Below are 57,671 nucleotides of genomic sequence, written 5' to 3'. Positions count from 1 at the left end.
CGGGCACACCGCGTACGCCACCGTCACCTTCACCCACCAGGCCGACGACATCCCCGAGGCCCAGGCGCGGGCCGTCGTCGACACCGCCCGCGCCGCCGTGCAGCACGGGCCGGACGGCCTCCAGGTCGAGGCGGGCGGCACGGCCGTCGCCCAGACCGAGTCGGCCTCCGCCCATCTGTCCGAGGTCATCGGCGTGGTCGTCGCCGCCGTCGTGCTGTTCCTTGCGTTCGGCTCGCTCGCCGCCGCCTCGCTGCCCATCGCCACCGCCCTCGTCGCCGTCGGCACCGCCTACGCGGGCATCGGCCTGCTCGGGCACGCCATGACCGTCGCCGACTTCGCCCCGATGCTCGGCATGCTCGTCGGCCTCGGCGTCGGCATCGACTACGCCCTGTTCATCGTCACCCGGCACCGCAAGGGCCTGCGCCGGGGCCTGCCCGTCGCCGAGGCCGCCGAACGGGCCGTCGCCACCACCGGACGCGCCGTCGTCTTCGCGGGCGCCACCGTGTGCATCGCCCTGCTCGGCATGCTCATCCTGCGGCTCGGCTTCCTCAACGGCGTCGCCGTAGCCGCCGCTCTCACCGTCCTGCTCACGGTCGCCGCGTCCGTCACGCTGCTGCCCGCGCTGCTCTCCTACATCGGCCCCCGCGCCCTGTCCCGGCGCGAGCGGCGCCGGCTCGCCGAGCACGGGCCCGAGCCCGCCGTGCCGTCCGGGCTCGCCGCGCGCTGGGCCGCGTTCGTCGAGCGCCGGCCCAAGCTGCTCGGCGGACTCGCGCTCGCCGCGATCACCGTGCTCGCCCTGCCGACCCTCTTCCTCCACCTCGGCACGTCCGACCAGGGCAACAACCCGGCCTCCTCCACCACCCGCAAGGCGTACGACCTGCTCGCCGACGGCTTCGGCCCCGGCACCAACGGCCCCCTCACCCTCGTCACCGGCGTCGACGGCGCCCGCGACAAACTGGCCCTCGGCCACCTCGCCGCCGACCTGCGTGCCACCGAGGGCGTCGCCGCCGTCTCGCCGGTCACCTACAACGCCGACGACACCAGCGCCTACCTCACCGTCGTGCCCGACTCCGCGCCCCAGTCGCAGCGCACCAGCGACCTCGTCGACCGGCTGCGCACCGACGTCGTACCCGCCGCCGAACACGGCACCACGCTCGATGTGCAGGTCGGCGGGGTCACTGCGAGCTACGACGACTTCGCGGACGTCGTCGTCGGCAAACTGCCCTTGTTCGTCGGGGTCGTCGTCGGACTCGGCTGCGTCCTGCTGCTGCTCGCGTTCCGCTCGATCGGCATCCCGCTCAAGGCCGCCGCCATGAACATCGCGGCCGTCGCCGCCGCGTTCGGGGTCGTCGTCGTGGTCTTCCAGTGGGGCTGGGGCAGCGAACCGCTCGGCCTCGGCCGCTCCGGGCCCATCGAACCGTTCCTGCCCGTGATCATGGTCTCGGTCCTGTTCGGACTCTCCATGGACTACCAGGTCTTCCTCGTGAGCCGGATGTACGAGGAATGGCTGGAGACCCGCGACAACCGGCGCGCCGTCCGCGTAGGCCTCGCCGAGACCAGCCGCGTCATCAACTCCGCCGCCGTCATCATGATCTCGGTGTTCCTCGCCTTCGTGCTCAGCGGCGACCGGGTCATCGCCATGTTCGGCATCGCGCTCGCCGCCGCCGTCGCCCTCGACGCGTTCGTCCTGCGCACCCTGCTCGTCCCGGCCCTCATGCACCTGCTCGGCGGCGCCAACTGGTGGCTGCCCGCCTGGCTCGATCGCCGCCTGCCCCGCCTGAGCATCGAGCCGCCCGAATGCCGGGCCCGCGCGAGTGCGAAGATCCCCGGGCAGCGCCTCACGCACGCCGACGCGCTCGCCCCCGCCCCTGACCGGCCCCTGGAGGAGCCCGATGTACGCGATACCGCTCGGTGACGGCGCCGAACTGCGCCCGCTGGAGACCTGGCACGCCGAGGAGTTCCTCGCCCATCTGGAGCGCGGCCGCGACTTCATCGGCACGTTCATCCCGTTCGGCTCGCAGGCCACCGACACCGGATCCGCCCGCGCCACCCTGCGCCGGTACGCCGAACTGCGCGCCGCCGACTCGGCCGCGTACCAGGGCATCTGGCTCGACGGCACGCTCGTCGGGGGTGTGCTCACCCTCAACCTGGAGGCCGAGCGCGGCAACGCCGAAGTGGGCTGCTGGCTGGAGCCCGCCGCCACCGGACGCGGCCTCGTCACCCGGGCCATGCGGCACCTCATCGACTGGCTCGTCGAGGAGCGCGGCATCCACCGCGTCGAGTGGATCGCCGCCGCCGGCAACACGCCGAGCCTGAACGTCGCCCGCCGCCTCGGCTTCACGAAGGAAGGCGTCCGCCGCGAGGCCCACCTCTGGCGCGGCACCCGCCACGACCTGGAACTCTGGTCGCTGCTCGCCCCGGAGTGGCGTACCGCCCGCGCGGCCGGCTGAGCGGGGCGGGCGGTCTGCACAGGGGACGTTAAGACGGCTCTCAGACAGCGTCCGTACCGTGCGCCTCATGACTACGAAGACTGACGCGCAGCGCGACGCCGAGACGCGGGAGGAGAGCGAGCACACCCCCGAGGGCACCGAGGCCGCCACCCCCGAGGCGGCGACCTCCGAGACCTCCGAGACCTCCGAGGCCGCGACCCCCGAGAAGACGGCGGCTGCCGGGACCGCCGCCACGCCCGCCGGGCACGAGCACGACGAGGACGAGGCCGCGGCGGAGGCCGCCGCCGAGGCCGAACTCGCCGAGCTGGAGAAGGAGAACGCCGAGGCCCGGCAGAGCGGCGTGGGCCAGGGCGCCGGCGCCATCGTCTCCGTCGCCCTCGGTGTCGTCGCCCTCAGCGGGAGCTGGCTCGGCACCATCGCCTCCGCCCGCGAGTCCCTCATCGGGCAGCTCAACACCTCCCAGGGCGCCGGCGTCGCCAAGCAGGTCTCCGAGGTCTACGGCGACGCCTGGCACGCCGCCGCCGTCGTCGGCGGGATCTTCTCCCTGATCGCGCTCGTCATCGGCGCGGTCGTCCTCGCGCGGCCCGCATTCGGCGAGCCCGGCCGGCCGCAGGCGGCGTGGATCAAGTCGACCGCGTGGGCCGGTGTCGCCCTCGGCGTGCTCGGCCTGCTGCTCGCGGTCGCCAAGTACTCCGACCTGCTCCTCGGCCTGCCCAAGACGGGCTGACAACCGGCTCACGACCGGGGCGTCCTTACGGCCGGAGGGGCCCCCGCCCGGGGCGCCCTTACGGCCCTGAGGCCCCCGCCCGGGGCGACTAAGGCCCCGCACCCGGCGCCTAAGGCACCCCCGGCCCGCCGAATGCGGCAGTCGCCCGATGTGCCGTACCCCCCTGGGGGACGAGAGTCGAGGCATCGCGGAAAACACGCCGCGAACACCTCGAAGTCCCCCAGGGAGAAGCCGTGTTCACGTACGACATGCACCAGCAGCACACCGCCGACCTGCGCCGCCGGGCCGACGAACACCGCCTGGCCCGCGCCGCGTTCAGCGCCCGCCGCGCCGAGCGTGCCGCCCGCCGCCGCGCCGTCGCCGGCCCGAGCCCCCGCACCGGGGTGAACACCCCGCGGGACGCGCGGTCCGCCGCCGAGCGCCTGACCCGCGCCGCGTGAGGGCCCCCGGCCCCGGCGCCGACGCGGCACCCGAAGTGCCCCTGCCGGGCCCGCACCCCGCGAGGGGTACGGGCCCGGACCCGTACCCGGGCGCGGATATCGGCGGCGCCGTGAGCGGCACGTGTGCGATGCTCAGCGGCGTGGAGAACCGGTCCGTCAGCCCCGTCTTCGTCGGCCGCGCCGACGAGTTGGGCGTGCTCGGCAACGCCCTCGCCCGCGCCGCCGACGGCGAACCCCAGGCGCTGCTGATCGGCGGTGAGGCCGGCGTCGGCAAGACCCGGCTCGTCGAGGAGTTCGCCGCCGCGGCCGCCCGCGCCGACGCCGTCGTCGTCACCGGCGGCTGCGTCGAGATCGGCGCCGACGGCCTGCCCTACGCCCCCTTCTCCGGCGCCCTGCGCGCCCTGCGCCGCCGCCTGCCGGACGCCCTGGACGCGGCGGCCGAGGGGCATGAGAGCGAACTGGCGCGCATCCTGCCGGAGTTGGGGCGCCTCGCCGATCACGGGCCCGCGCTCGACGGCCTCGGCGACGAGACCGCGACGGCCCGCCTGTTCGAACTCACCGCGCGGCTCCTGGAGAGCGTCACCGCCGAGCACACCGTCGTGCTCGTCCTGGAGGACCTGCACTGGGCCGACGCCTCCACCCGCCACCTGCTCGCCTACCTCTTCCGCGGCCTGCGCAGCGGCCGGCTCGTCCTCGTCGCCACCTACCGCTCCGACGACGTCCACCGCCGCCACCCGCTGCGCCCCCTGCTCGCCGAACTCGACCGCCTGCGCACCGTCACCCGCGTCGAACTCGGCCGCCTCAGCCGCGACGAGGTCTCCCGCCAGATCGCCGGCATCCTCGCCGCCGAACCCGCGCCCGCCACCGTCGACGACATCTACCGCCGCTCCGACGGCAACGCCTTCTTCGTCGAGGAACTCGCCGTCTCCGCCGCCCAGGGCTGCGCCACCGGCCTGACCGACTCGCTGCGCGACATCCTCCTCGTCCGCGTCGAGTCGCTGCCCGAGCAGGCCCAGCGCGTCGCCCGGATCTGCGCCGAGGGCGGCTCCACCGTCGAATACGGGCTCCTCGCCGCCGTCGCCCGGCTCGCCGAGGACGACCTCATCGAGGCCCTGCGCGCCGCCGTCGGCGCCAACATCCTGCTCGCCTCCCCGGACGGCGACGGCTACCGCTTCCGCCACTCCCTGGTCCGCGAGGCCGTCAGCGACGACCTGCTGCCCGGCGAGCGCTCCCGTATCAACCGCCGCTACGCCGAAGCCCTGGAGGACGACCCCGCACTCGTCCCCGCCGACGCCCGCGTCATGCGCCTGGCCGCGTACTGGTACCACGCCCACGACCCCGCCCGGGCCCTGCCCGCCGTCCTCGACGCCTCCGTCGAGGCCCGCCGCCGGCACGCCTACACCGAGCAACTGCGCCTGCTGGAACGGGCGATGGAGCTGTGGGACGCCGTCCCCTCCGACATCCGCGCGGCGCTGCGCCCCCTCGACCACGCCGAGTCCTACCCAGGCTGCGCCGCCTCCGCGGCCGCCCCGCTCAGCTACCTCGACCTGATGGCCGAGGCGTCCGTCGCCGCGCGCCTGTGCGGGGAGCGCGAGCGCGCCATGAAGTTCTGCAAGCGGGCCCTGCGCCTGCTCGACGAGGCCGCCGAGGCGGGCGAGCCCGACCCGCTGCGCGCCGCCTGGTTCTGGATCCAGCGCTCCTCGATCGTCGCCCACACCCGCAAGGGCGACGGCTGGGACGAGATCGCCACCGCCGAGGAGCTCGTACGGGGACTTCCGCCGTCCGAGGTGCACGCCGAGGTGCTCACCCGCGCCGCCGCCTGGGGCATGCTGCACCGCCCCGGCGCCGAGTCCCTGGCCGCCGCCGAGCGCGCCGTCGAGTACGCCCGCATGGTCGGCGCCGCCGAGACCGAACTCCACGCCCGCCTGGTCCTCGGCAGCCTCCTCGTCGACTCCGGCGACGTCGAGCGCGGCCTGAGCGAGATGTACGCGGTGCGCGACGGCTCCGCCGACCTCGGCATCGTCGCCCGCGTCAACGTCAACCTGCCCTCCACCCTGGAGAGCGCCGGCCGCTCCGCCGAGGCCGTCCGCGTCGCCGACGAGGGCACGGCCCTCGCCCAGCGCTACGGCCTGACCGACAACCAGAGCTGGATACGCGGCAACCGCGCCGAGTCGCTGATCTCCGTCGGCCGCTGGGACGACGCGGCCCGCGACGCCGAGTGGGCCCGCCGCAGCGGCCTGAGCAACAAGGCGCGCGGCACCGGCTGCGTCCACCTCGCCACCCTCGCCCTCGCCCGCGGCGACCTCGCCGAGGCGTCCGCGCTGCTCGCCGACGCCCACGCCCAGTACGGCACCCACGACCCCATGGCCCAGTACGGGCTGCCCCTCGACCATCTCGCGCTCGGCATCGCCGCCGCCCGGGGCGATGTCGCCGAGGCCCGCGAGATCCTGGAGCGGATCGTCGCGGCCGGCCTGCCCAGCGGCGAGCACCGCTATCTGTGGCCGCTCCTGGTCACCGCCGCGGCAGCCGAGGGCGAGGCCAGGGGCCTGCCCGCCGCCGACGCCGGGCGCGCCGCGTCGCTCGCCCGCATCCGGGCCGTCGCCGCCCGCCAGGTGACCCCGGTGCCGCTCTGGCTCGCGTACGAGCAGTGGGTGCGCACCGAGCTGCTGCGCGCCGAGGACCGGGACGGCGCCGACGACTGGGCCGACACCGTCGCCGCCCTCGAACCGCTCGGCCGCCCCTACGACCTCGCCCGCGTCCGGCACCGGCTCGCGGAGGCGCTGCTCACCCGCGCCGAGGACGACGACCGCGAACGGGCCGCGGAGCTGCTGCGCCTCGCCGGGGCCGCCGCCGATCACCTCGGCGCCCGCCCGCTCGCCCGGTCCGTCGCGCTGCTCGCCCAGCGCGGCCGCCTGATGCTCACCGCCGCCCCGGAGCCCGCGCCGCAGCCCGCGGCGCCCGCCGACCCGGCCGCCGAGTTCGGGCTGACCGGGCGGGAGCGGGACGTGCTGAGCCTGGTCGCGGAGGGGCGCAGCAACCGGCAGATCGCCGAGGAGCTGTTCATCTCGCCGAAGACGGCCAGCGTCCACGTGTCGAACATCCTGGCCAAGCTGGGGGTCGCCGGGCGCGGTGAGGCGGCCGCGCTCGCCCACCGCCTGCGCCTCTTCCCCGTACGGGTGAGCCCTCCCGTACGCTGAAAGCAGGGGCACGGCCCGGCGACGCCACCTGGAGGCGCGGTGTTCAACCTGTTCGAGGAACTGTTCGCGCCCGGTCGCAAGCACACGGACGACGAGCGCAGACGGCTGGAGCTGACCCGCACCGACCTCAGCGACGGCGACCCCGGCCGGGGCCCGATAGACCTCGGCTCCGGCAAGGTCGTCATCCGCCCGCAGGCCACCCCGGCGGCCCCCGAGGAGCCCGGGGAAGCGGCTAGCTGACCTTCAGCTCCAGGACGCGGTCGTCGCCCTTGCCGGGGCTGCCGCGGCCGTCCGTCTCGCTCGTCACCAGCCACAGCCGGTCGCCGCCCGCCGCGACGACCGTGCGCAGCCGCCCGTACTCCCCCTCCAGGAACGCCCGCGGCTCGTGCGCCGTCCGCGTCCCGTCCAGCGGGACGCGCCACAGCCGCTGACCGCGCAGGGCCGCCATCCACACCGACCCCTTCGCGTACGCGATCCCGCTCGGCGAGGCGTCCTTCGTGTGCCACTGCGCCACCGGATCACGCAGGCCCGCCTTGCCCGCGTCGCCCTCCGCGTCCGGCCAGCCGTAGTCGCCGCCGGGCACGATCCGGTTCAGCTCGTCCCAGGTGTCCTGCCCGAACTCCGAGGCCCACAGCCGCTTGTCGCGGTCCCAGGCGAGCCCCTGCACATTGCGGTGCCCGTAGGAGTAGACGGGGGAGTCGCCGAACGGGTTGCCCGGGGCGGGATCGCCGTCCGGGGTCAGCCGCAGGATCTTGCCGCCCCACGACTTCTTGTCCTGCGCCAGTTCGGTGCGGCCCGTCTCGCCCGTGCCGACGTACAGCATGCCGTCGGGGCCGAACGCGATCCGTCCGCCGTTGTGGTTCGTGCCCTTCGGGATCGACCGGAACACCGTGTCGGGGGCGCCCAGTTGCTGCCCGGCGGGCCGCTTCGGGTCGTAGATCATGCGGGCGACGCGGTTGTCGGACTCGGTGGTGAAGTACGCGTACACCATGTGGTCCGAGGCGTACGACGGGGAGAGCGCGAGGCCGAGGAGCCCGCCCTCGCCGGCCGGGGCGACGCCCGGCACCGCGCCCAGTTCCGTCGTGCGGCCCGTGGCGGTGTCCACGCGGGTGATCGTGCCCTCGTCGCGCGAGGAGACGAGCAGCCCGCCCTCGGGCAGCGGCGCCAGCCCCCACGGTGTCTTCAGCCCCCGCGCGACCGTGCGCACCACCCGCACCGAGCCCTTCGCGGGCGGCACGTCGCCCGGCGACCGCGAGGCGGCCGGGTCCGAGGCGCCCGTATGGGACGCGGACGGCGACGGTGACGGCCCGGAGGCGCCGCCCCCGCCCGGCGAACACGCGCCGGTGAACAAGAGCGCGGCACAGACCGCCCCGGCCAGGCCCGGCCGCACGGATGAACGGAGCACGATGGATTCCCTTCGACGCGACGCCCTCTCCCGACGTTCATACACCGCCCGGGCCGCCGGCGGGGCGAGTGGGCCCGGCGCGCCCGCGCGGGGGAGCGGTCCGTCGGTCCCAGGAGCCGAGCGCCGGGGGAGCGGCCGCTCAGTCCCAGGAGCCGAGCGCCGGGGGCAGCGCGGCGATCTCCGCCAAGTCGGCGCCGGTCAGCCGCAGTTCGGCCGCGGCCGCGTTCTGCACGGCCCACCGCTCGTGCTTCGCGCCCGGCACCGGGACGACATGCGGACCCTGCGCGAGCACCCAGGCCAGCGCCACCTGCGCCGGGGTCACCGTCTCGCCGTGCCGGGCGGCGACCCGGCGCAGGCCCGCGACGATCGGCTGGTTCGCCGCCATCATCTCGGCGGTGAAACGCGGGTGATGGGCGCGCGGGTCGTCCCGCTCGAAGCCCTGGCCGGGGGTGAGCGTGCCGGTCAGAAAGCCGTTGCCCAGGGGCATCGCCGCGAGGACGCCGACCCCGCGCGCCGCGCACCACGGCAGCAGCGCCTCCAGGGGCTCGCGCGACCACACCGACAGCTCCGCCATCACCGAGCCCACGGGGAAGACCTGCTGCAACCGCTCCAACTGGCGGATCGTTCCGGCATGCACCCCGGCCCGCCCGCCCCGGCGACCGGCCCGCGCCCCGACCGCGCACAGACCGAGCGCGCGCACCTTGCCGGCCCGCACCAGCTCGGCCATCGCGCCCCAGGTCTCCTCGATCGGCACCTCGGGGTCGGGGCGGTGCAGCTGGTACAGGTCGATGACGTCCGTCTGGAGCCGGCGCAGCGACGCGTCGCAGGCCCGCCGCACATATCCGGGGCGGCCGTTGGCGACGATGTGCTGCTCGCCGACCAGCAGCCCCACCTTCGTCGACACGAACGCGTCCGCCCGCCGCTCCTTCAGGACCCGGCCGAGCAGCAGCTCGTTGGTGAACGGCCCGTACATGTCGGCGGTGTCGAGCAGGGAGCACCCCCGGTCGAGAGCCGCGTGCACGGTACGCACCGACTCCTCGCCGCGCCGCTGGGAGGCGGTGTACGCCCAGCTCATCGGCATGCAGCCGAGCCCGACCGCCCCCACTTCGAGCGCCCCCGCGCCGATCGCCTTGCGCTCCACCTGCTCGTGACCCTCCCCGGCCCCCTCTGGCCCTCTGGCTGAGTCCCCAACCTAACCTCTGGCCACCGGCCTTCCTGACATAGCCTCCTGGTCATGACTGGTGATGTATGGCTGCCCTTCCCCGCCGACGAGGTCCCCGGCCTCCCCGAAGGCCCGCAGTATCGTTTCTGGAACGGTGAGCCGGACTTCCCCGCCGACCCCGCCGACTGCGCCTTCTACGTCGTCCCGTACATGAAGCCGCCCGGCGTCGGCACCCGCCCCCTCGCACGCATGACCTCCGTCGAGGCCGTGCAGACCCTCTCGGCGGGCGTCGACCACGTCCAGAGCGGCCTGAAGGACCTGCGCCCCGGCGTACGGCTGTGCAACGCGCGCGGGGTCCACGACGCCAGCACCGCCGAACTCGCCCTCACCCTCATCCTGGCCTCCCTGCGCGGCATCCCCGACTTCGTGCGCGGCCAGGACCGCGGGGAGTGGCGCTCGGCTTCCGTCCGGCCCTCGCCGACAGCACCGTCCTGATCCTCGGCTACGGGTCCATCGGCTCGGCCGTCGAGGACCGGCTCGCGCCCTTCGAGCTCGCGCGGGTGGTGCGCGTCGCGCGCTCCGGGCGCACCACCCCGCGCGGTCCCGTGCACCCGCTCACCGACCTGCCCGCGCTGCTGCCCGAGGCCGACGTCGTCGTCGTGGTCACGCCGCTCACCGAGGAGACCCGCGGCTTCGTCGACGCGGAGTTCCTGGCCAGGCTCAAGGACGGCGCGCTCCTCGTGAACGTCGGCCGGGGTCCCGTCGTCGACACCAAGGCCCTCCTCGCCGAACTGGAGAGCGGCCGGATCACCGCCGCGCTCGACGTCACCGACCCCGAACCGCTGCCCCAGGGGCACCCGTTGTGGCAGGCTCCAGGGGTGCTGATCTCCCCGCACGTGGGCGGCCCCACGTCCGCGTTCTGGCCCCGGGCCAAGCGCCTGCTGGCCGCGCAGATCACCCGGTTCGCCGCCGGACAGCCCCTCGACAACGTCGTGTTCACCACCGGCTGACCCGCGTCACGGCGGCCCCGCGGACCCCTCCCGTGCGGCCGCCCGCCGCCCGGCGCGCACGCTCCGCGCCCGCCCGGATGCGGCCCGTACCGCCATCGCCGCTGGTCGTCACGGAGCGTAGAGGAACTATGTCCCTGAGTGACGAGTCTGGTGTATCGTCCCGATGGGGCAGCGCCGTTCAGTACGCGGCGCCGGGGACGAGTGACGGACTGCGAGGGGGGCGACGGGCGATGCACGGCCTATGGGTGAACGATCCGACGCGACGGGGCCGCCGACGGCGGGTCCCCCCGGGTTCGCGCGCGCCGGCGCACGGGCGCAGTCCCGGCTGTCACCGCGGCCATCCGCACCGCTGCGGCCCGCGCGGCGGACGCAAGAGGCAGCAGCAGCCCGGCCGGGGCAAGCGCGACACCGGCGCGTCCCGACGGACCGAGGCGGCCCGGTGACCGCGCCGCCGTCCGCCCCCGTCCTGCGCGTGCCGCACCGTGCCGCTCCGGTGCCCGCGCCCGCGCCCGCGCCGGTCCGTCCGGCGGCGGCCCGGCCCGCCCCCGAACGCAAGGCGCTGGGACGGCAGTTGTTCCTGATCCTGCTCTGCGCGGGTTATGCGACGGGCTCGGCGCTCGGCTGGGGCAGCGAGCGCGTCGCCCTGTTCATGGGGGACTTCGGCCTGAGCATCGCGGCCGCCGTCGCCGCCGTGTCCAACTTCCTGTACGCGCGCAGCCGCCGCAGCCGCTTTCGGCCCGCCTGGCTGCTGTTCTCGCTCTCCTCCGTCATGGTCGCCCTGGGCAACGGGGTGTGGGGCTGGTACGAGGTCGTGCTGCGCGAGGCCGTGCCGACCCCGAGCCTCGCCGACCTGTTCTTCCTCTGCTTCGCGCCGACCGCGATCGTCGGCCTGCTCGTGCTCGCCAAGCGCCCGGTGACCAGGGCCGGCTGGATCTGCCTCGCGCTCGACGCCTGGCTCATCGCGGGCTCCCTCGTCACGCTCTCCTGGAGCCTCGCGCTCGCCCACACCGCGAAGTACGACGGCCAGAGCGTCAGCCGCACCGCCCTCTCGCTCGCCTACCCGCTGCTCGACATCGCCCTGGTCAGCATGGTCCTCGCGCTGCACTTCCGGCGCTCCCCCGGCAACCGCACCGCGGTCAACACCGCGATCGGCGCGCTGGCCCTGACCGTGCTGTGCGACGCCCTGTTCACCTCGCCGCTGCTGCACGCCAGTTACCGCTCGGGCGAGATCCTCGACGCGGGCTGGTTCGCCGGCTCCCTGCTGCTCGCGTACGCGCCCTGGGTCGGCCCGCGCGGGGCCGCCGCCCCGCACGAGCGCGGGCCCGCGCCCGGCAGCCGCCACGTGGTCGGCCACACCCACACCCGGCCCATCTCCGGTTCGCTCGCCGCGCTGACGCCCTATCTGGCCGCCGCCGTCTGCACCCTGGGCATCCTGTACAACGTGCTGGACGGCCACCGCATCGACCGGGTCGTCCTCTTCACCGCCTGCACGGTCGTCCTCGCCCTCGTCGTACGGCAGGGCATCATGCTCATGGACAACATCACGCTCACGCAGGAACTGGCGCAGAAGGAGAACCACTTCCGCTCCCTCGTCCAGGGTTCGAGCGACGTCATCATGATCGCCGCTCCCAACGGGATCCTGCGCTACGTCAGCCCGGCCGCCGCCGGGGTCTACGGGCGGGACGCCGAGGACCTGGTCGGGTCCGAACTGGCCTCGCTCATCCACCCCGAGGACCTCGGCCGCGTCGTCCACGAGATCCGCCGCTTCCTCGCCGCGAGCCAGGTCGAGGAGCCCACCACCCGCATCGAGTGCCGCTTCCGCTCCGGCTCCGGCGGCTGGCTCAACGTGGAGTCCACGATCAACCGGCACCACGGCGGCCTCATCCTCAACAGCCGCGACGTGACCGAACGGGTGCGCCTCCAGGCCCAGTTGCAGCACAACGCCGAGCACGACCCGCTCACCGACCTGCCCAACCGCGCCCTGTTCACCAAGCGCGTCGGCCAGGCGCTCACCGGGCGCCGCGCCAGCGACCGGGGCACCGCCGTCCTCTTCATCGACCTCGACGGCTTCAAGCAGGTCAACGACACCATCGGCCACCAGGCGGGCGACGAACTGCTCGTGCAGGCCGCCCGCAGACTCGCCGAGTCCGTCCGGTCCTCCGACACCGCCGCCCGCCTCGGCGGCGACGAGTTCGCCGCGCTCATCGTCGGCGACGGCAGCCGCGACCACACCGCCCGCGAACAGCACATCTACGAACTGGCCGACCGCCTCAGAGCGCGCCTGTCCCAGCCGTACACCATCGACGGCCACGACAACGTACGGGTGGCCGCCTCCATCGGCGTCGCCTTCGCCGAGCCCGGCCTCGGCGCCGGCGAGCTGCTGCGCAACGCGGACCTGGCGATGTACCGCGCCAAGGCCGCGGGCAAGGGCCGCGTCGAGCTGTACGCGCCCCAGATGCAGGCCGACGTCGTGCGCAAGGCGGAGCTGGCCACCCGGCTGCGCTCCGCGCTGCACGACGGCCAGTTCGCCCTGCTGCACCAGCCCGTCGTCAGCCTCGACGACGGCCGGATCACCGCCGTCGCCGCGCAGGCCCGCTGGCGCTCGGCGCAGGGCATCCTCTTCACGCCCGCCGAGTTCCTGCGCACCGCCGACGACAGCGAGCGCACCGCCGAGCTGGGCCGCTGGGTCCTCCAGGAAGCCGTCGCGCAGGCCGCCGACCGCGCCCGCAGCGGCCACACCACACCCGTCGCCGTCCGGATGAGCGCCCGCCGCCTCCTGGACCGCGGCATGCCGCTCGGCTCCGTGGAGGCGCTGCTCACCCGGCACGGCCTGCCGTCCGGCGCGCTCGTCATCGAACTCGCCGGCAGCGACCCGCGCGTGCCCCTGGACGAGCTGGAGCGCCGGCTGACGGCGCTGCGCCGACTCGGCGTACGGATCGCGCTCGACGGCTTCGGCAGCGGTCACGCGGCGATCACGGCGCTGCGCAGACTGCCCGTGGACATCCTGCGCCTGGACCGTTCGCTGGTGGAGGGCGTCGTGGAGTCCGCGCGCCTGCACAAGATCACCAGCGGGCTGCTCAGGATCGCCGGGGACCTCGGTCTCATCTCCGTGGCGGACGGCGTCGACCTGCCCGAACAGGTGGTGGCGCTGCGGGCGATGGGCTGTACGCACGGACAGGGCATGGCGTTCTCCGGGCCCCTGGACGAGTACCGGCTGCGGCGGGCGCTGGCCTCGGGGGAGTACCCCCTGCCTGCCGGGCCGGCCGAGCCGGTGTTCGCGGGGGCGCCGGGGCCGCGCTCACATAATGAGACTCCCGTCCCACCCACTTGACACCGACTGCGTGCCGGGGGGAGGGTCATTGCCATGCGCACCCGAATTCTCGTACTTGGAAAGCGCGTCGGCTGAAGCTGGGAGCCACCGGTGGAGATCACCGGAATCCCCAGCGACCGCACCCGGCGCGCTCCCCTCGCTTGCCTGACGGCACGAGGGGTTTTTTGTTGCACCGGCACAGGACGCGACCCGTAAGACTCCCGCACAAACCTCGCAAAAACCCTCAGCATCGAGAAGAGAAGCCGATGACCGAGCAGGCCACCGGGGCCCACCATCCGCAGCCGCGGCCCCGTTCCGGAGGACAGTCCGCCCCCGTCGAGCACGTCACGGGTGCGAAGTCCCTCATTCGCTCGCTTGAGGAGGTCGGGGCCGACACCGTATTCGGCATTCCCGGCGGTGCGATCCTTCCCGCGTACGACCCGATGATGGACTCGACCCGCGTCCGTCACGTCCTGGTGCGCCACGAGCAGGGTGCGGGCCACGCGGCCACCGGCTACGCGCAGGCCACCGGCAAGGTCGGCGTCTGCATGGCGACCTCGGGCCCCGGTGCGACCAACCTCGTCACGCCCATCGCGGACGCCTATCTCGACTCGGTGCCGCTGGTGGCGATCACCGGCCAGGTCGCCTCCAAGGCGATCGGCACGGACGCCTTCCAGGAGGCGGACATCGTCGGCATCACCATGCCGATCACCAAGCACAACGTGCTGGTCAAGGACGCCAAGGACATCCCGCAGGCCATCGCGGAAGCGTTCCACATCGCCTCCACCGGACGCCCGGGCCCGGTCCTCGTGGACATCCCGAAGGACGTCCTCCAGGCGCAGACCACGTTCAGCTGGCCGCCCGTCATGGACCTGCCCGGCTACCGCCCGGTGACCAAGCCGCACGCCAAGCAGATCCGCGAGGCCGCCAAGCTCATCACCGGCGCCAAGCGCCCCGTCCTCTACGTCGGCGGCGGCGTCATGAAGGCCGGCGCCACCGCCGAGCTGAAGGTCCTGGCCGAGCTGACCGGAGCGCCCGTCACCACCACCCTGATGGCGCTCGGCTCCTTCCCCGACAGCCACCCGCTGCACGTGGGGATGCCCGGCATGCACGGTGCGGTCACCGCCGTCACCGCGCTGCAGAAGGCCGACCTGATCGTCGCCCTCGGCGCCCGCTTCGACGACCGCGTCACCGGCAACCTGGACAGCTTCGCGCCGTTCGCCAAGATCGTGCACGCCGACATCGACCCGGCGGAGATCGGCAAGAACCGCGCCGCCGACGTGCCGATCGTGGGCGACGCCCGCGAGGTCATCGCCGACCTGATCCAGGCCGTGCAGAAGGAGCACGCGGACGGCCACACCGGCGACTACAGCGCCTGGTGGAAGGACCTCAGCCGCTGGCGCGACACCTACCCGCTCGGCTACGACAAGCCCGCCGACGGCTCCCTGTCGCCGCAGCAGGTCATCGAGCGCATCGGCCAACTCGCCCCCGAGGGCACGATCTTCGCCGCGGGCGTCGGCCAGCACCAGATGTGGGCCGCGCACTACATCCAGTACGAGAAGCCCGCGACCTGGCTCAACTCCGGCGGCGCCGGGACCATGGGCTACGCGGTGCCCGCCGCGATGGGCGCCAAGGCCGGCGCGCCGGACAAGCCCGTCTGGGCCATCGACGGCGACGGCTGCTTCCAGATGACCAACCAGGAACTGACCACCTGCGCCCTGAACAACATCCCGATCAAGGTCGCCGTCATCAACAACGGCGCGCTCGGGATGGTCCGCCAGTGGCAGACCCTGTTCTACAACCAGCGCTACTCCAACACCGTGCTGCACGCGGGCCCCGACGGTGAGATCCCGCCCAACAAGGGCACGCGCGTCCCGGACTTCGTCAAGCTGTCCGAGGCGATGGGCTGTTACGCGATCCGCTGCGAGCGCCCCGAGGACCTCGACAAGGCGATCGAGGAGGCGAACGCGATCAACGACCGCCCCGTCGTGATCGACTTCATCGTCCACGAGGACGCCATGGTGTGGCCGATGGTCGCCGCCGGCACCTCCAACGACGAGATCATGGCCGCCCGGGACGTCCGCCCCGACTTCGGCGACAGCGAAGACGACTGAGCGAGGAAGACCGAAAACATGTCCAAGCACACGCTCTCCGTCCTGGTGGAGAACAAGCCCGGTGTCCTCGCCCGGATCACGGCCCTCTTCTCCCGCCGCGGCTTCAACATCGACTCGCTCGCGGTCGGTGTCACCGAACACCCCGACATCTCCCGCATCACCATCGTCGTGAATGTCGAGTCGCTCCCGCTGGAACAGGTCACCAAGCAGCTCAACAAGCTGGTCAACGTCCTGAAGATCGTCGAGCTCGAACCGGGCTCCGCCGTCCAGCGCGAACTGGTCCTCGCCAAGGTCCGCGCCGACAACGAGACGCGCTCGCAGATCGTCGAGATCGTCCAGTTGTTCCGCGCCAAGACCGTCGACGTCTCCCCGGAGGCCGTCACCATCGAGGCCACCGGTTCGAGCGACAAGCTGGAGGCCATGCTCAAGATGCTGGAACCCTTCGGCATCAAGGAGCTGGTCCAGTCCGGCACCATCGCCGTGGGCCGCGGCTCGCGCTCCATCACCGACCGGAGCCTGCGCGCCCTCGACCGCAGCGCGTGACCCCCGCGCACGCCCCCGGGCGTGCGCGCCCCGCCCGCACCCCCGGGCGACCCTCTCGTATACCGAGACCTGAAAACTTCCCTGACGCACCCCGCCGTACGGTGGGACGCAACACCTGCACACCAAGGAGAACCCCAGTGGCCGAGCTGTTCTACGACGACGACGCAGACCTGTCCATCATCCAGAACCGCAAGGTCGCGGTGATCGGCTACGGCTCCCAGGGCCACGCCCACGCGCTGTCCCTGCGGGACTCCGGCGTCGACGTGCGCGTCGGTCTGCACGAGGGCTCCAAGTCCCGCGCCAAGGCCGAGGAGCAGGGCCTGCGCGTGGTGACGCCGTCGGAGGCCGCCGCCGAGGCCGACGTCATCATGATCCTCGTCCCGGACCCGATCCAGGCCCAGGTCTACGAGGAGTCCATCAAGGACAACCTGAACGACGGCGACGCCCTGTTCTTCGGCCACGGCCTGAACATCCGCTACGACTTCATCAAGCCCCCGGCCGGCGTGGACGTCTGCATGGTCGCCCCCAAGGGCCCGGGCCACCTCGTGCGCCGCCAGTACGAGGAGGGCCGCGGCGTCCCGTGTATCGCGGCCGTCGAGCAGGACGCGACCGGCAAGGCGTTCGACCTGGCGCTCTCCTACGCGAAGGGCATCGGCGGCACCCGCGCCGGCGTCATCAAGACGACCTTCACCGAGGAGACCGAGACCGACCTGTTCGGCGAGCAGGCCGTGCTGTGCGGCGGCACCGCCGCGCTGGTCAAGGCGGGCTTCGAGACCCTGACCGAGGCCGGCTACCAGCCGGAGATCGCGTACTTCGAGTGCCTGCACGAGCTGAAGCTCATCGTGGACCTCATGTACGAGGGCGGCCTGGAGAAGATGCGCTGGTCGATCTCCGAGACCGCCGAGTGGGGCGACTACGTGACCGGCCCGCGCATCATCACGGACGCCACCAAGGCCGAGATGAAGAAGGTCCTCGCCGAGATCCAGGACGGCACGTTCGCCAAGAACTGGATGGACGAGTACCACAGCGGTCTGAAGAAGTACAACGAGTACAAGACCCAGGACGAGAACCACCTCCTGGAGACCACCGGCAAGGAGCTGCGCAAGCTCATGAGCTGGGTGGACAACGAGGAGGCGTAACCCCTCCACGACGGGGCCGCGGCACACGCCGCGGCCCCGTTCGTCATGGCGCGTCCCCGTCGTTGTCCACGGCGTCCAGCCACGGACGGGTGATCCTTCCAGGGAGGCGCAAGCGCTCTCCCCGTACGCCACTACACTGCTGAACTAATACGCGTCGGGCCCACAGCGTCGTGCGTCTTCCACGCGGCCATGCACAGCGACCCCGCGGGGCCGCTACCCCTCCACCGCCTGCGGCCGTCGGGACGGCCGTCCGCATTGGGACTTGTGAGGACTCACGTGAGCACTTCTGCCACCGGCAAACCCGTCGTACTCATCGCCGAGGAGCTGTCCCCGGCGACGGTCGACGCGCTCGGCCCCGACTTCGAGATCCGCCACTGCAACGGCGCGGACCGGGCCGAGCTGCTGCCCGCCATCGCCGACGTCGACGCCATCCTGATCCGCTCGGCCACCAAGGTCGACGCCGAGGCCATCGCCGCCGCGAACCGCCTCAAGGTCGTCGCCCGCGCTGGCGTGGGCCTGGACAACGTGGACGTGTCCGCCGCGACCAAGGCCGGCGTCATGGTCGTCAACGCCCCGACGTCCAACATCGTGACGGCCGCCGAGCTGGCCTGCGGCCTCCTCCTCGCCACCGCCCGCAACATCCCGCAGGCCGGGCAGGCGCTCAAGGGCGGCGAGTGGAAGCGCAGCAAGTACACGGGTGTGGAGCTGGCGGAGAAGACGCTCGGCGTCGTCGGCCTCGGCCGCATCGGCGCGCTGGTCGCGCAGCGCATGTCCGCGTTCGGCATGAAGGTCGTCGCCTACGACCCGTACGTGCAGCCCGCGCGCGCGGCGCAGATGGGCGTGAAGGTGCTCTCGCTGGACGAGCTGCTCGAAGTCTCCGACTTCATCACCGTCCACCTGCCCAAGACCCCCGAGACGCTGGGGCTGATCGGCGACGAGGCCCTGCACAAGGTCAAGCCGTCGGTGCGGATCGTGAACGCGGCGCGCGGTGGCATCGTCGACGAGGAGGCGCTGTACTCGGCGCTCAAGGAGGGCCGCGTCGCCGGCGCCGGCCTCGACGTGTACGCGAAGGAGCCGTGCACGGACTCGCCGCTGTTCCAGTTCGACCAGGTCGTCTGCACCCCGCACCTCGGCGCCTCCACGGACGAGGCGCAGGAGAAGGCCGGTATCGCGGTGGCCCGTTCGGTGCGCCTCGCGCTCGCCGGTGAGCTGGTCCCCGACGCGGTCAACGTGCAGGGCGGCGTCATCGCCGAGGACGTCAAGCCGGGCCTGCCGCTCGCGGAGCGCCTCGGCCGGATCTTCACCGCGCTCGCCGGCGAGGTCGCGGTCCGCCTCGACGTCGAGGTGTACGGCGAGATCACCCAGCACGACGTGAAGGTGCTCGAACTCTCCGCGCTCAAGGGCGTGTTCGAGGACGTCGTCGACGAGACCGTCTCGTACGTGAACGCTCCGCTGTTCGCGCAGGAGCGCGGGGTCGAGGTGCGCCTGACGACCTCCTCCGAGTCGCCGGACCACCGCAACGTGGTGACGGTGCGCGGCACCCTCGGCGACGGCCAGGAGGTCGCGGTCTCCGGCACGCTCGCCGGTCCCAAGCACCTCCAGAAGATCGTCGCGGTGGGCGAGTACGACGTGGACCTCGCGCTCGCCGACCACATGGTCGTCCTGCGGTACGAGGACCGCCCGGGTGTCGTCGGCACGGTCGGGCGTGTGCTCGGCGAGGCCGGGATCAACATCGGCGGCATGCAGGTCGCCCGCGCCGACGTCGGCGGCGAGGCGCTGGCCGTGCTCACGGTCGACGACACGGTCGCCCCGGCGGTGCTGAGCGAGCTGGCCGCGGAGATCGGCGCGACCTCGGCCCGCGCGGTCAACCTCTCGGCGTAGCACCGTAGTCACTCCGGCAAGCTGGCGAGCCGGCAAGGGCGGCCGTCCCGTACATGTACGGGACGGCCGCCCTTCGGCGTTCTCGCGGCTGTACGCGCCGGGCATCAGCCGGCCGGCTCCGGCGCGCTCGCGCGGGGCGCCTCCCCGGCCGGCCGCCGCTCCTGCTCGCGGTGGCGCAGCAGGGTGAAGGCGAGACAGGCGCCGGCCAGCAGGACGGCGATCGCCGCGTACGAGGCCCAGGCCATGCCGTCCACGAAGGCGGCGCGGGCGGCTTCGGCGTAGGCGGGGACGGTGATGGCCTCGCCCAGGGTCTGCGGGGCACCCGCCGGCAGGCCCGCCTGGAAGGCCGCGGTGCCGACCGAGCCGAGGACGGCCATGCCGAGCGCGCCGCCGAACTCCTGGCCCGTCTCCAGGAGGGAGCCCGCCGTGCCGGCCTTGTCCGCCGGGGTCGCGGTCAGCGCCAGATCGGTGACGACCGACGCGACGGAGACGACGCCGCAGCCGAGCACCCCGGCGCCGGCGAGGACGAGGACCAGGGAGTTAGTCCCGGCCTGCGCCATGAGGCCGAACCCGGCGGCGGCGAGCAGGAACCCGCCGCCGACCACGTACCGCTTCTCGGTCTTCTGGGCGAGGGCGGCGGCGGCCGGGGCGACGCCGCCGATGAGCACGGACGGCGCGAGGGACCACAGGGCGGCCTTGAGCGGGGCGTAGCCGAGGACGGACTGCAGGTACTGCGTGGTGAAGAACGCGGAGCCCATCATGGCGAACATGATCAGGGTGTTGAGCGCGATGCCCGTGGTGAAGATCCGCCGGGTGAACAGAGCGCGGCTGATCATGGCGTGCGGGACGGTCCGCTGGCGGTGGACGAACAGGACGCCGAAGACCAGGCCGGCCGCGAGGAACAGCAGATGGCCCGCGGCGAAGCCGTCGGCGGCGATCTTCTTCAGGCCGTAGACGACGGGCAGGACGGTCGCCATGGACAGCGGCACGGACAGCAGGTCGAAGCGGGACGGCGCCCCGGGGTCGCGGCTCTCCGGCAGGAGCAGCGGGCCGGTCACGAGGAGCAGCAGCATCGCGGGCACGTTGATCAGGAAGACCGAGCCCCACCAGAAGTGTTCGAGCAGCAGCCCGGACATCACCGAGCCGAGGGCGACGCCGCCCGCCATGGCGCCGGACCAGATGCCGATGGCCTTGGCGCGCTGGGCGGCGTCGGTGAACAGGGAGCGGACGATGCCGAGCGTCGCGGGCATCAGGGTGGCGCCGCCGACGCCGAGCAGGGCGCGGGCCGCGATCAGGGTCTCGGCGCTGGGGGAGTAGGCGGCGAGCACGGAGGCGGCGCCGAAGGCCGCGGCCCCGATGAGGAGCAGCTTGCGGCGGCCGATGCGGTCGCCGAGGGAGCCCATCGTGAGAAGCAGGCCCGCGAGGACGAAGCCGTAGACGTCGAAGATCCACAGCTGCTGGGTGGCGGTGGGGTGCAGTTCCTGGCTGATCTCGGGGATGGCGAAGTAGAGGACGGAGACGTCCATCGAGACCAGGAGCAGCGGGAGCAGAAGGACGGTGAAGGCGGTCCAGGGGTTGGTGGCCGGAGTGGCGGCGGCGCGTCGCCGCGGGGTCTTGGTCGTCATGGGAGGAACGCTAGCCAGGTTCTATACGCTTGTCTATGACGCTCGTATAAAACAGTCGTCTAGAACGCTCGTCTAGTACTTGCGTCGTAGACGGATGTCTAGGGCAGGATGACCGGCATGGGACACAAGGAAGATCTGCTCGCGGGCGCCATGCGCTGTCTGCGGGAGAAGGGGTTCGCGCGCACGACCGCGCGGGACATCGTGAAGGAGTCCGGGGCCAACCTCGCCTCGATCGGCTACCACTACGGCTCCAAGGACGCCCTTCTCGCGCAGGCGTACATCGCCCTGCTCGAGGAGCACTCCGACGACTTCGACGGCGGCGGCGGGTTCACGACGCCCGAAGGGTCGCTCGAACGGTTCCAGGAGGTCTGGACGAACGTCATCGCGGCCATGGGCAGGCCCGGTTCGATCTGGCACCTGGGCATGGAACTGGTGGTGGTCGGCGACAAGATGCCGGCGGTGCGCGACTTCGTGGCGCGGTCCCAGAGCGAGGGCGGCCGGGGGCTCATCCCGATGTTCCAGGGCGGCGCGGAGCCCCCCGCCGACGACCCGGCCGTCGACACCCTCGGCGCGTTCTACATGTGCCTGATGAGCGGCCTGATCTCCCAGTACATGCTCGACCCGGACACGGCCCCGTCCGCCGAGCGGCTCACGGAGGGGCTGCGGCGGCTGATCGCGGGGACGGAGCGCTCGGCGGACGGCTGAACCGGGTCCCTGTCGCCACAGGCGACGCAGTGGCCGCAGCCGTCACAGCCGTGATGCCTTCAGTGCCATGTGCAGCAGGAGCCGGTCCTCGCCCTCGTCGAGGTCGAGACCGGTGAGCTGCTCGACGCGCGAGAGGCGGTAGTACAGCGTCTGGCGGTGGATGCCGAGCGCCGCCGCCGTGCGCCCCGCCTGCCCCGCGCAGTCCAGGAACATCTCGGCGGTGCGCGCGAGCTGCCGGTGCGCCGGGGCCAGCAGGGGCGCCACCGCGGGGTCGTGCGCGGCCTCGGCGGGCAGCGCGGTCAGCAGGCGGTACGGGCCGATCAGCGCCCACTGCGCGTCCGGCCCGAGCCGGGGGTCGGCCAGAGCCGCGCGCGCCGCCGCCGTCGCCTCCTGCCATGCCGTCGCCAGCTCCGCGAGGTCCGAGCGCGGGGCGCCCACCCCGGCCGCGACCGCCCCCGGGACCGCGCCCGCCGCGCCGCGCAGCTTCGCCGCCGCCCACAGCGCGGGCGCGAGCACCTCGGAGGAGCGCAGCCGCACCAGCAGCGCCAGGCACTGGCCCGTCGCGCCCCACGGCACCGTGCACAGCGCGTCGGCCGCCGGGATCGTACGGACCGAGGGCGCGTCGTCCGGGTCGGCGGACGGCCAGGGCGCCACGCACACCACCGTGTGCAGGCCCTCCGCGCGGCTGCCGAGCGCCGTGCGCAGCGCCGCCACCGCCATGTCCCGCTGCCAGCCCCGCTCGGCCGTCAGCACCGAGTGGAACTCGCGGGTCAGATCCGCGCCCGCCTGCGCCTCGTCGGCGAGCTGCGCCCCGATCCGGCCGGCCACCTCCATCGCCGCGTCCAGTTGCGCGTCGGTCGGGCCCGGCTCGTCGTCCAGCAGCCATACGTAACCGAGGACGATGCCCCGATGGCGTACGGGAAGGCAGATCCGGCCCCGGTAGACGCCCGCCTCCGGGGTCGCGGGGATACGGACGGGGCGGGTCGCGCGGGCGATGCCGAACCCCTCGAACCAGGCGCGCACGGCCGGCGTCGAGGTGCGCGTCAGGATCGAACGGGTGCGGACCGGGTCCAGGGCCGAGGCGTCGAAGTCGCTGTCCGCGTCGCTCATCTGGGCGCCGAACGCGATCAGCCGGAAGTCGCGGTTCTCCAGCGTCGCCGGGGCGCCGAGCAGCGCCGAGATCTCGTCCACCAGGTCCTGGTAATCGCCCTTCACCCCGCCATTGTCCCGCATGCCGGACGGGCCTTCATACAGATGTCTGAGGTGGTGGCCACAGATGCGTGACAGGTGTCGATGGCACAGGATCGGAGCGATCCTTAGATTTCACGGTGGTTCCCCGTGCCGTTCACCCTTTGTGGTGGTTCGGCCTCTCGACAACTCATGCTCCCGTGGAGGTGCCCGTGCTGGCTCCCCTGATCCTCGCCGCGTCGCGCAGCGACAAGATGCGCTCCTTCGTGTCGGCGGCTCCGGGCACCAAGCAGGTCGTCGCCCGCTTCATCGCGGGCGAGACCGTCGACGACGTCGTGCCCGTCATCGAGGACGCCGCCGCCAAGGGCCTGGAGGTCACCCTCGACGTGGTCGGTGAGGACATCACCACCGTCGAGCAGGCGTACGCCGCCCGCGACGCCTACCTGGAGCTGATCGAGCACCTCAAGGGCCTCGGCCTCGGCGAGAAGGCCGAGATGTCCGTCAAGCTGTCGATGTTCGGCCAGGCCCTGGAGGGCGGCCACGAGCTGGCCCTGTCCAATGTGCGCCCGGTCGTCGAGGCCGCCGCCGCCATCGGCACCACCGTCACGCTCGACGCCGAGGACCACACCACCCTCGACTCGATGTTCGCCATCCACGAGGAACTGCGGAAGGACTTCCCGCAGACCGGATGCGTCATCCAGGCGTACCTGTTCCGCACCGAGGCGGACGCGCGCCGCCTCGCCGCCGCCGGCAGCCGCGTCCGCCTCGTGAAGGGCGCCTACAAGGAGCCCGCCGAGGTCGCGTACCAGGACAAGGGCGAGATCGACAAGGCGTACGTCCGCATCCTGCGCATCCTCATGGACGGCGACGGGTACCCGATGATCGGCTCGCACGACCCGCGCCTGATCTCCATCGCGCAGGAGCTGGCCCGGCGCGCCGGGCGCAAGCTGGACGAGTACGAGTTCCAGATGCTGTACGGCATCCGCAGCGAGGAGCACCTGCGGCTCGCCGCCGAGGGCCACCGCATGCGCGTCTACACCGCGTACGGCACCGACTGGTACGGGTACTTCATGCGCCGCCTCGCGGAGAAGCCCGCCAACCTGCTGTTCTTCGCCCGCTCGATCCTCACCAAGAGCTGAGCCCTCCCCAAGAGCTGAGCCCCCACCAGCCCGACCGATAACTCCCCGACCCCCGAAGGAGATACGGACCCATGACCCTGGACGCCGTGACCCAGGTCCCCGCCCCGGTCAACGAGCCGGTGCACGGTTACGCCCCCGGTTCCCCGGAGCGTGCCCGCCTGGAGGCCAAGCTCAAGGAGCTGGCCGAGAACCCGATCGAGCTGCCCTGCACCATCGGCGGCGTACGTCGTATGGGTGGCGGCGAGCGCTTCGACGTCGTACAGCCGCACAACCACAAGGCCGTCATCGGTACGTACGCCAACGCCACCGAGCAGGACGCCCAGGACGCGATCGACGCCGCCCTGGCCGCCGCCCCGGCCTGGCGCGCCATGTCCTTCGACGACCGCGCCGCGATCATCCTGCGCGCCGCCGAGCTGCTGTCCGGCCCGTGGCGCGAGACCATGGCCGCCTCCACCATGCTCGGCCAGTCCAAGACCGCGCAGCAGGCCGAGATCGACACGCCCTGCGAGCTGGTCGACTTCTGGCGCTTCAACGTCCACTACGCCCGCAACCTGCTCGCCGAGCAGCCGCCGGCGAACTCCACCGGCGTGTGGAACCGCATGGACCACCGCCCGCTGGAGGGCTTCGTCTACGCGATCACGCCGTTCAACTTCACGGCCATCGCCGGCAACCTGCCCACCGCCCCCGCCCTCATGGGCAACGTGGTGGTCTGGAAGCCGTCCCCGACGCAGACCCACGCGGCCGTCCTGCTGCTCCAGCTCCTGGAGGAGGCCGGTCTGCCCAAGGGCGTCATCAACCTCGTCACCGGTGACGGCCTCGCCGTCTCCGAGGTCGCCCTGAACCACCGCGACCTGGCCGGCATCCACTTCACCGGCTCGACCAAGACCTTCCAGCACCTGTGGAAGACGGTCGGCAACAACATCGAGAAGTACCGCACCTACCCGCGTCTCGTCGGCGAGACCGGCGGCAAGGACTTCGTCGTCGCCCACCCGAGCGCCGACCGCGCGATCCTCAAGACGGCGCTGACCCGCGGCTCCTTCGAGTTCCAGGGCCAGAAGTGCTCCGCGACCTCGCGCGCCTACATCCCGGCGTCCATCTGGAACGACGGGTTCAAGGAGGAGTTCGCGGCCGAGGTCGACGGCATCAAGATGGGTGACGTCACCGACCTGTCGAACTTCATCGGCGCCCTCATCGACGAGCGCTCGTTCGCCAAGAACAAGGCCGCGATCGACCGCGCCACGTCGGACCCGTCCTGCACGATCGTCGCGGGCGGCACCTACGACGACTCCGTCGGCTACTTCGTGCGCCCGACCGTCGTCGAGTGCTCCGACCCGGCCAACGAGGTCTTCACCACCGAGTACTTCGGCCCGTTCCTCGCCGTCCACGTCTACGAGGACGACAAGTACGACGAGATGCTCGACCAGATGGAGTCCGTGTCCGACTACGCGCTCACCGGCTCGGTCATCTCCAACGACCGTGCCGCCGCCGCGCACACGATGGAGAAGCTGCGCTACGCCGCGGGCAACTTCTACATCAACGACAAGTCGACCGGCGCCGTCGTCGGCCAGCAGCCCTTCGGCGGCGGCCGCGCCTCCGGCACCAACGACAAGGCGGGCGCCCCGCAGAACCTGATGCGCTGGACGCTGACCCGCGCCATCAAGGAGACGCTGGTCCCGCCGACGGACTACACCTACCCCCACATGGGCTGACGCCCCCGACGGGCCCGCGCCCGACCCAGACCCCCGCCCCCGGCCCAGGACCCCACCCCGGCCGGGGGCGGTGTCGTACCCGGGGGCGCGTCGTCCCTGCGCGGCGCGGCGGCGCGGCTGGGCCGGGGTCAGGCGGCTGAGTCCGCGGTGAGGACTATTTTGCCCTCGGTGTGGCCCTGTGCGGCCAGGGTGTGGGCCTTCGCCGCGGATGTCAGGGGGAACGTCGCCGTGACGTGGGGGCGGACGCGGGATGCTGCCAGGAGCGCTGCCGCCTTGCGCAGGGTCACGCCCGAGGGCTGCACCGCGACCGGTGCGAAGCGGACGCCGCGCGCCTGAGCGTCGTCCTGGGTCACACCGGGGTCCGCGAGCACCGCCGAGACCAGGAGGCCGCCGGGGCGCAGCACGGACAGGGAGCGGGGGCCGTAGTCGCCGCCCACCAGGTCGAGGACGGTGTCGATGTCCCGCAGGGCGTCCGCGAAGTCCGTCCGCGTGTGGTCGAGCGGTTCGTCGACGCCGAGGTCGCGCAGGAAGTCATGGTGCTCGGCGCGCGCGGTGCCGTAGACGTACGCGCCCTCCGCCTTCGCCGTCTGCACGGCGATGTGGCCGACGCCGCCCGCCGCCGCGTGCACGAGGACCCGGCGGCCCGGGCCGACCTGCGCCAGATCCACCAGCGCCTGCCAGGAGGTGAGCGCGGCGGACGGTGCCGCGGCGGCCCGTACATGCTCGAGGTTCGCGGGCTTCGGCGCGAGATGTTCCGTACGCACGACGGCGTACTCGGCGTACGCCCCGCCGCGCACCATGGCGAAGACCTCGTCGCCGGGCCGGAACCCGGTGACGTCCTGTCCCGCCTCCTCGACCACCCCCGAGAGGTCCCAGCCGAGCGTGAACGGCGGGTCGCCGAACAGCCGCGCCTCACCCGAGCGGGCCAGCAGGTCGACCGGGTTGACGCCGATGGCGCACACCCGCACCAGGACCTCGCCCTCGCGCGGTTCGGGCCGCTCCCGTTCGACGATCTCCAGCACCTCGGGCCCGCCGAGGCGGCGCTGCGTGACGACCCGCATGGCGGGCTCCCTCCCCACGTCCCGGCGGCCAGGCGCCCCCGGTGCTGTGCCCATCTTTCAGGCCCGGGGACGTACGTCAACTCGCTTGAGGTAAAGGGCGGTCGAGCCCCCGCAGGGAAGGGCCGGCGGGTGAGGTCCGTCTCAGATAGTAGGAAGTCCGAGTAATTGTGGAGACAGAAGCAGCGACCTGCCCTAGCTTTGTAGAAGCCGAACGACTCGCTTACCTGGCGAATGGCGGCCGCGAGCCGGAGCACGAAGCAGGCAACCCCTGCGGCTCCCCGCTCCCCGCCTCTTCCGGCGCCTCGAAATCCCCCTAGGTGCGCGCAATTCCGCGCGTCCTGACGTGATTCTCAAGGAGTCGATCACCATGGCCACTGCGACGCCCGTTCGCCGCCGAGTCCGTCATGTCTCCCCCTCCAGCGAAACCGACCGGCAGGCCGCGAGGACCGCAGCCGCCGCCCTCCAGCGCGCCCTGGACCGCAGGGACAACGGCGGCGAGACCGGCCACTGAGCGCCGGTCCCCACACCCGTACAGACTGACCACAGGGTCACCGGTCACACCCGGCCGCCGCGTCACCGCTCCGCCGCGCCCCCGCCGCGCCGCACCACGAAACGGTCCACGCGCTCGCCGCTCGCGGCCAGCGCGGAGACCGTCATCCGGCCCCGCTCCACCTCCACCGCGAGGAACGAGAAGCCGGTGTAGCGCACCCGCGACCAGCTCACCCGGTCCGGGTCGGGCAGGCGTGAGCGCGTCCAGCGGAAGGTGACGATCTCGTCCCGGTCGACGACGTGCCCCTCGTGGCTGTCGCGCACCCCCGGCCCGAAGCCGTAGAGGTCCTTGCCGGCGCCGCCCGCGGTGACATACACGATGCCGTCGCGCGTCGGATCGGTCGACGCGCCGACCGGCACCGGCTTGCCCACCTCGCCCCGCGTGCCCCGGATCGCGTCGGTGCGCTCGTACACGTGGTTGTGCCCGTTGATCACCAGGTCCACCTGATGGCGGGCCAGCAGCGGCACCCACGCGTTCCGCACCCCGCCGTCCGAGGCGTGCGTCGACGTCGAGTACGCGCAGTGGTGGAAGAAGACCACGACGAACTCCACGTCCGCGCGCGCCCGCAGCTCACCGAGCCGCCGGTCCAGCCAGGCCGTCTGCCGCCCGCCGGTGTACCCCCGGTTGGCGGGGATCTCGTACGAGACGTCGTTCGCGTCCAGCGCCACCACGCCCACGTTCCCGTACACGAACGAGTAGACGCCCGGCGCGTGGCGCGGGTCAGGACCGTCGTCCGGCAGCGACCAGCGCGCGCTCTGCCCGCCGTAGCCGTTCGGCGAGTACCACGCCTCCATGTCGTGGTTGCCGGTCGTCACCATCCATGGCACCGACTTCGCCACCGTCTCCGTCTGCGCGAGGAACTGGTCCCACACGCGGGCGTCGTACGTGTCCGACTCCTTGCCGTGGCCCGTGCCGTCCGCGTAGCAGAGGTCGCCCGCGTGCAGATGGAACGCCGGGTTCTGGCCGAGGATCAGCTGGTCGGTGGCGAGCGCGTCATAGCCGACGCCCTGGTCGCCGAAGGCCGTGAACACGAACCGCTCCGGGAACGAGGGCGCCGTACGGAACGTGCCGAGCGTGCCGAGCCGCTCCGCGTCCGCCGGGTCGAAGCCGTCGTGGCCGACGCCGTAGTAGTACGTCGTGCCCGGCTCCAGGCGGTCCAGGGCCGCGTGCAGGTAGTACTGCTCGACCGCCGGCAGTTTCCGGGACAGCGCGGGGGTGTGCAGCGCCCGCACCTCCGCCTCGATCTTCCGGCTCAGCTCCCAGGGGCGGTGCCCGATCCGCACGTACGGCCGGTCCACGGCGAACGGCACCTGCCACGAGATCCGCATCTGCGTACGGGGATCCGCGCCGAACGCCAGATGCCGGCCGAACGGCGCCACCAGCGCCCCGGCCACCCGCACGGGGGAGCGGTGCGGCGCGGCGCCCGGCGGGTTCGCGTAACTCGTCGCCGCGGGGCCGCCGTTGAGCAGCGCCGCCCCGCCGGCCACGGCCGCCGCCCCCGTCAGGGCGCGCCGCCTGCTGACGCGCCGGCCGAACCGGGAGCGCAGATACGCGTGCTGTTCCGGCATGCTCATCCGGGCGGCGAGCCGCGGCGGGATGCCGACGTCCGGGGTGGGCGGTTCGGAGGACGTCGGGGGCGTCCCCCGCGAAGGCACGGTCATGGCAGGCAACTTCCCAGGGCGGACCAACTCCCGCCACCCCGGCGGGTGAACACCCGCTGACCGCGAGGGAACCGGCCCGCCCGGCACGTCCATATGCTGGACAGCGCGTGTCATCCCATGGGACAAGGGGTACGGTGCGGAGCATGTCGGCAAGTTCTCGCAGCATCAATCTCGCAGTGATCCCCGGTGACGGCATCGGCCAGGAGGTCGTGGCCGAGGGGCTCAAGGTCCTCTCCGCCGTCCTCCCGCAGGATGTGAAGCTGGAGACCGAGGAGTACGACTTCGGCGCGCAGCGCTACCACGCCACCGGTGAGACCCTCACCGACGCCGACCTCGACGCCCTCAAGAAGCACGACGCCATCCTGCTCGGCGCCATCGGCGACCCGAGCGTGCCCTCCGGCGTCCTGGAGCGCGGCTTCCTGCTCAAGCTCCGCTTCGCGTTCGACCACCATGTGAACCTGCGCCCCTCGAAGCTGCTCCCCGGCGTCGCCACCCCGCTCGCCGGCCAGCCCGCGATCGACTTCGTCGTCGTCCGCGAGGGCACCGAGGGCCCCTACACGGGCAACGGCGGCACGATCCGCAAGGGCACCGTCCACGAGGTCGCCACCGAGGTCTCCGTCAACACGGCCTTCGGTGTCGAGCGCGTGGTCCGCGACGCCTTCGCCCGCGCCCAGGCCCGCCCCCGCAAGAAGCTCACGCTGGTCCACAAGAACAACGTGCTGACCTTCGCCGGGCACCTGTGGACGAACACGTTCAACAAGGTGGCCGCCGAGTTCCCCGACGTCACCACCGACTACATCCACGTCGACGCCGCGACGATCTACCTCGTCACCGACCCGGCCCGCTTCGACGTCATCGTCACCGACAACCTCTTCGGCGACATCATCACCGACCTCGCCGCGGCCGTCTCCGGCGGCATCGGCGTCGCGGCCTCCGGGAACATCGACCCGAGCCGCGAGTTCCCCTCGATGTTCGAGCCCGTCCACGGCTCGGCCCCGGACATCGCGGGCCAGGGCAAGGCCGACCCGACCGCCACGGTCCTCTCGGTCGCCCTCCTCCTGCGCCACCTCGGCCACGAGACCGAGGCCGCGCGCATCGAGACCGCCGTCTCCGCCGACCTCGGCGAGCGCGGCGACAGCGTCCGGACCACGCAGCAGATCGGCGACGCGCTCGCCGCCCGAGTAGCCGGCTGACCCGGCGCTCACGTCCAGGAGCACGCAGCTCCGCAAGCCGCCAGGTCGCTCACGCACCCGGCGGCTTCTCGCGTGCGGCCCCGGGTGTCACCATCAACCCAGGGCCGCACCCCCACCCCACCCTCCCCGCCCGTTACGAGCACACCCGGCCACGCGCGATAATCGAACGCGGGGCCGCGGAACAGGTGAAAGCTCGGACGTCCTAGTACAGGGAGTGCAGGGGTGAACGCGGTCCGCCACAACCACACGGTGAAGGACACGCAATCATGACGACGACGCCCACGATCGAGCTCAAGCCCTCCTCGACCCCGCTGTCCGCCGCGGAGCGCGACGCGATCCTGGCCAGCCCGGGATTCGGCCGCCACTTCACCGACCACATGGTGACCGTCAAGTGGACCGAGGGCCGCGGCTGGCACGACGGACAGCTCGTGCCCTACGGCCCGCTCTCCCTCGACCCGGCCACGAACGTCCTGCACTACGCGCAGGAGATTTTCGAGGGCCTCAAGGCGTACCGGCAGCCCGACGGCTCCGTCGCCACGTTCCGCCCCGACATGAACGCCAAGCGCTTCCAGCACTCCGCCTGGCGCCTCGGCATGCCCGAGCTGCCCGTCGAGACGTTCATCGAGGCGTGTGACGCGCTCGTGCGCCAGGACCAGGACTGGGTGCCCGCGCACGGCGGCGAGGAATCCCTCTACCTGCGGCCCTTCATGATCGCCACCGAGGTCGGCCTCGGCGTGAAGCCGGCCAACGAGTACCTGTTCGTCGTCATCGCCTCGCCCGCCGGCGCGTACTTCCCCGGCGGCGTCAAGCCCGTCTCCATCTGGCTCTCCGAGGACCGCGTGCGCGCCGTGCCCGGGGGCGTCGGCGACGCCAAGACCGGCGGCAACTACGCGGCGTCGCTGCTCGCGCAGGCGGAGGCGGCGGCCAAGGGCTGCGACCAGGTCGCCTACCTCGACGCCGTCGAGCACAAGTGGGTCGAGGAGCTCGGCGGCATGAACCTGTACTTCGTGTACGGGAACAAGATCGTCACGCCGACGCTGACCGGGTCGCTGCTCGCCGGTGTCACGCGGGACTCCCTGCTCCAGGTCGCGCGGGACCTCGGATACGAGGCGGAGGAGGGGCGCGTCTCCATCGAGCAGTGGCAGGCGGACTCCGCGTCCGGGGAGCTGACGGAGGTGTTCGCGTGCGGGACCGCGGCGGTGATCACTCCTGTGGGGCGGGTCAAGCGGGCCGGGGCGGAGTGGACGCAGTCCGAGGGGGTTGCCGGGGCGGTGACGATGCGGCTTCGGGAGGCGTTGCTGGACATCCAGCGCGGTAAGGTCTCCGACCCGCACGGCTGGATGCACCGCCTCGCCTGATCTCCCTCTCTTCTACGCAAGGGCCGTGGCCCCCCGCCTGGGGGGTGACGGCCCTTCCTCTTGCCGAGGGGTGCGCCGAGTCTCCCTTCACCTCTCGCCCGGTGGTGGGCTGGTCGCGCAGTTCCCCGCGCCCCTGGGGAGTCCTCCGGGTAAGGCCGCTTGCAGCGACCGCCTTGCGCAGTTCCCCGCGCCCCTGACGGGGCGCTGCCCCCTGGGGTTGTCGTTCACCTTTCGCCCGGTGGGGCTTCTCGCGCAGTTCCCCGCGCCCCTGGAGGGGCGACTGCGTCGCCACCTCCTCCCCTGGGGAGCTGGGGCGAAGCCCCGCTCCCTCAGGGGCGCGGGGAACTGCGCAACGTTCAGGGCAGCGGGCCTCACCCGGAGAACTCCCCAGGGGCGCGGGGAACTGCGCGATCAGCCACGACGCGAGTCGAGGAAACCCACCGGCCGGAGCCACCCACTCTCCTTGGGGACTGCGCGGCATGGAGTTTGAGCGGTGTTCTAAAACACCCTTGGGAGTTGCGCTCAGGGTAGGAGTCAAAAGGGGCGGACGTTAGAGTGGGGGTCTAAAAGAAAGGGGCGCTCCTTTGCGACTGACGCCAACAGAACGTGACCGCCTCCTCCTCTTCGGCGCAGCCGAACTCGCCCGAGCCCGCAAGGCAAGAGGCCTGCGCCTGAACGTGCCGGAGGCCACCGCCCTGATCGCCGACACGGTCTGCGAGGCCGCCCGGGACGGCAAACGCCTCGCGGAGGCGATCGAGGAGGCCCGCGCGGCCCTCGGCCCGGACGACGTCCTGCCCGGCGTCGCGGACGTCGTCACGGAGGTCCACGTGGAGGCCGTCTTCGACGACGGCTCCCGCCTGGCCGTCGTCAGCGACCCCATCGGCGCCGACGCGAGCGCGGGCGAGGACGCCCCCGGCGCCCTCCTCCCGGGCCCGGGCTACGAGGACCGCCCCGCGGCCGTCGTCCTGACCGTCACGAACACCGCGTCCGTCCCCGTCTCCGTCACCTCGCACTACCACTTCTTCGAGGCCAACCCCCGCCTCGACTTCGACCGCGCCGCCGCCTACGGCATGCGCCTCGCCGTGCCGGCCGGCTCGTCCGTCCGGTTCGGCCCGGGGGAGAGCGGCGAGGTCGGCCTCGTGCCGATCGGCGGCGACCGGATCGCCATCGGCTTCGCGGGCCTGGTCGACGGCCCGCTCGACGCCCCCGGCGCCCGCGAGGAGGCGCTGCGCCGCGCCGCCGCCTGCGGCTATCTCGGCGTCGGCGCCGACACCCCCGAGCACGACGAGGAGAACGCCCGATGAGCCGCCCCGGAGGCCACCCTGCGGAGGCGCGCAGCCTCTCCCCGTACGAGTACGCGGCCACGCACGGCCCCCGCGCCGGCGACCGGGTCAGGCTCGGCGACTCGGGGCTCACGATCAAGGTCGAGTCGGACGCGCAGAAGCCCGGCGACGAGTTCCTGGCCGGGTTCGGCAAGACGGCCCGCGACGGCCTGCACCTGAAGGCCGCCGCCGTCCGCGACACCTGTGACGTCGTGATCTCCAACGTCGTCGTGATCGACGCGGCGCTCGGCATCCGCAAGGTGTCCATCGGCATCCGCGAGGGCCGGATCCACGCGATCGGCCGCGCGGGCAACCCGGACACGCTCGACGGCGTGGACGTCGTCGTCGGCACCGGCACGACCATCGTCTCCGGCGAGGGCCTGATCGCCACCGCCGGAGCCGTCGACACCCACGTCCATCTGCTGTCCCCGCGCATCATGGAGGCGTCGCTCGCGTCCGGCGTCACCACGATCATCGGGCAGGAGTTCGGCCCGGTCTGGGGCGTCGGCGTCAACTCGCCCTGGGCGCTGAAGCACGCGTTCTCCGCGTTCGACGCCTGGCCCGTCAACATCGGCTTCCTGGGCCGGGGTTCGTCCTCCGACGGCGCCCCGCTCGTGGAGGCGCTGGCCGAGGGCGGCGCGCTCGGCTTCAAGGTGCACGAGGACATGGGCGCCCACACCCGCGCCCTGGACACCGCGCTGCGCGTCGCCGAGGAGCACGACGTGCAGGTCGCCCTGCACAGCGACGGCCTGAACGAGTGCCTGTCCGTCGAGGACACCTTGAAGGTCCTCGACGGCCGGACGATCCACGCCTTCCACATCGAGGGCTGCGGCGGCGGTCACGTACCGAACGTGCTGAAGATGGCCGGCGTGCCCAACGTCATCGGCTCCTCCACCAACCCCACCCTCCCCTTCGGCCGGGACGCGGTCGCCGAGCACTACGGCATGATCGTCTCCGTCCACGACCTGAAGACGGACCTGCCCGGCGACGCCGCCATGGCCCGCGACCGCATCCGCGCGGGCACGATGGGCGCCGAGGACGTCCTGCACGACCTGGGCGCCATCGGCATCACCTCGTCCGACGCGCAGGGCATGGGCCGCGCCGGCGAGACCGTACGCCGTACGTTCGCCATGGCAGGGAAGATGAAGGGCGAGCTGGGCGACCCGGGCGTCGGCCACGACAACGAGCGCGTCCTGCGCTACATGGCGAAGCTGACCATCAACCCCGCCATCGCGCACGGCCTCTCGCACGAGATCGGCTCGCTGGAGCCCGGCAAGATGGCCGACATCGTGCTGTGGCGCCCGGAGTTCTTCGGCGCGAAGCCCCAACTGGTCCTGAAGTCGGGCTTCCCCGCGTACGGCGTCGTCGGCGATCCGAACGCGGCGACCGACACCTGCGAACCCCTCGTCCTCGGCCCGCAGTTCGGGGCGTTCGGCGCGACCGCCGCCGAGCTGTCCGTGGCGTTCGTCGCCCGGGCCGCCGTCGACGACGGCCACGACACGATGCCGACGCGCCGCCGCCGGGTCGCCGTGCGCGGCACCCGGGGCATCGGCCCGGCCGACCTGCGCCTGAACACCCGTACCGGCGCGGTCGACGTGGACCAGCGCTCCGGCCTGGTCACCCTCGACGGCGAGCCGCTGCGCTCCGAGGCCGCCGAGTCCGTCTCCCTCAACCGTCTCTACTTCCTCTGAGGTCCCCGCGATGACGTACCTGATGCCGCCCGAGTGGGCGCCGCACGAGCGCACCTGGATGGCCTGGCCCAGCCCCAACCCGACCTTCGGCGACGAGGGCGAACTGGCCGCCGCGCGCGGCGCGTGGGCGTCCGTCGCCAACGCCGTGCGCCGCCACGAGCCGGTGACGATGATCGTCGGCCCCGGCCAGTCCGCCACCGCCCGCGCTCTGCTCGACCCGGCCGTCGACCTCGTCGAGCGGGAGCTGGACGACGCCTGGATGCGGGACATCGGCCCCACCTTCGTCAAGCACGCCGAGACCGGTGAACTGGCCGCCGTGGACTGGACGTTCAACGGCTGGGGCGCCCAGGACTGGGCCCGCTGGGAGCACGACGCGAAGATCGCCCGGCACATCGCGGACCTCACCGGCGTCGCCGCGCACTCCAGCCCGCTGGTCAACGAGGGCGGCGGCATCCACGTGGACGGCGCGGGCACGGTCCTGCTCACCGAGACCGTCCAGCTCGACCCCGACCGCAACCAGAACTGGTCCAAGGAGGACGTCGAGCGGGAGATCCACGCCCGTATCGGCACCTCCAAGGCGATCTGGCTGCCGCGCGGACTGACCGCCGACTACGGCGAGTTCGGCACCCGGGGGCATGTCGACATCGTCGCCGCGTTCGCCGCGCCCGGCGTCGTCCTCGTCCACACCCAGACCGACCCCGCGCACCCCGACTTCGAGGTGAGCCGGGAGATCGCCGGGGTGCTGCGCGGGGCGAGCGACGCGCAGGGCCGCCCGCTGGAGATCGTCGAGGTGCCCGCGCCGAGCGTCCTCGCCGACGACGAGGGCTGGGTCGACTACTCGTATATCAACCACTACCTGTGCAACGACGGTGTCGTGCTGTGCGGGTTCGACGACCCGCGCGACGAGGAGGCCGCGGCGATCTTCCGCCGTCTCTTCCCCTCCCGTACGGTCACGCTGGTGGACGCCCGCACGATCTTCGCCAACGGCGGCGGCATCCACTGCATCACCCAGCAGCAGCCGGTCGCCGGGGCATGACCCGGCAGCGCACCCCGGCGCCGCCGCGCGAGCAGGTGCTCGCCACGGCCATGGAGATGATCGCCGAGCACGGGCTCGACCGGCTCACCATGGCCGCGCTCGGCCGCGCCGTCGGCATGAGCAGCGGGCACCTCGCCTACCACTTCAAGTCCAAGGACGCCCTGCTCCTGCGGACCCTGGAGTGGAGCGAGGGCCGGCTCGGCGAGCGGCGGCGCCTGCTGCTGTCCGGCGAGGGCGGCGCGCGTGAGCGCGTGGACGCCTACGTCGACCTGTATCTGCCCGACGGCCCCCGCGATCCGCACTGGACGCTGTGGCTGGAGGTGTGGAACCGCTCGCAGAACGCCGACGACGACGGCCGCACCCGGCAGGCCGCCATCGAGGGCGCCTGGCACCGGGACCTGGTCGCGCTGCTCGCCGAGGGCATCTCGCGCGGTGAGTTCCGCGCGGTCGACCCGGACCGGTTCGCCACCCGGCTGCGGGCGCTGCTCGACGGGTTCTCCATCCACCTCGCCATCGGCCTGCGGGGCGTGGAGCGCGCCCAGGTCCTCACGCACGTACGGGAGTTCCTCGACGAGGCACTGGCGGCGGGGGACTCCTGAAGGGCCGCGAGGGTTGTACGCCGTAGGTCTTATTGCCTGGCCGCGGGCGATGCGTTTGTATCACTGCGGGCCCGCCGTGTGAGCGCGCGGGCCGTGCGGGGTCCGGAACGGCCGCGGCCGTCGTGGCGGTGGGGAGCGCGACGGCCGCCGCCCCGGACCCGCGCGCCCGCCCGGCCGCTCAGCCGGCGGTGAACCGCAGCGGGGTGCCCGGCCTGGCCTGCGCGGCGGCGGGCAGGGCGTCGGCGGCGACCACGCCGATCACCGGGTAGCCGCCCGTCGTCGGATGGTCGTGGAGGAAGACGACCGGCCGGCCGTCCGGCGGCACCTGCACCGCCCCCAGGACCATGCCCTCGCTGGGCAGTTCACCCTCCCGCGCCCGTTCGAGGGCGGGTCCCTCGGTGCGCAGGCCGATGCGGTTGCTGTGCGCGGAGACCGTGAACTCGGCGGTGCGCAGCACCCGCAGGGCCGCGTCCGTGAACCAGTCCGCGCGCGGCCCGAGCCGCACCGGCAGCACGAGCAGCGCCGGGGGAGCGGGCCAGGGCGCGGCGGCCGGGAGCGCGGGCGCGGCCGTGGGCGCGGGCCCGACGGGCAGCAGGTCGCCCTCCGCGAGCGGCGCGGGCCCGAGTCCCGAGAGCAGATCGGCGCAGCGGCTGCCGAGCACCGGCTCCACGGCCACGCCCCCGGCGACGGCCACGTACGTCCGTACGCCCGCGACCGCGCCGCCCACGTCGAGCGTGGCGCCCGCGGGGACGCGGACCGGGGCGCCCCAGGCGGCGGGCCGCCCGTCCACGGTCACCGGGCAGGGCGCGCCGCCCACGACGACGGTCACCGGACGGTCGGGGCGCAGCGCGCAGCCGGTGAGGGTGGTCTCCAGGACGGCCGCGTCCGCCGCGTTGCCCGCGAGCCGGTTGGCGAGGCGCATCGCGGGGGCGTCGAGCGCGCCGGAGCGGGGCACGCCGAGGTGCGCGTGGCCGGGCCGCCCGGCGTCCTGCACAGTGGTCAGCGCGCCGGGGCGCACGACGGTCAGCCTGGTCGTCATGCCCGCTCCCCGCCGCCAGGGGGCTCGGGCACGAAGCGGACCAGGGTGCCGGGGGAGAGGAGGGCGGCCCGCTCGCCGCGTGCCGGGTCCCAGAGCGGGGCTGGGTCGGGCATCGTGCCGATGAGCCGCCAGCCGCCGGGCGTCGCGCGCGGGTACACCGCCGTGTAGGGGCCCGCCACCGCCACCGCCCCGGCCGGCACCCGCGTCCGCGGGGTCTCGCGGCGCGGCACGTGCAACTCATCGGGCAGCCCCGTCAGATAGCCGAACCCGGGCGCGAAGCCGCAGAACGCCACCCGGTAGGTGTACGAGGCGTGCCGCGCGGCCGCGTCCTCGGGGGCGAGGCCCCACAGCCGCGCGACGGCAGCGAGGTCGGGCCCGTCGTAGACCACCGGCACGGTCACCGCCCTGCCCCGCGCCTCGCCCGCCGGCGGCACGTCCCAGGCGGGCAGCGCGCGGGCCAGGGTCTCAGGGTCGGCGACCTCGTCGAGCAGGACCGTACGGGCGCCGGGCACGACCTCGCCCACGGCCGGCAGCGTCCCCGCCGCCCGTCTGCGCAGCACCTCGGCGTGGAACGCGGCGGTCGCCTCCGCGTCGGGCAGTTCGACCAGCAGGGCCCGCCGTCCGGCCCGGCGCACGGTCAGGGCGCCGCTCACGTGAACGCCTCCACCCGCACGCCCGCGCCGTACAGCGCGGCCCGCACCCGGGCGGCGATACGGGCGGCGCCCGGGGTGTCGCCGTGGACGCACAGCGAGCGGGCGGCGACCGGGACGCGGGTGCCGTCGACGGCGGCCACCGCGCCGTCCACCGCGAAGCCGACGGCGCGGGCGACCACCGCGTCCGGGTCCTCGACGACGGCGCCGGGCTCGCGGCGCGGCACCAGGGTGGCGTCGGGCGTGTAGGCGCGGTCCGCGAACGCCTCCGGCACGGCCGTGAGGCCCGCGTCGGCGGCGGCGGCCAGCAGCGCCGAACCCGGCAGCCCGAGCACGGGGAGCGCGCCGCCGGCGAGGAGGGTACCGGCGACCACGGCGCGGGCCTGGGCGGCGTCGCGGACCGTGCGGTTGTAGAGGGCGCCGTGCGGCTTCACGTACGTCACGTCGGCGCCGGCGGCGCGGGCGAACACCCGCAACGCCCCGATCTGGTACGCCACTTCGGCCGCCAGCTCGTCCTCGGGCACGTCCATCGCGCGGCGCCCGAACCCGGCGAGGTCGCGGTAGGAGACCTGGGCGCCGATCCGCACCCCGCGCTCGGCGGCCCGCTCGCAGACCCGGCGCATCACGGTCGGGTCGCCCGCGTGGAAGCCGCAGGCGACGTTGGCACTGGTGACGACGGACAGCAGGGCGTCGTCGTCGGTGAGGCTCCAGCGGCCGAAGCCCTCACCGAGATCCGCGTTGAGGTCGATCACGTCCAGGGGCACCTCCTCAACGTAAGGGATTGTTGAACGATTCCACAAGCAGGCGGGCCCGTACATCCCCCGCCAGGGCCGCCGCGCACTCCCCGTGACCACAATGAACGCAAGTACGCCCGATCGTTGTCCGAGGCGCCCTTGTCACCCGGCGCGGGCGTCCCTCATCGTGGCCGGTCATGGGACGAGAGCAATGGAAGAAGGTCCTGGTCGGATCGGCCGGGAACATGGTCGAGTGGTTCGACTGGTTCGTGTACGCGAGCTTCGCCACCTACTTCGCGGGGTCCTTCTTCCCCGACGGCGACCCCACCGCCCAACTCATGAACACCGCGGGCATCTTCGCCGTCGGCTTCTTCATGCGGCCGGTCGGCGGCTGGCTGCTCGGCCGCGTCGGCGACCGCAAGGGCCGCAAGGCCGCGCTCACCCTCACCGTCACCCTCATGTCGGCGTCCGCCGTGCTCATCGCCGTCGCCCCGACCTACGCCGTCGCCGGGTACGGCGGCGCCGCCGTCCTGCTCATCGCCCGTCTGCTGCAAGGACTTTCGGTCGGCGGCGAGTACGCGGCCAGCGCCACCTATCTCACCGAGGCGTCCGACCCGAGCCGCCGCGGCTTCGCCTCCAGCTTCCAGTACGTGTCCATGACGGCCGGTCAGATCGTGGGCCTGGGCCTCCAGATCGTGCTCCAGCGCACCATGAGCGACGACGCGCTGCACAGCTGGGGCTGGCGCATCCCCTTCATCGTCGGCGCCCTCGGCGCGGCCGTCATCTTCTACCTGCGCCGCAACATGCTGGAGACCGACGTCTACGAGGAGTCCGCCGACGCCGACGGGCTCGCCACCGGCGACGACAAGGGCACCCTCAAGGCCCTGTGGGCGCACCGGCGCGAGGCGTTCCTCGTCATCGCCCTCACCATGGGCGGCACCGTCGCCTACTACACGTACACGACCTATCTGACCAAGTACCTGTCGAACTCGGCGGGCCTGAGCAAGCAGACCGCGACGCTCGTCTCGTTCTGCGCGCTTCTCGTCTTCGCCTGCCTCCAGCCGCTCGCCGGCGCCCTGTCCGACCGGATCGGCCGCCGCCCGCTGCTCATCACCTTCGCCGTCGGCTCGACCTTCCTGACCGTGCCGATCATGACGCTGCTCCAGCACGCCGGGTCGTTCTGGCCCGCGCTCGGCCTGTCGCTGCTCGCGCTCGTCGTCGTCACCGGCTACACCTCGATCAACGCCTGCGTGAAGGCCGAACTCTTTCCCACCGGCATCCGCGCCCTCGGCGTCGCACTGCCCTACGCCCTCGCCAACGCGCTGTTCGGCGGCACCGCCGAGTACGTCGCCCTGTGGTTCAAGAACGGCGGCATCGAGTCCGGCTTCTACTGGTACGTCGCCGGGTGCGCGGCCGTCTCCCTGATCGTCTACCTCTCCATGCGCGAGACCCGCGACATCGACCTCCACCGGGTCGCCGCCACCCAGGAATCCCCCCGCACCACGGCCGCCCCCGAGACCGCCTGACCGCATCGTGAGACCACGGCCCGGGCCCCGGCCGGGCTGTGGCACACTGCCCGCGTGCTCTCGTTCGCCATGATGATTATTGGCAGCAGGCGCGCCGGTCCGCAGTGACCGCCTCGTACGACCCGGTACAGGCGGACACCGTCGTCCTCGACCCGCGCGCAGACCTCTCGCACCCGCGAGGGGTTTTTTCGTTTCCTGGCCCACCCACAGCCGGGGAAGGAGCGCGGGGGATCATGGAGAGACGGTGGAGCCGGTCATTCCGGTAAGACCGAGATCCCGATCAGGAGCCAGACAGCATGAGCAGCAACCCGAGCGGACGCACCGGGGACCCCACCGGCGGCCTCGACGATTCCTTCCACGTCTTCGACACGACCCTGCGCGACGGCGCGCAGCGCGAGGGCATCAACCTCACGGTCGCCGACAAGCTGACCATCGCCCGGCACCTCGACGACTTCGGCGTCGGCTTCATCGAGGGCGGCTGGCCCGGCGCCAACCCCCGCGACACCGAGTTCTTCTCCCGCGCGCGAAAAGAGATCGACTTCAAGCACGCCCAGCTCGTCGCGTTCGGCGCCACCCGCCGCGCCGGCGGCAAAGCGAGCGAGGACCCGCAGGTACGGGCCCTGCTGGAGTCCGGCGCCCCCGTCATCACGCTCGTCGCCAAGGCCCACGACCGGCACGTCGAACTGGCCCTGCGCACCACCCTCGACGAGAACCTGGAGATGGTCCGCGACACCGTCTCCCACCTCGTCGCCCAGGGCCGCCGCGTCTTCGTCGACTGCGAGCACTTCTTCGACGGCTACCGCGCCGACCCCGCCTACGCCAAGTCCGTCGTGCGCACCGCCCACGAGGCCGGCGCCTCCGTCGTCGTCCTGTGCGACACCAACGGCGGCATGCTCCCCGCCCAGGTCCAGGCGATCACCCACACCGTCCTCGACGACACCGGCGCCCGCCTCGGCATCCACGCCCAGGACGACACCGGCTGCGCCGTCGCCAACACCCTCGCCGCCGTCGACGCGGGCGCCACCCATGTCCAGTGCACCGCCAACGGCTACGGCGAGCGCGTCGGCAACTCCAACCTCTTCCCCGTCGTCGCCGCCCTGGAGCTGAAGTACGGCAAGCAGGTGCTGCCCGACGGCGCGCTGCGCGAGATGACCCGCATCTCGCACGCCATCGCCGAGGTCGTCAACCTCACGCCCTCCACGCACCAGCCCTACGTCGGCGTCTCCGCGTTCGCCCACAAGGCCGGCCTGCACGCCTCCGCGATCAAGGTCGACCCCGACCTCTACCAGCACATCGACCCCGACCTCGTCGGCAACCGGCTGCGCATGCTCGTCTCCGACATGGCCGGCCGCGCCTCCATCGAGCTGAAGGGCAAGGAACTCGGCGTCGACCTCGGCGGCGACCGCGAGCTGATCGGCCGCGTCGTCGAGCGCGTCAAGGAACGCGAGCTGAAGGGCTACACGTACGAGGCCGCCGACGCCTCCTTCGAACTCCTGCTGCGCGAAGAGGCCGAGGGCCGCGCCCGCCGCTACTTCCGCGTCGAGTCCTGGCGGGCCATCGTCGAGGACCGCCCCGACGGCACCCACGCCAACGAGGCCACCGTGAAGCTGTGGGCCAAGGGCGAGCGCATCGTCGCCACCGCCGAGGGCAACGGCCCGGTCAACGCCCTCGACCGCGCCCTGCGCGTCGGCCTGGAGCGCATCTACCCCCAGCTGGCCAAGCTGGAGCTGGTCGACTACAAGGTCCGCATCCTGGAGGGCAAGCACGGCACCGAGTCCACGACCCGCGTGCTCATCTCCACCTCCGACACCGAGGCCGAGTGGTCCACGGTCGGCGTCGCCGAGAACGTCATCGCCGCCTCCTGGGGCGCCCTTGAGGACGCCTACACGTACGGGCTGCTGCGCGCCGGCGTCGAGCCGGTCGAGTAGAACGGGCTCTTCCCGGGCGGTAAGCGGGAGGTGCGCGGGGTGCGCGGGCGGCGACAAATGGTTCGAATGGGTTAGCGTCAAGGTATGAAGGCCCTGTTCGCGGCCGTTGCCGCCGCCGTCCTCGCCCTGGGTGCGACGCTCACCACCGCGCCCCCGGCGTCGGCCGTCTCGGAGCTGTCTCCGGTCGCCGACGCGTTCCGGAAGGGCCCGGTGTACGTCGATCCGGCCCTGTCCGGCGAGGTGCCACGGGCCAAGGCCGACGCGCTCGCCAAGAAGATCGAGGACGCCGACAAGCCGGTCTTCCTCGCGGTGCTCTCCGCGGACACCCCGCACCCGAAGACGTTCTTCCAGGACCTGCGCGCGAAGACGGGCATCGTCGGCGTGTACGGGGTGCGGCTCGGCGACCTCTTCGGCGCCAAGGCCGACCACCAGGTCATGTCGCCCGCCGCCGTCGCCAACCTGTCCGTCAGCCTCCGCGGCGAATCCCTCGACCGCCAGCTCGACGACTACGTGGACGCCGCCGTCCGCACCGCGCACGGCTCCGCGCCCGCTTCCTGGAGCGGCGGCGGCGGTGACAGCGGCGGCGGGGTGAACACCGGGGCGCTCGTCGGCGTCGGCGCGGTCGTCGTCGTGGGCGGCGCCGGCGCGTACGCGCTCGTCCGGCGCAGCCGCAGGCGCCGCGAGGAGGAGCAGCGGGCCGCGCTCGACCGGCTGCGGGTCGTCGTCGACGAGGACATCACCGCGTTCGGCGAGGAACTCGACCGGCTCGACTTTCACCCGGCCGAGTCCGGCGCCGACGACGCCATGCGCGCCGACTTCGAGCGCGCCCTCGACTCCTACGACAAGGCCAAGCAGTACATGGCCGACGCGCAGCGGCCCGAGGACGTGCGCGCGGTGACGCAGGCGCTGGAGGACGGCCGGTTCTCTCTCGCGCTGCTCGCCGCGCGCCGTGAGGGGCGGCCGCTGCCCGAGCGCCGCGCGCCCTGCTTCTTCGACCCCCGGCACGGGCCCTCCGTCGAGGACGCGATGTGGACGCCGGCCGGCGGGGCGCCCCGCGAGGTTCCCGTGTGCGCGGCGGACGCCTCGCGGCTGCGGGACGGGCAGGAGCCCTTGGTGCGTACGGTCGACACCGGGGCGGGGGAGCGCCGGCCCTACTACGACGCCGGGCCGGCCTACGGGCCCTGGGCGGGCGGCTACTTCGGCGGGGGCATGCTGCCCGGGCTCCTCGTCGGCACGATGCTCGGCTCCCTCATGTCGGGCCCCGCGTACGCGGCGGACTACGGCTCCGGTTACGGGGACTTCGGGGGTGACCCCGGGTTCGGCGGCGGGGACGTCTCCGGTACGGATTTCGACGCGTCGGACTTCGGGGGCGGGTTCGGTGACGGAGGCGGCGGCGACTTCGGCGGCGGCGGCGACTTCAACGGCGGCGGCTTCTAACCCTCAATCGCCGGGGGGCTGGGAATTGGCGCTCAGGCCAGCCCCCTCCTCAATCGCCGGAGGGGCTGGCAGCTGGCGCTGAGGTCAGCCCCGTAAGGGGCGCGGGCGCGCTGCCGCTGGGAACGGGCGCTGAGGTCAGCCCCGTAAGGGGCGCGGGGAACTGCGCGCTCAGCCACAGCGAACCGGCACTCTGGGGCGCTGCCCCAGGCCCCGCTCCTCAATCGCCGGAGGGGCTGGGAATTTGGGGCTGAGGCCAACTCCCTAAGGGGCGCGGGGAACTGCGCGAGAAGCCCCACCGGGCTGAACTGAACGCTCGACCTTTGCGCACCCGGCGCTGGGGGCCGCCTTGCCCACCCGTGCCGCCCCAGGCGGCAGATTGCCCAAGGCGGCGGGCGGCGCCTGAGAAGTGCCGGGGATGGCAGCCCCGTCAGGGGCGCGGGGAACTGCGCGAGAAGCCCCACCGGGGCTGAACTGGAGGCACAACGTGCACTCCCCCGGCGCTGGGTGCCGCCTTGCCCACCCGTGCCGCCCTGGGGGTCCCCCCGGACGAAGTCTGGGGGAGGCAGACTGCCCAAGGCGGCGGGGCGGGCGGCGCCTACGAAGTGCCGGGGTCGGCAGCCCCGCCAGGGGCGCGGGGCGCCTGAGACGTGCCGGCGCTCAAGTTCCCGGCACGGGAGGGGAGCTGGGAGTTCCGGGGATTGGGCTTCCGCCGAGGCCCCCTCGAAGAACCCCGGGTACAGAGATTCAGCCTCGATCAAGCGTTCGGGTCACGCCCGCTACCAGCGCCGTTGTCAAAACCCACCCCACCCCGATCAACCCGTACGCACACCCTTGCACCCCCGCCACCCCCCAATGCCACGCCTCCCGCTGCCCCAGCCCCACCAGGGGAACGAGGAGATCCAGGGCGTAGACGACGGGGTTGAAGGGCGGGCCCTCTCCCGGCTTGTTCGGCACGGGCGTGAACGACCGGAAGACCAGCGACCCCGCGAGGGTGAGCAGCATCAGCCACACCCCGGCGAGCCACGGCCGGTACCCGTACCCGACGGTGACGTCCAGCAGCCGCCCCCACAGCCGCCCGCCGGGCCCGAGCGTCCCCCGACGCACCCGCTCCCGCACCAGAAGCACCCGCCGCGCCTCCGCCTCCTGCCCGCCCCGCCGATAGTGCGCCGCAAGCTGCTCGTACGGCTGGGGGGAGTGGACGGACTGCCTCGCGAGCCAGTTCAGCCGGTGCGTGAGGTCCTGCCCGCGGTCGTCGGCGGTGGTCTCCAGCCAGTCGTACGTCAGCCCGTCGAGCCCGATCCGCGCGGGCCAGCTCGCGGGGGAGTCCTGGAGCCGCCCCGCGTAGGCGTTGCGCAGGTTCACCCCGCCGCCGGGCCGCCGCGCGAACCGCAGGTCGACCGCTTCCGCCCGCATCCCGACCGCCATCAACGCCGAGCCCGCGCCGCCGAGTTCCGCGAGCCGGAAGGAGAGCAGGTCGTCGACGCGGGCGCCGCGCAGCCGGACCCGCCCGTCGGTGCGGAAGCCTTCCGACAGACGGACGTTGGACGCGCTCAGGCCGTCCCCGAGGAAGGCGATCGACTCCGCCGCCCCCACCAGCACCCGCGCCCCCCGCATCCACAGCCCGCCCGGCAACACGGCCCCGGGAAAGGCGACTTGGCCCTCGGCGACGAAGCCGTTCTCGCAGAAGATCCCGCCGCGCATGACGAGCCCGCCCGCGTCCAGCGCGACCCGCCCCGGCGCCACGAGCCGCGCCCCGTCGAGCCGCAGCCCGCCCGCCACATCGGCGTGCCCGAGGTCGAGGGCGCTGTCCGCGCCGTCCCGCTCGCCGATCGTGGACCCGCGCAGATCGAGTCGCCCGCCGAACCGCGCCGTGGCCGCCCGCAGCCCGGGCAGCACGCACTCCACGAGGGCGAACCCGAGCGTGCCTGCGCCCTCCAGGCCGACCGGCGCGTCGAACCGGCACCCCTCGAACCGCACGGCCCGCGCCACCTGCGCCCCGTCGAGCCGCAGCGCCCCCGTGACCCGGGCGTCGCGCAGCACGTACGGTTCGGGGCCCGCGTCGGCGTCGAGCAGGTCCCGGCGTACGTGCTCGGCGGCGACGCGGCGCTCAGGCGCGGGCGGCACGACCGGGCCCGCTCTCCCGGGCGCGAACTGCGGTGTCCATGCGGCTCCCAACGAGGTCCGGCGTCGGCGACAAGGGGCCCGCGCATTCCACCGCGCCCGCGCCCTCCCCGGCAAGAGGGAGCCGCAGGCGTCAGCGTTCCACCCGGTCCCGCCGCTCCCGCGGCCCCCGGTGCGCCTCCAGTTTGGCCCGTCCCGGCTTCGGGATCTGCGTGCCGGGGCCGAACATCCAGCGGGACAGCCCCGCGCGCACCCGGGCCCGCACCGGAACCCGGCGCCGTACACCGTGCGCGTCGCGGGTCTCGGGCGCGGGCAGCGGCCGGGGCTGTTCGTGCCGGGTCAGCCGGTACACCTCGGCGGCCGGCAGCGGGGCGTGCGCCTCGACGTACTCGCCGTGCGGCAGCCTGCGCACGACGCCCGTCTCGCGCCCGTGCAGGACCTTGTCGCGGTCGCGGCGCTGGAGCCCGAGGCAGATCCGGCGGGTGACGGCGAAGGCGAGGACCGGGCCCGCGAGGAGCAGCACGCGGGCGGTCCAGGTGATGGCGTTGACGGAGAGGTGGAAGCGGGTCGCCCACAGGTCGTTGCCCCCGGCGGCGAGCGCGACGAGGAAGCCGGTCAGCCAGGCCACCCCGAGCCCGGTGCGCACCGGGCGGTCGCGCGGCCGGTCGAGGAGATGGTGCTCGCGCCGGTCCCCGGTGATCCACGCCTCGGCGAACGGGTAGACGCCGATCAGCACGAGCCACAGCGGGAACGCCAACAGCGGGATCAGGATGCCGAATTCGAGGGTGTGCCCGGCCGCGTCGATCTCCCAGCCCGGCATGACCCGTACCAGGCCCTCCGCGAAGCCGAGGTACCAGTCGGGCTGCGCGCCCGTCGAGACCTGGTCGGGGCGGTAAGGGCCGTACACCCAGACGGGGTTGATGGAGGCGACGGCGGCGAGCGCGGTGACGACGCCGAAGACGAGGAAGAAGAAGCCGCCCGCCTTCGCCACGTACACCGGGAAGAACGGCTGCCCGACGACGTTCCGCTCCGCCTTGCCGGGGCCCGCGAACTGCGTGTGCTTGTGGAAGAAGACCAGGATGAGATGGGTGACGACGAGGGCCGCCATGATGCCGGGCAGCAGCAGGACGTGCAGCGAGTAGAAGCGCGCCACGATGTCGCCGCCCGGGTATTCGCCGCCGAAGAGGAAGAACGACAGATACGTGCCGACGACCGGTACGGACAGGGTCATCCCCTCGATGAGCCGCATGCCCGCGCCGGACAGCAGGTCGTCGGGGAGCGAGTAGCCGAGCAGCCCCTCGAACAGGGCGATGAACAACAGCAGCCAGCCGAACAGCCAGTTCAGCTCGCGCGGCTTGCGGAACGAGCCCGTGAAGAAGTGCCGCATCATGTGCGTGAACATCCCCGCGACGAAGATCAGCGCCGCCCAGTGATGGATCTGCCGGATCAGCAGCCCGCCGCGCACGTCGAAGCTGAGGTCGAGCGTGGACGCGTACGCCTCCGAGACGCGCACGCCGTTCAGCGGGACGTAACTGCCCTGGTACGTCACCTCGTTCATCGACGGATGGAAGAAGAGGGTCAGATAGACGCCGGTCAGGACGAGGACGAGGAACGTGTAGAGGCAGACCTCGCCCAGCATGAAGGACCAGTGGTCGGGAAAGACCTTGCGCAGATAACGGCTGCCGAGCCCATGCGTCCCGAGCCTGCCGTCGAACCAGTCGGCGAGCCGTTCGCCGCGCGCCGGTCGTGTCACCTCGGCCATCACATGCCTCCCCTGAGCGCCTGCGGACGTCCACGGACGTGACGGGCGGCGGGGTGCCGGCCGTGACATGGGCGGCGGGCTTTGTGGCGTACGTCACTTCGGGGGTGGGTGCGGGGCGAGTGCGGGGGCGGGCGCGGGGTCGGAGGCGTGTCGTGAAGTCGACGGCTACCGATGGGTACTCCGGGCGACTTCGGCGCCCTTGCCGGGCAAGTCGGGAACCGCCCGGAAGCGATCAGGTCAACTAAGGATTCCGATCGCAATGCGTGCATGAACGCTCACCGTCTGGCAATGATCGCCCCTGGCGTTCACACGCTGCACACCAATCACATCCGTCATGCACACGCGAAGGGGAGAGGCCGGCATGCAGAAGCAGGAACCGGAAGCGAAGAAGAGCTACACCAAGCCCGCCATGGTCCAGCAGGGGGACTTCACCAAGACGACCGCCGGCTACTTCTACGGCGCCTACAAGGAGTGGATCGTCCGCCGCTTCACCTGAGCCCGGACCGACCTTGTCGGACCCCGCGCCCGCCCCTGACCGAACGGCCCTGGGCGAAGTGACACCGAACGAAGAGAGGTGAAGATGCCCGGCCGCCCCGCACCGGCCCAGCCGCCCCACGCCCGCGACTGTTTCGTCGTCCTGCCGGACACCCCGGCGGGCGAGGCGGCGGCCGGGCGTCTTCCCGCTCCGCTGCACGCGCACGAACCCGGCACGCACGTCTTCCGCTACCCCTCCGGGCGCCCCTGGCTCCTCGTCCACGCCCCGCTGCGCCGCCTGACCAGCGCCGTCCAAGGCCCCGACGCCGTCGTCACCCTCGGCCCCTCGTACGCGGACGGGCTCGACGCCGCCCTGCGCGCCGCCCGCGACCACACCGCGCTGCACGACCGGCTCGCCCGCACCCTGCCCGGCGTCCATCACGTCATCTCCCGCACCGGCGCCGACACCCGCGTACGCGGCACCGCCTCCGGGCTCCGCCGCGTCCACGTCACCGAGGGCGGCGGGCCACCGCTGATCTCCGACCGGCCCGCCGTCCTCGCCCACGCCACCGGCGCCGCACTCGACGAGAGCGCCCTCGCCCTGCGCCTGCTCGACTTCGTGCCGCACCCCCTCGGCGCCCGCCCGCTGTGGCACGGCATCCGCGAGATCGACCCCGCCCACGCCCTCGACCTGCGCGCCGACGGCACGGTCCGCACCCCGCGCTGGTGGCACCCGCCGGCGCCCGACCTGCCCCTCGACGCGGGCGCCACGCGGCTCGCCTCGGCGCTCGCGGAGTCCGTCGCCGCCCACACGGCCGGGCACACGCACGTGAGCTGCGAACTCTCCGGCGGCTTCGACTCCACCTCGCTCACCTTCCTCGCCCTGCGCACCGCCCCCGCCCGCCTCTCGCTGCTCACCGTCGCCTCCCGCGAACCCGGCGCCGAGGACGAGACCTGGGCCCTGCGCGCCGCCGACCACGCCCGCACCGCCACCGCCCGCACCGGCACCCGCGTGGCCCACACCCTCGTCGCCGCCGACGAGGCACCCCTCTTCTACGCCGGAGTCGCCGCGCCGCCCGCCCCCGGCGAACTCCCCTTCGACGAACCGCTGCCCGTCGCCCCCGCGCGGGCCCGCGCCCGGCTCCCGCTGACCCGGGCCGCGCAGGCGGGCGCCACCGTCCATCTGACCGGGTACGGCGGCGACGAACTCTTCATGGCGCTGCCCGCCGCCGTCGCCGACCTCTTCCCCGCCCGGCCCCTCGCCGCCTGGCACCGGATCAGCGCCGTCCGCCACCAGCTCGGCTGGCCCCTCGGCGCCACCTTGGCGGCCCTCGCGCGGCGCCGCTCCTACCGCGCCTGGCTCGCCGGAGCCGTCACCGACGCCCCGCCGCCGACCTCCCGTACCCCGCAGGTGTCCTGGGGCGTGCCGCAGAGCCTGCCGCCGTGGCTGACACCGGCCGCGCGGGAGCTGATCCGCGACGCGTTCCGCACCGCCGCCGTGGACGCCGAGCCGCTCGCCGCCCGCCCCGGACGCCATCTCGACCTCGACACCGTGCGCATGGGCGCCCGCCACTTCCAGGCCATGGAGGAGTACGGGCACGCGCTCGGCCTGCCCGTCGCCGCGCCCCTGTACGCCGACCACGTCATCGAGGCCACCCTCGCCACCCGGCTCACCGACCGGCTCGACCCCGCCCGCTACAAGCCGCTGCTCGCCGAGGCCGTCCGCACCGCCGTGCCCGCGCCGCTGCTCGCCCGCACCACCAAGGACCACATGGGCGGCGACACCGTGCAGGGGCTCGTCCGGCACGCGGCGGAGCTGCGCGCCCTGTGGCGGCCCGGCGCCTCGCTGCTCGCCGGGCACGGGCTCGTGGACGCGGACCGGCTCGACGCGCTCGCCGCCGACCCGCACTCCCCGCAGCACACCCGGTACTCCATCGACTCGGCCGTCGCCTGCGAGATGTGGCTGCGCGCCGCCGGGTCCCCGACCAGAGAGGCGGCCACCCGATGAGAGCGACCAGAGAGGCGGCCACCCGATGAGACTGCGGGACACCGTCACCGTCACCGGCACCGACTTCGGCGGCGTACTCCTCGACCAGCGCACCGGCACCTACTGGCAGCTCAACGAGTCCGGCACCCTCGTCGTGACCGCCCTCGCCGAGGGATGCGGCACCGAGGAGGCCGTCACCCGGCTCATGGCCGCCTTCGACGTGGACCGCGCCCGCGCCGAGGCCGACGTCGCCGACCTCGCCCGGCAGCTCCTCGACGCCCGGATGGCGACCCCGTGAGCACCGAGATGACCATGCCGGGCCGGGGCGGACGCGGCCCGCGCGTACGCGTCGCCGTCGCCCTCGCGCTGCTGCTCGCCCGGCTGCGCCCCGACCGGCTGCGCCGCGTGCTGACCTGGCTCAGCCGGGGCGCCCGCCCCGCCGGACACGGGGACGCCCTCGCCGCCCGCGAGCGCGTCACCGCCACCAGCCGCCGCTGCGCCGGCTGGTACGGCTGCCTGCCGCGCTCCATCGCCACCGCCCTGCTGTGCCGTATGTCCGGCACCTGGCCCACCTGGCACGCGGGCGTCCGCGCCGCCCCGCCGTTCGCCCCGCACGCCTGGGTCGAGGCCGAGGGCCGCATGGTCGGCGAGCCCAGCGCCCCCGCCGACTACCGCCCGCTGCTCACGGTCGGCCCGTGACCGAGGCGTCCGCCCCGGCCGCGCCGGGGCTGCGGCGGCTGCTGGCCCACGTACGGCCGCAGGCGCGGGTGCTCGCGCTCGGCGGGGTGCTGGCGCTGGCCGGGTCGGGCGCCGGGCTCGCCATGCCGCTGATGGCCAAGCACGCCGTCGCCGCCTACGCAGAGGGCCGATCGCCCGCGCCCGCGCTCGCTCTGCTGACCCTCGTCGTGGTCGCCGGGGCCGCGCTCACCGCGACGGGCGGCTACCTCATGGCCCGCACCGGGGAGTCCGTCGTGCTCGGTGCCCGCGAACGGCTCGTCGGCCGCATCCTCCGGCTCACGGTCGGCGCCGTCGACCGGCTCACCCCCGGCGACCTGCTCACCCGCGCCACCAGCGACACGACCTTGCTGCGCACGGTGCTCTCGCGCAGCCTCGTCGAGTCGGCGGGCGGCGCGCTCACGCTGCTCGGCACGGTCGTCCTGATGGGCGTCATGGACCTGCTACTGCTCGCGGTGACGCTGCTGGTCCTCGTGGTGATCGCGGGCGCGCTCGCGCTGCTCATGCCCCGCATCAGGCGGGCGCAGACCGAGGCGCAGGAGGCGGTCGGCGCGCTGGGCTCGGCGCTCGACCGGGCGCTCCAGTCGTTCCGTACGGTCAAGGCGAACGGCGCCGAGGAGCGCGAGCGGGCCGCCGTCACCGCCGCCGCCCGCCGCGCCCGCGACCGGGGCCTCGCGGTGGCCCGGTGGACCTCCGCCTCGGACGTGGCGATGCTCGTGTCGGTGCAGGTGGCGTTCCTGTGTGTGCTCGGGGTCGGCGGGGCGCGGGTCGCGGCGGGCCGGATGGACCTCGCGTCACTGATCGCGTTCCTGCTCTACCTCTTCTACCTCGTGGCGCCGCTCGGGCAGCTCACCGAGGGCTGGGTCGGCCTGAACAACGGCCTCGCCGCCGTCGCCCGGATCGCCGCCGTCGAGGACCTGCCCGCCGAACAGGCCGGCGAGGCGCGGGAGTTCGACGCGGGGGAGGGGCCGGTCGGCGTCACGTTCGAGGGGGTCGTGTTCCGGTACGGGGACGACCGCGCGCCGGCGCACGACGGGGTCGGCTTCAGCGCGCCGCCCGGCGGCCTCACCGCGCTCGTCGGCCCGTCCGGCGCGGGCAAGTCCACGGTCTTCGCCCTGCTGGAACGCTTTCACGACCATGACGCGGGGGCCCTGCGCGTCGGCGGCCGCGACATCCGCGACTGGCCGCTGCCCGCACTGCGCGGCGCGCTCGGATACGTGGAGCAGGACGCGCCGGTCCTCGCGGGCACCCTGCGCGACAACCTCCGCTACGCGGCGCCGGACGCCTCGGACGCCGATCTGCGGGAGGTCCTGGCCCTGACCCGTCTGGACGACCTCGTGGCGCGGCTTCCCGAGGGTCTGGACACACCCGTGGGCCACCGGGGCGTGCTGCTCTCCGGCGGCGAACGTCAGCGCGTGGCCATCGCCCGGGCCCTGCTGCGTCGCCCCCGCCTGCTGCTGCTCGACGAGGTGACGGCGAACCTGGACGCGGTCAACGAGCAGCATCTGCGGGACGTCGTACGGGAGTTGGCCGGGCGTACGACCGTGCTCGTCATCGCCCACCGGCTGTCGACCGTGGTGGACGCGGACCGCATCGTCGTCCTGGAGCGCGGTCGCGTACGGGATCAGGGCACGCACGCGGAGCTGCTCGAACGGGACGCGCTGTACGGCGAGTTGGCGGCCACGCAACTCGTGGCCGCCTCAACTCACTGACTGCGGAAGGGGAGTGTCCGGGTCAGGCGTTCTTGATCGCGGAGATGTCGAAGTTCAGCTTGATCTTGTCGGAGACGAGGACGCCGCCGGTCTCCAGCGCCGCGTTCCAGGTCAGGCCCCACTCGGAACGCAGGATCTCGGCCTTGCCCTCGAAGCCGACGCGCTCGTTGCCGAAGGGGTCCTTGGCGGCGCCGTTGAACTCCAGGTCGATGGTGAGCGGGCGGGTCGTGCCGAGGACGGTGAGGTCGCCGGTGACGCGGAAGTCGTCGGCGCCGAGCGGCTCGACGCTCGTGGAGCGGAACGTCATCGTCGGGAACTCGTCGATCTTGAAGAAGTCGGCGCTCTTGAGGTGGCCGTCGCGGTCCGCGCTGCCCGTGTCGATGCTCGCCATCTGGACGTCGAAGGAGGCGGTGGACCTGCTCGGGTCGGCGCCGTCGAGGTGCAGCGAGCCGGTGAAGTCGGTGAAGCTGCCCTTCACGTTCGTCACCATGGCGTGGCGGGCGACGAAGCCGAGCGAGGTGTGCGCCGGGTCGACGGTGTAGTCGCCGGTGAGGGCGGACCGGTCGGGTCCCGCGGTGGCGGCGGCGGTCGTGTCGGGGGTGTCGTTCTTGCGGCCGAAGATGCCCATGGCGTGCTCCTTGGGGGACGGGCGGCACGGAGATGCCGGTGATGTTTAACGTTGAACCATCAACTGTGTCCGACTGTAGCGCGATGAAGTTCAACTTTCAACATCAAGCGAGGTGTGTCTCTTCGATTACACCCGGTACCGGCCCATGCCGCCCCTCGAACCGCCGCCGGACCGCCCCCGCGCACCCCCACCCCGTACCGGTGTCCCGCTTGGACTAACGCGCACGGACTCTTGGACTGCCAACGCCCCCGGGCCGCACCCCCGTTGACCCGCGCCCCCGGCGCCGGATACCCCAGACGGCATGTCCCGAAGATCCCGCGCCCCCCAGCCCCTGGCCCTCGTCCTGGCGGCGGCCACCGTGCTCACGTTCGCCCCGGCGGCCGGTGCGGCCCCCGCGGCCGACGACCCCCCGCCCGCCGGACTCGTCCTCAGCTCCGACCAGCTCACCGTCACCGTCGCCGACGACTTCCCCCGCGTGCTGTCCTACACGGAGCGGGCCGGTGGCGCCCGCATCCTCGGCAGCACCCGCGCGCTCACCTCCGTCACCCTCAACGGCAAGGCCCACCCCACCCGCCTCAAGGGCGCGCCCCAGGTCAGCGGCGCCACCGCCGCGTACACCCTGACCTTCCCCGACCTGCCCGGCGTCGAGATCGACGCCACCCTCGGCGTCAGCGGGCGCGTCACGACCTTCAAGGTCACCGCCGTCCGCGACACCGACGCCTTCCGGGTGAACACCCTCGACATCCCCGGGCACGACCTCGTCTCCGTCGGCAGCGACGACCCCGGCGCCGCCACCGCGTTCACCCGGCTCGACCCGGACTCCACCCGCACCGCCGACGTCTTCGGCAAGGTGAGCGCCGACACCCCCGCCGAGCAGGCGGCGAGCGGCGCCGCGTACGCCATCGTGAACACGGGACGGCTCGCGGCGGCCGTCGAGTCGAACTCGGCGTACGACAAGCCGAGCGGCGCCACGGGCGGCGACGACGCCCGCTTCTGGCACCAGGCCCGCAAGGACGCGGCCGGGGCCACCCGCGTAGGCGTCTGGTCCGGGCAGTGGACCTACCGGGGCGAGGGCGCCAGGACCCCCGCCACCGGCTCCGACCTGCCCTGGGCCAAGGTCGTCGTCACCCCCGACGCCAACGGCGACGGCACGGTCGACTGGCAGGACGGCGCCGTCGCCTTCCGGTCCATCGCCGTCACCGCCAAGGGCAGCGACGAGACCGCCGACCGGGTCGTCGCGCACATCCCGTTCAACTTCGCCAGCCAGGCCCAGCACCCGTTCCTGCGCACCCTCGACGACGTCAAGCGCGTCTCCCTCGCCACCGACGGACTCGGCCAGTTCGCGCTGCTCAAGGGCTACCAGTCCGAGGGCCACGACTCCGCCCACCCCGACTACGGCGGCAACACCAACCGCCGCGCCGGCGGCCTGAAAGACCTCAACACACTGCTCAAGGCGGGCAAGAAGTACGGCGCCGAGTTCGGCGTCCACGTCAACGCCACCGAGGCGTACCCGGTCGCCCAGCACTTCAGCGACGACCTCGTGAACCCGAAGTCGCAGGGCTGGAACTGGCTCGACCAGAGCTACTACATCGACCAGCGCCGCGACATCAACAGCGGCGACCTCGCCGCCCGCTTCAAGCAGCTGCGCGACGAGACCGACAGGAACCTCACCACGGTCTACGTCGACGTCTACTACACGCACGGCTGGATCGCCGAGCAGACCGCCGAGGCCATCAACGGCCAGGGCTGGAACATGGCCACCGAGTGGGCCGACAAGTTCGAGCGGCAGTCCCTGTGGTCCCACTGGGCCAACGACCTCGACTACGGCGGCGCCACCAACAAGGGCCTCAACTCCAAGATCATCCGCTTCGTCCGCAACAGCGAGAAGGACGTCTGGAACAACGACCCGGTCCTCGGCCAGAGCGCCCTCGTCGACTTCGAGGGCTGGACCGGCGAGAACGACTGGAACGCCTTCTACGCCAACATCTGGCAGCGCGACCTGCCCGCCAAGTACCTCCAGCACCAGAAGATCACCCGCTGGGACGGCGACGACATCACCTTCACCGGCGGCCTGCGCGGCACCGTCGAGGACGGCAGGCGCACCTTCTACGACCACGGCCGCAAGGTCCTCGACGGGGACCGCTACCTGCTCCCGTGGACCGCCAAGGAGGGCGGCGCGCGCAAGCTCTACCATTACAACAAGCAGGGCGGCACCTCCCGCTGGGCCGTCCCGGCGGGCTCGTACGCCGTCTACCGGCTCACCGACAACGGCCGCGTCAAGACCGGCACCGTCCGCACCGACGCCTCCGGCATGATCACCCTCGACGCCCAGGCCAAGCAGCCGTACGTGCTCTACGCCACCGACAGCACGCCCGGCGCCGCCGATCCCGCCTGGGGCGAGGGCACCGGGCTGAAGGACCCCGGCTTCAACGACGCGAAGCTCGCCGGCTGGGAGAAGACCGGCGCCGTCACCCGCGACACCGACGGCAACGGCCGCAACAGCGCCGCGCTCACCGGCCCCGCAGCCGCCTCGATCGCCCAGCACGTCAAGGGCCTCACCCCCGGCAAGCGCTACACCGCGTCCGCCTGGATCGAGGTCGAACCCGGCAAGACCCGCCGCACCACGCTCGACATCGCCGGCACCGAGGCCCGCGTCGAACGCTCCACCCTGGCGAACACCATGGCGGCGAGCGACTGGCACGGCACCCGCATGCAGCGCGTGAAGACCACGTTCACCGCGCCGGCGAACGGCGGCGCCACCCTGCGTGTCAGCGCGGCCGCAGGCGACGCCAAGGTCCGCGTGGACGACGTGCGCCTCGTCGCGGGCGGTCCGGCGGCCCGGCCCGGCACCGTCGTCCACGAGGACTTCGAGGACGTCGACCAGGGCTGGGGCCCCTTCGACAAGGGCGACGCGGGCGGCACCACCGACCCGCGCACCCACATCGCCCAGAAGCACGCCCCGTACACCCAGGCCGGCTGGAACGGGAAGCTCGTCGACGACGTCATCGGCGGCGGCGAGTCCCTGAAGTCCCACGAGGAGAACGACGGCGTCGTCTACCGCACCTCCCCGGCGACCGTCCCCATGGAGGACGGCCACGCCTACAAGGTCGACTTCGCCTACCAGTCCAGCCACGCGGGCGCCTACCAGTGGATCAGCGGCTACGACCGAGGCGACGACGCCGTGGAGACCGCCGCCCTGCCCATCGGGGCGCAGCGCACCACCGGCCGCCTCACCACCACCGTCACGGCGGGCTGCGGCGACACCTGGACCGGCCTGCGCAAGCTGCCCACCGCGCCCGACGGCGCCGACTTCGTCCTCGACGACTTCACCGTCACCGACCTCGGCCCGGCCAAGGAGCGGGCCGCCTGCGGCACCCTCGCCCTGGACGCCCCGCGGACCCTGGAGCCCGGCGAGCCCCACAAGGTCACCGCCACCTTCACCAACTACGAGAACACCGCCGTGGACGACGCGCGGGCCACGCTCGACCTGCCCGAGGGCTGGCGCGCCGAGCCCTCCGGCGCGCAGAGCGTCCCGGCCGTCGCCGCCGGCGCCGAGGCCACCGTCACCTGGCAGGTCACCCCGCCCGCCGACGCGGCCTACCACCCCTACGAGCTGACGGCGAGAACCGCGTACACGGTCGGCGGCACCCCCCGCGCCCTCACCGCCGGCACCTCCGTACGGACCCTGCCGCCGCCGCCCGCCAAGGACACCTGGGCCAGCGACCTCGACTGGACCAGCGCCGACAACGGCTGGGGCCCGGTCGAGAAGGACCTGTCCAACGGCGAACAGGCGCAGGGCGACGGCACCCCGCTCACCATCGGCGGCACCGTCTACGCCAAGGGCCTCGGCACGCACGCCCCGGCGAAGGTCCGCTACTACCTGGGCGGCCGCTGCACCTCGTTCACCGCGCAGGTCGGCGTGGACGACGTACAGTCCACGCGGGGGAGCGTGCGGTTCTCCGTCGTCGCGGACGGCGCCGAGAAGGTGACGTCGCCGGTCCTCAAGGCCACCGACTCCGCCTGGTCGCTCACCGCCGGCATCAGCGGCGCGAAGTACGTCGACCTCGTCGTCGGGGACGGCGGCGACGGCAACGGGAACGACCACGCGGACTGGGGTGACGCCCGCTTCCACTGCGGAGTGTGACGGGACTTACACCGCGCACCTTTGTGTGACCCCTACAAGCCGATGGGGGCCTGAGCAGTCGATTCGGGCTCAGGCCGCCAGGGTTCTGTTCGGGGCTACCAGGAAAACGGGCCGGAGACTGTACAGAGTCGACGGCCCGTTTCTTGGTCCGGCTTCGTATGGTCACTACATGACCGTTTTGGACGACACCGCCTCGAACCCCGGCGACGAGCCCACCGATTCCCGTGGGCGTACGGCTGAGCTGCACGCGATCCGTGAGCAGGCTCTGGCCGGCCCGAGTGAGAAGGCGACCGCGGCCCAGCACGCCAAGGGCAAGCTGACGGCGCGCGAGCGGATCGAGCTGCTCCTGGACGAGGGGTCGTTCAACGAGGTCGAGCAGTTGCGCCGGCACCGCGCGGTCGGTTTCGGCCTGGAGAACAAGAAGCCCTACACCGACGGTGTCATCACCGGCTGGGGCACGGTCGAGGGCCGCACCGTCTTCGTCTACGCGCACGACTTCCGGATCTTCGGCGGTGCGCTGGGCGAGGCCCACGCCACGAAGATCCACAAGATCATGGACATGGCCATCGCGGCCGGCGC

Annotated in this window: 43 protein-coding genes and 1 pseudogene (1 of these 44 running past the window's edge); 32 read left to right on the top strand and 12 right to left on the bottom strand. The window is 73.1% G+C overall.

What is annotated here, in order from left to right; genetic code table 11:
• The 6 genes from ACZ7LY_RS20715 to ACZ7LY_RS20690 all read left to right on the top strand — a co-directional run.
• Nucleotides 1-1,915, top strand: partial view of an MMPL family transporter gene (locus ACZ7LY_RS20715; RefSeq protein WP_471626101.1) — the 3' portion only. Its footprint begins 353 nt before the window's first position; the window shows 1,915 of its 2,268 coding nt (coding positions 354-2,268); its start codon lies beyond the left edge, outside the window; the stop codon is at nt 1,913-1,915.
• Complete coding sequence (locus ACZ7LY_RS20710; protein ID WP_471626100.1) at nt 1,893-2,450, top strand: GNAT family N-acetyltransferase; 558 nt, start codon at nt 1,893-1,895, stop codon at nt 2,448-2,450. The genes ACZ7LY_RS20715 and ACZ7LY_RS20710 overlap by 23 nt, the downstream gene beginning before the upstream one ends.
• Nucleotides 2,451-2,517: 67 nt before the next feature.
• Nucleotides 2,518-3,177, top strand: a complete 660-nt coding sequence (locus tag ACZ7LY_RS20705) for a hypothetical protein (RefSeq protein WP_471626099.1) — start codon at nt 2,518-2,520, stop codon at nt 3,175-3,177.
• Nucleotides 3,178-3,410: 233 nt separating this feature from the next.
• Complete coding sequence (locus tag ACZ7LY_RS20700) at nt 3,411-3,617, top strand: hypothetical protein (protein WP_471626098.1); 207 nt, start codon at nt 3,411-3,413, stop codon at nt 3,615-3,617.
• A gap of 128 nt (nt 3,618-3,745) precedes the next feature.
• A complete protein-coding gene (locus ACZ7LY_RS20695; RefSeq protein WP_471626189.1) occupies nt 3,746-6,814 on the top strand; it encodes a helix-turn-helix transcriptional regulator in 3,069 nt (1,022 codons plus the stop codon).
• Between the two features lie 39 nt (nt 6,815-6,853).
• Nucleotides 6,854-7,054 (top strand): DUF6191 domain-containing protein, encoded by a 201-nt coding sequence (locus ACZ7LY_RS20690; RefSeq protein ID WP_471626097.1) that lies wholly within the window; start codon nt 6,854-6,856, stop codon nt 7,052-7,054.
• Here ACZ7LY_RS20690 and ACZ7LY_RS20685 read toward each other — a convergent pair.
• Both ACZ7LY_RS20685 and ACZ7LY_RS20680 read right to left on the bottom strand, forming a co-directional pair.
• Nucleotides 7,047-8,222 (bottom strand): PQQ-dependent sugar dehydrogenase, encoded by a 1,176-nt coding sequence (locus ACZ7LY_RS20685; protein ID WP_471626188.1) that lies wholly within the window; start codon nt 8,220-8,222, stop codon nt 7,047-7,049. The genes ACZ7LY_RS20690 and ACZ7LY_RS20685 overlap by 8 nt on opposite strands.
• 136 nt (nt 8,223-8,358) lie before the next feature.
• Entirely contained in the window at nt 8,359-9,360 is a 1,002-nt protein-coding gene (locus ACZ7LY_RS20680) for an aldo/keto reductase (protein ID WP_471626096.1), read from the bottom strand.
• 93 nt (nt 9,361-9,453) lie between these two features.
• Here ACZ7LY_RS20680 and ACZ7LY_RS20675 point away from each other — a divergent pair.
• The 6 genes and pseudogenes from ACZ7LY_RS20675 (at nt 9,454) to serA (ending at nt 19,378) form a co-directional block, all read left to right on the top strand.
• Nucleotides 9,454-10,391, top strand: a pseudogene (locus ACZ7LY_RS20675) (2-hydroxyacid dehydrogenase).
• A 439-nt stretch (nt 10,392-10,830) separates the two neighbouring features.
• Nucleotides 10,831-13,722, top strand: a complete 2,892-nt coding sequence (locus ACZ7LY_RS20670; RefSeq protein WP_471626095.1) for a putative bifunctional diguanylate cyclase/phosphodiesterase — start codon at nt 10,831-10,833, stop codon at nt 13,720-13,722.
• A gap of 245 nt (nt 13,723-13,967) precedes the next feature.
• On the top strand, nt 13,968-15,815 hold the full coding sequence (locus ACZ7LY_RS20665) for an acetolactate synthase large subunit (RefSeq protein WP_471626094.1): 1,848 nt from the start codon (nt 13,968-13,970) through the stop codon (nt 15,813-15,815).
• 18 nt (nt 15,816-15,833) lie between these two features.
• On the top strand, nt 15,834-16,358 hold the full coding sequence (gene ilvN, locus ACZ7LY_RS20660; protein ID WP_471626093.1) for an acetolactate synthase small subunit: 525 nt from the start codon (nt 15,834-15,836) through the stop codon (nt 16,356-16,358).
• 137 nt (nt 16,359-16,495) lie between these two features.
• The gene (gene ilvC, locus ACZ7LY_RS20655; RefSeq protein ID WP_471626092.1) at nt 16,496-17,497 is read left to right on the top strand and encodes a ketol-acid reductoisomerase; all 1,002 of its coding nucleotides are present in this window, start codon (nt 16,496-16,498) and stop codon (nt 17,495-17,497) included.
• Nucleotides 17,498-17,773: 276 nt separating this feature from the next.
• Complete coding sequence (gene serA / locus ACZ7LY_RS20650; protein WP_471626091.1) at nt 17,774-19,378, top strand: phosphoglycerate dehydrogenase; 1,605 nt, start codon at nt 17,774-17,776, stop codon at nt 19,376-19,378.
• Between the two features lie 104 nt (nt 19,379-19,482).
• Here the strand turns inward: serA and ACZ7LY_RS20645 are convergent, their stop codons facing one another.
• Nucleotides 19,483-21,003 carry an MFS transporter gene (locus ACZ7LY_RS20645; RefSeq protein ID WP_471626090.1) on the bottom strand — a complete coding sequence of 507 codons (1,521 nt, stop codon included), beginning with the start codon at nt 21,001-21,003 and terminating at the stop codon, nt 19,483-19,485.
• A 117-nt stretch (nt 21,004-21,120) separates the two neighbouring features.
• On the opposite strand from ACZ7LY_RS20645, the gene ACZ7LY_RS20640 reads away from it, so the two are divergent.
• Complete coding sequence (locus ACZ7LY_RS20640; protein WP_471626089.1) at nt 21,121-21,708, top strand: TetR/AcrR family transcriptional regulator; 588 nt, start codon at nt 21,121-21,123, stop codon at nt 21,706-21,708.
• A 42-nt stretch (nt 21,709-21,750) separates the two neighbouring features.
• Here ACZ7LY_RS20640 and ACZ7LY_RS20635 read toward each other — a convergent pair whose 3' ends face one another.
• Nucleotides 21,751-22,941: a PucR family transcriptional regulator gene (locus tag ACZ7LY_RS20635; RefSeq protein WP_471626088.1), complete on the bottom strand. Its 1,191-nt coding sequence runs from the start codon at nt 22,939-22,941 to the stop codon at nt 21,751-21,753.
• A 167-nt stretch (nt 22,942-23,108) separates the two neighbouring features.
• Here ACZ7LY_RS20635 and ACZ7LY_RS20630 point away from each other — a divergent pair, with 167 nt between their 5' ends.
• Entirely contained in the window at nt 23,109-24,035 is a 927-nt protein-coding gene (locus ACZ7LY_RS20630) for a proline dehydrogenase family protein (protein ID WP_471626087.1), read from the top strand.
• 77 nt (nt 24,036-24,112) lie between these two features.
• Entirely contained in the window at nt 24,113-25,744 is a 1,632-nt protein-coding gene (gene pruA, locus ACZ7LY_RS20625; protein ID WP_471626187.1) for an L-glutamate gamma-semialdehyde dehydrogenase, read from the top strand.
• A gap of 128 nt (nt 25,745-25,872) precedes the next feature.
• Here the strand turns inward: pruA and ACZ7LY_RS20620 are convergent, their stop codons facing one another.
• Complete coding sequence (locus ACZ7LY_RS20620; protein ID WP_471626086.1) at nt 25,873-26,805, bottom strand: NADP-dependent oxidoreductase; 933 nt, start codon at nt 26,803-26,805, stop codon at nt 25,873-25,875.
• Nucleotides 26,806-27,172: 367 nt separating this feature from the next.
• Between ACZ7LY_RS20620 and ACZ7LY_RS20615 the strand changes: the two genes are divergently transcribed.
• Nucleotides 27,173-27,316: a hypothetical protein gene (locus ACZ7LY_RS20615; RefSeq protein WP_471626085.1), complete on the top strand. Its 144-nt coding sequence runs from the start codon at nt 27,173-27,175 to the stop codon at nt 27,314-27,316.
• Nucleotides 27,317-27,378: 62 nt separating this feature from the next.
• Here ACZ7LY_RS20615 and ACZ7LY_RS20610 read toward each other — a convergent pair whose 3' ends face one another.
• A complete protein-coding gene (locus ACZ7LY_RS20610) occupies nt 27,379-29,016 on the bottom strand; it encodes a purple acid phosphatase family protein (RefSeq protein WP_471626084.1) in 1,638 nt (545 codons plus the stop codon).
• Nucleotides 29,017-29,159: 143 nt separating this feature from the next.
• On the opposite strand from ACZ7LY_RS20610, the gene ACZ7LY_RS20605 reads away from it, so the two are divergent.
• The 6 genes from ACZ7LY_RS20605 (at nt 29,160) to ACZ7LY_RS20580 (ending at nt 36,215) form a co-directional block, all read left to right on the top strand.
• Nucleotides 29,160-30,209 (top strand): 3-isopropylmalate dehydrogenase, encoded by a 1,050-nt coding sequence (locus tag ACZ7LY_RS20605; protein WP_471626083.1) that lies wholly within the window; start codon nt 29,160-29,162, stop codon nt 30,207-30,209.
• A 266-nt stretch (nt 30,210-30,475) separates the two neighbouring features.
• Nucleotides 30,476-31,567: a branched-chain amino acid aminotransferase gene (locus ACZ7LY_RS20600; RefSeq protein ID WP_471626082.1), complete on the top strand. Its 1,092-nt coding sequence runs from the start codon at nt 30,476-30,478 to the stop codon at nt 31,565-31,567.
• Between the two features lie 584 nt (nt 31,568-32,151).
• Nucleotides 32,152-32,871, top strand: a complete 720-nt coding sequence (ureA, locus tag ACZ7LY_RS20595) for an urease subunit gamma (RefSeq protein ID WP_471626081.1) — start codon at nt 32,152-32,154, stop codon at nt 32,869-32,871.
• Nucleotides 32,868-34,580 (top strand): urease subunit alpha, encoded by a 1,713-nt coding sequence (locus ACZ7LY_RS20590; protein ID WP_471626080.1) that lies wholly within the window; start codon nt 32,868-32,870, stop codon nt 34,578-34,580. Before ureA ends, ACZ7LY_RS20590 begins: the two co-directional genes overlap by 4 nt.
• 10 nt (nt 34,581-34,590) lie before the next feature.
• Nucleotides 34,591-35,616: an agmatine deiminase family protein gene (locus ACZ7LY_RS20585; RefSeq protein ID WP_471626079.1), complete on the top strand. Its 1,026-nt coding sequence runs from the start codon at nt 34,591-34,593 to the stop codon at nt 35,614-35,616.
• Complete coding sequence (locus ACZ7LY_RS20580; RefSeq protein ID WP_471626078.1) at nt 35,613-36,215, top strand: TetR/AcrR family transcriptional regulator; 603 nt, start codon at nt 35,613-35,615, stop codon at nt 36,213-36,215. The genes ACZ7LY_RS20585 and ACZ7LY_RS20580 overlap by 4 nt, the downstream gene beginning before the upstream one ends.
• Nucleotides 36,216-36,393: 178 nt before the next feature.
• Here the strand turns inward: ACZ7LY_RS20580 and ACZ7LY_RS20575 are convergent, their stop codons facing one another.
• The 3 genes from ACZ7LY_RS20575 to ACZ7LY_RS20565 are packed head-to-tail and all read right to left on the bottom strand — an operon-like array spanning nt 36,394 to nt 38,656.
• Complete coding sequence (locus ACZ7LY_RS20575; protein WP_471626077.1) at nt 36,394-37,254, bottom strand: 5-oxoprolinase subunit C family protein; 861 nt, start codon at nt 37,252-37,254, stop codon at nt 36,394-36,396.
• The gene (locus ACZ7LY_RS20570) at nt 37,251-37,907 is read right to left on the bottom strand and encodes a 5-oxoprolinase subunit B family protein (protein ID WP_471626076.1); all 657 of its coding nucleotides are present in this window, start codon (nt 37,905-37,907) and stop codon (nt 37,251-37,253) included. The genes ACZ7LY_RS20575 and ACZ7LY_RS20570 overlap by 4 nt, the downstream gene beginning before the upstream one ends.
• The gene (locus ACZ7LY_RS20565) at nt 37,904-38,656 is read right to left on the bottom strand and encodes a LamB/YcsF family protein (protein ID WP_471626186.1); all 753 of its coding nucleotides are present in this window, start codon (nt 38,654-38,656) and stop codon (nt 37,904-37,906) included. The genes ACZ7LY_RS20570 and ACZ7LY_RS20565 overlap by 4 nt, the downstream gene beginning before the upstream one ends.
• Before the next feature lie 179 nt (nt 38,657-38,835).
• Here ACZ7LY_RS20565 and ACZ7LY_RS20560 point away from each other — a divergent pair, with 179 nt between their 5' ends.
• From ACZ7LY_RS20560 to ACZ7LY_RS20550, 3 genes are all read left to right on the top strand, one after another.
• Nucleotides 38,836-40,164: an MFS transporter gene (locus ACZ7LY_RS20560; RefSeq protein WP_471626075.1), complete on the top strand. Its 1,329-nt coding sequence runs from the start codon at nt 38,836-38,838 to the stop codon at nt 40,162-40,164.
• 296 nt (nt 40,165-40,460) lie between these two features.
• Nucleotides 40,461-42,092, top strand: a complete 1,632-nt coding sequence (cimA, locus tag ACZ7LY_RS20555) for a citramalate synthase (protein ID WP_471626074.1) — start codon at nt 40,461-40,463, stop codon at nt 42,090-42,092.
• An 84-nt stretch (nt 42,093-42,176) separates the two neighbouring features.
• Entirely contained in the window at nt 42,177-43,529 is a 1,353-nt protein-coding gene (locus tag ACZ7LY_RS20550; RefSeq protein WP_471626073.1) for a hypothetical protein, read from the top strand.
• Nucleotides 43,530-44,273: 744 nt separating this feature from the next.
• Here the strand turns inward: ACZ7LY_RS20550 and ACZ7LY_RS20545 are convergent.
• Complete coding sequence (locus ACZ7LY_RS20545; protein WP_471626072.1) at nt 44,274-45,653, bottom strand: oxidoreductase; 1,380 nt, start codon at nt 45,651-45,653, stop codon at nt 44,274-44,276.
• A gap of 130 nt (nt 45,654-45,783) precedes the next feature.
• The gene (gene qcrB, locus ACZ7LY_RS20540; RefSeq protein ID WP_471626071.1) at nt 45,784-47,412 is read right to left on the bottom strand and encodes a cytochrome bc1 complex cytochrome b subunit; all 1,629 of its coding nucleotides are present in this window, start codon (nt 47,410-47,412) and stop codon (nt 45,784-45,786) included.
• Between the two features lie 361 nt (nt 47,413-47,773).
• Here qcrB and ACZ7LY_RS20535 point away from each other — a divergent pair, with 361 nt between their 5' ends.
• The 5 genes from ACZ7LY_RS20535 (at nt 47,774) to ACZ7LY_RS20515 (ending at nt 52,320) form a co-directional block, all read left to right on the top strand.
• Nucleotides 47,774-47,908 (top strand): keywimysin-related RiPP, encoded by a 135-nt coding sequence (locus tag ACZ7LY_RS20535; RefSeq protein WP_471626070.1) that lies wholly within the window; start codon nt 47,774-47,776, stop codon nt 47,906-47,908.
• A gap of 84 nt (nt 47,909-47,992) precedes the next feature.
• A complete protein-coding gene (locus ACZ7LY_RS20530) occupies nt 47,993-49,894 on the top strand; it encodes an asparagine synthase-related protein (protein ID WP_471626069.1) in 1,902 nt (633 codons plus the stop codon).
• Between the two features lie 25 nt (nt 49,895-49,919).
• Nucleotides 49,920-50,171 carry a lasso peptide biosynthesis PqqD family chaperone gene (locus tag ACZ7LY_RS20525; RefSeq protein ID WP_471626068.1) on the top strand — a complete coding sequence of 84 codons (252 nt, stop codon included), beginning with the start codon at nt 49,920-49,922 and terminating at the stop codon, nt 50,169-50,171.
• Nucleotides 50,168-50,572, top strand: a complete 405-nt coding sequence (locus tag ACZ7LY_RS20520; protein WP_471626067.1) for a lasso peptide biosynthesis B2 protein — start codon at nt 50,168-50,170, stop codon at nt 50,570-50,572. Before ACZ7LY_RS20525 ends, ACZ7LY_RS20520 begins: the two co-directional genes overlap by 4 nt.
• Nucleotides 50,569-52,320 carry an ABC transporter ATP-binding protein gene (locus ACZ7LY_RS20515; protein ID WP_471626066.1) on the top strand — a complete coding sequence of 584 codons (1,752 nt, stop codon included), beginning with the start codon at nt 50,569-50,571 and terminating at the stop codon, nt 52,318-52,320. The genes ACZ7LY_RS20520 and ACZ7LY_RS20515 overlap by 4 nt, the downstream gene beginning before the upstream one ends.
• Before the next feature lie 22 nt (nt 52,321-52,342).
• Here the strand turns inward: ACZ7LY_RS20515 and ACZ7LY_RS20510 are convergent, their stop codons facing one another.
• Nucleotides 52,343-52,948, bottom strand: a complete 606-nt coding sequence (locus ACZ7LY_RS20510) for a YceI family protein (RefSeq protein ID WP_471626065.1) — start codon at nt 52,946-52,948, stop codon at nt 52,343-52,345.
• Between the two features lie 301 nt (nt 52,949-53,249).
• Between ACZ7LY_RS20510 and ACZ7LY_RS20505 the strand changes: the two genes are divergently transcribed.
• Both ACZ7LY_RS20505 and ACZ7LY_RS20500 read left to right on the top strand, forming a co-directional pair.
• Nucleotides 53,250-57,092 carry an endo-alpha-N-acetylgalactosaminidase family protein gene (locus ACZ7LY_RS20505; RefSeq protein WP_471626064.1) on the top strand — a complete coding sequence of 1,281 codons (3,843 nt, stop codon included), beginning with the start codon at nt 53,250-53,252 and terminating at the stop codon, nt 57,090-57,092.
• A gap of 169 nt (nt 57,093-57,261) precedes the next feature.
• Nucleotides 57,262-57,671, top strand: a 410-nt coding sequence (locus tag ACZ7LY_RS20500; RefSeq protein WP_471626063.1) for a carboxyl transferase domain-containing protein, incomplete at its 3' end; no start/stop codon positions are given.

Source organism: Streptomyces sp. NPDC107550, assembly GCF_055639095.1.
Note: the sequence above shows the minus strand (reverse complement) of the source record. Positions and strands in the feature narration are given on the sequence as shown.

What these genes read in the sequence shown, in the direction of transcription:
- ACZ7LY_RS20695 (WP_471626189.1), top strand. Translation starts at nt 3,746, where the DNA reads ATGCTCAGCGGCGTGGAGAACCGGTCCGTCAGCCCCGTCTTCGTCGGC.
- ACZ7LY_RS20505 (WP_471626064.1), top strand. Translation starts at nt 53,250, where the DNA reads ATGTCCCGAAGATCCCGCGCCCCCCAGCCCCTGGCCCTCGTCCTGGCG.
- ACZ7LY_RS20560 (WP_471626075.1), top strand. Translation starts at nt 38,836, where the DNA reads ATGGGACGAGAGCAATGGAAGAAGGTCCTGGTCGGATCGGCCGGGAAC.
- cimA (WP_471626074.1), top strand. Translation starts at nt 40,461, where the DNA reads ATGAGCAGCAACCCGAGCGGACGCACCGGGGACCCCACCGGCGGCCTC.
- ACZ7LY_RS20510 (WP_471626065.1), bottom strand. Translation starts at nt 52,948, where the DNA reads ATGGGCATCTTCGGCCGCAAGAACGACACCCCCGACACGACCGCCGCC.
- ACZ7LY_RS20710 (WP_471626100.1), top strand. Translation starts at nt 1,893, where the DNA reads ATGTACGCGATACCGCTCGGTGACGGCGCCGAACTGCGCCCGCTGGAG.
- ACZ7LY_RS20705 (WP_471626099.1), top strand. Translation starts at nt 2,518, where the DNA reads ATGACTACGAAGACTGACGCGCAGCGCGACGCCGAGACGCGGGAGGAG.
- ACZ7LY_RS20600 (WP_471626082.1), top strand. Translation starts at nt 30,476, where the DNA reads ATGACGACGACGCCCACGATCGAGCTCAAGCCCTCCTCGACCCCGCTG.
- ACZ7LY_RS20525 (WP_471626068.1), top strand. Translation starts at nt 49,920, where the DNA reads ATGAGACTGCGGGACACCGTCACCGTCACCGGCACCGACTTCGGCGGC.
- ACZ7LY_RS20620 (WP_471626086.1), bottom strand. Translation starts at nt 26,805, where the DNA reads ATGCGGGTCGTCACGCAGCGCCGCCTCGGCGGGCCCGAGGTGCTGGAG.
- ACZ7LY_RS20615 (WP_471626085.1), top strand. Translation starts at nt 27,173, where the DNA reads ATGGCCACTGCGACGCCCGTTCGCCGCCGAGTCCGTCATGTCTCCCCC.
- ACZ7LY_RS20580 (WP_471626078.1), top strand. Translation starts at nt 35,613, where the DNA reads ATGACCCGGCAGCGCACCCCGGCGCCGCCGCGCGAGCAGGTGCTCGCC.
- ACZ7LY_RS20610 (WP_471626084.1), bottom strand. Translation starts at nt 29,016, where the DNA reads ATGACCGTGCCTTCGCGGGGGACGCCCCCGACGTCCTCCGAACCGCCC.
- ACZ7LY_RS20645 (WP_471626090.1), bottom strand. Translation starts at nt 21,003, where the DNA reads ATGACGACCAAGACCCCGCGGCGACGCGCCGCCGCCACTCCGGCCACC.
- ACZ7LY_RS20575 (WP_471626077.1), bottom strand. Translation starts at nt 37,254, where the DNA reads ATGACGACCAGGCTGACCGTCGTGCGCCCCGGCGCGCTGACCACTGTG.
- ACZ7LY_RS20585 (WP_471626079.1), top strand. Translation starts at nt 34,591, where the DNA reads ATGACGTACCTGATGCCGCCCGAGTGGGCGCCGCACGAGCGCACCTGG.
- ACZ7LY_RS20535 (WP_471626070.1), top strand. Translation starts at nt 47,774, where the DNA reads ATGCAGAAGCAGGAACCGGAAGCGAAGAAGAGCTACACCAAGCCCGCC.
- ACZ7LY_RS20550 (WP_471626073.1), top strand. Translation starts at nt 42,177, where the DNA reads ATGAAGGCCCTGTTCGCGGCCGTTGCCGCCGCCGTCCTCGCCCTGGGT.
- qcrB (WP_471626071.1), bottom strand. Translation starts at nt 47,412, where the DNA reads ATGGCCGAGGTGACACGACCGGCGCGCGGCGAACGGCTCGCCGACTGG.
- ilvN (WP_471626093.1), top strand. Translation starts at nt 15,834, where the DNA reads ATGTCCAAGCACACGCTCTCCGTCCTGGTGGAGAACAAGCCCGGTGTC.
- ACZ7LY_RS20665 (WP_471626094.1), top strand. Translation starts at nt 13,968, where the DNA reads ATGACCGAGCAGGCCACCGGGGCCCACCATCCGCAGCCGCGGCCCCGT.
- ACZ7LY_RS20640 (WP_471626089.1), top strand. Translation starts at nt 21,121, where the DNA reads ATGGGACACAAGGAAGATCTGCTCGCGGGCGCCATGCGCTGTCTGCGG.
- ACZ7LY_RS20530 (WP_471626069.1), top strand. Translation starts at nt 47,993, where the DNA reads ATGCCCGGCCGCCCCGCACCGGCCCAGCCGCCCCACGCCCGCGACTGT.
- ACZ7LY_RS20605 (WP_471626083.1), top strand. Translation starts at nt 29,160, where the DNA reads ATGTCGGCAAGTTCTCGCAGCATCAATCTCGCAGTGATCCCCGGTGAC.
- ACZ7LY_RS20590 (WP_471626080.1), top strand. Translation starts at nt 32,868, where the DNA reads ATGAGCCGCCCCGGAGGCCACCCTGCGGAGGCGCGCAGCCTCTCCCCG.
- ACZ7LY_RS20635 (WP_471626088.1), bottom strand. Translation starts at nt 22,941, where the DNA reads ATGCGGGACAATGGCGGGGTGAAGGGCGATTACCAGGACCTGGTGGAC.